Source organism: Ruegeria sp. C10, assembly GCF_056537805.1.
On sequence record NZ_JBQFSC010000004.1, the window covers coordinates 167,425 to 223,803 of the forward strand.

Annotated in this window: 55 protein-coding genes (1 of these 55 only partly in view); 21 read left to right on the plus strand and 34 right to left on the minus strand. The window is 58.7% G+C overall.

Annotated elements, in window-relative coordinates:
- Window positions 1–8 precede the first annotated feature (8 nt).
- The 3 genes from ACR0DE_RS17165 to ACR0DE_RS17175 are packed head-to-tail and all read right to left on the minus strand — an operon-like array spanning window position 9 to window position 2,551.
- Window positions 9–353, minus strand: a complete 345-nt coding sequence (locus ACR0DE_RS17165; RefSeq protein WP_480612811.1) for a 5-carboxymethyl-2-hydroxymuconate Delta-isomerase — start codon at window positions 351–353, stop codon at window positions 9–11.
- A gap of 56 nt (window positions 354–409) precedes the next feature.
- Window positions 410–1,336 (minus strand): ornithine carbamoyltransferase, encoded by a 927-nt coding sequence (gene argF / locus ACR0DE_RS17170; protein ID WP_480612809.1) that lies wholly within the window; start codon window positions 1,334–1,336, stop codon window positions 410–412.
- Window positions 1,337–1,363: 27 nt separating this feature from the next.
- Window positions 1,364–2,551 carry an acetylornithine transaminase gene (locus tag ACR0DE_RS17175; RefSeq protein ID WP_480612807.1) on the minus strand — a complete coding sequence of 396 codons (1,188 nt, stop codon included), beginning with the start codon at window positions 2,549–2,551 and terminating at the stop codon, window positions 1,364–1,366.
- 294 nt (window positions 2,552–2,845) lie between these two features.
- On the opposite strand from ACR0DE_RS17175, the gene ACR0DE_RS17180 reads away from it, so the two are divergent.
- Entirely contained in the window at window positions 2,846–3,736 is an 891-nt protein-coding gene (locus tag ACR0DE_RS17180; RefSeq protein ID WP_480754420.1) for a DMT family transporter, read from the plus strand.
- On the opposite strand, the gene ACR0DE_RS17185 is transcribed toward ACR0DE_RS17180, so the two are convergent.
- A complete protein-coding gene (locus ACR0DE_RS17185) occupies window positions 3,718–4,521 on the minus strand; it encodes an ABC transporter permease (protein WP_170612164.1) in 804 nt (267 codons plus the stop codon). The two genes, ACR0DE_RS17180 and ACR0DE_RS17185, sit on opposite strands and share 19 nt — an antisense overlap.
- 126 nt (window positions 4,522–4,647) lie before the next feature.
- Here ACR0DE_RS17185 and ACR0DE_RS17190 point away from each other — a divergent pair, with 126 nt between their 5' ends.
- Window positions 4,648–5,217, plus strand: a complete 570-nt coding sequence (locus tag ACR0DE_RS17190; protein ID WP_170397240.1) for a GcrA family cell cycle regulator — start codon at window positions 4,648–4,650, stop codon at window positions 5,215–5,217.
- Between the two features lie 53 nt (window positions 5,218–5,270).
- On the opposite strand, the gene ACR0DE_RS17195 is transcribed toward ACR0DE_RS17190, so the two are convergent.
- The 3 genes from ACR0DE_RS17195 to ACR0DE_RS17205 all read right to left on the minus strand — a co-directional run bounded on the left by ACR0DE_RS17195 (window position 5,271) and on the right by ACR0DE_RS17205 (window position 9,818).
- Window positions 5,271–6,362: a Hint domain-containing protein gene (locus tag ACR0DE_RS17195; protein WP_480754422.1), complete on the minus strand. Its 1,092-nt coding sequence runs from the start codon at window positions 6,360–6,362 to the stop codon at window positions 5,271–5,273.
- A 110-nt stretch (window positions 6,363–6,472) separates the two neighbouring features.
- Window positions 6,473–7,549 (minus strand): DUF2235 domain-containing protein, encoded by a 1,077-nt coding sequence (locus ACR0DE_RS17200; RefSeq protein WP_170397244.1) that lies wholly within the window; start codon window positions 7,547–7,549, stop codon window positions 6,473–6,475.
- Window positions 7,527–9,818, minus strand: coding sequence for a xanthine dehydrogenase family protein molybdopterin-binding subunit (locus ACR0DE_RS17205; protein WP_480754424.1), 2,292 nt, complete (start codon window positions 9,816–9,818; stop codon window positions 7,527–7,529). Before ACR0DE_RS17205 ends, ACR0DE_RS17200 begins: the two co-directional genes overlap by 23 nt.
- 177 nt (window positions 9,819–9,995) lie before the next feature.
- Here ACR0DE_RS17205 and ACR0DE_RS17210 point away from each other — a divergent pair, with 177 nt between their 5' ends.
- The 4 genes from ACR0DE_RS17210 to ACR0DE_RS17225 all read left to right on the plus strand — a co-directional run bounded on the left by ACR0DE_RS17210 (window position 9,996) and on the right by ACR0DE_RS17225 (window position 15,829).
- Window positions 9,996–10,895, plus strand: a complete 900-nt coding sequence (locus ACR0DE_RS17210; protein ID WP_170404230.1) for a phytanoyl-CoA dioxygenase family protein — start codon at window positions 9,996–9,998, stop codon at window positions 10,893–10,895.
- Between the two features lie 93 nt (window positions 10,896–10,988).
- Window positions 10,989–14,150, plus strand: coding sequence for a valine--tRNA ligase (locus tag ACR0DE_RS17215; RefSeq protein WP_480754426.1), 3,162 nt, complete (start codon window positions 10,989–10,991; stop codon window positions 14,148–14,150).
- 146 nt (window positions 14,151–14,296) lie between these two features.
- A complete protein-coding gene (locus ACR0DE_RS17220) occupies window positions 14,297–15,457 on the plus strand; it encodes a benzoate/H(+) symporter BenE family transporter (RefSeq protein WP_480754428.1) in 1,161 nt (386 codons plus the stop codon).
- 39 nt (window positions 15,458–15,496) lie between these two features.
- Window positions 15,497–15,829 (plus strand): DnaJ family domain-containing protein, encoded by a 333-nt coding sequence (locus ACR0DE_RS17225; protein ID WP_480561175.1) that lies wholly within the window; start codon window positions 15,497–15,499, stop codon window positions 15,827–15,829.
- Here ACR0DE_RS17225 and ACR0DE_RS17230 read toward each other — a convergent pair whose 3' ends face one another.
- Entirely contained in the window at window positions 15,830–16,612 is a 783-nt protein-coding gene (locus ACR0DE_RS17230) for a crotonase/enoyl-CoA hydratase family protein (RefSeq protein WP_480754431.1), read from the minus strand.
- A 149-nt stretch (window positions 16,613–16,761) separates the two neighbouring features.
- Here ACR0DE_RS17230 and ACR0DE_RS17235 point away from each other — a divergent pair, with 149 nt between their 5' ends.
- Window positions 16,762–17,871: a pyridoxal phosphate-dependent aminotransferase gene (locus ACR0DE_RS17235; RefSeq protein ID WP_170404245.1), complete on the plus strand. Its 1,110-nt coding sequence runs from the start codon at window positions 16,762–16,764 to the stop codon at window positions 17,869–17,871.
- An 80-nt stretch (window positions 17,872–17,951) separates the two neighbouring features.
- Here the strand turns inward: ACR0DE_RS17235 and ACR0DE_RS17240 are convergent, their stop codons facing one another.
- The 6 genes from ACR0DE_RS17240 to ACR0DE_RS17265 form a co-directional block, all read right to left on the minus strand.
- Window positions 17,952–19,142, minus strand: coding sequence for a pyridoxal-phosphate-dependent aminotransferase family protein (locus ACR0DE_RS17240; RefSeq protein ID WP_480754433.1), 1,191 nt, complete (start codon window positions 19,140–19,142; stop codon window positions 17,952–17,954).
- Window positions 19,143–19,193: 51 nt separating this feature from the next.
- Window positions 19,194–19,826 (minus strand): bifunctional 4-hydroxy-2-oxoglutarate aldolase/2-dehydro-3-deoxy-phosphogluconate aldolase, encoded by a 633-nt coding sequence (locus tag ACR0DE_RS17245; RefSeq protein ID WP_480754435.1) that lies wholly within the window; start codon window positions 19,824–19,826, stop codon window positions 19,194–19,196.
- 4 nt (window positions 19,827–19,830) lie between these two features.
- Window positions 19,831–21,636: a phosphogluconate dehydratase gene (gene edd / locus ACR0DE_RS17250; protein WP_480754437.1), complete on the minus strand. Its 1,806-nt coding sequence runs from the start codon at window positions 21,634–21,636 to the stop codon at window positions 19,831–19,833.
- Window positions 21,637–21,638: 2 nt separating this feature from the next.
- The gene (gene zwf / locus ACR0DE_RS17255; RefSeq protein WP_170663861.1) at window positions 21,639–23,084 is read right to left on the minus strand and encodes a glucose-6-phosphate dehydrogenase; all 1,446 of its coding nucleotides are present in this window, start codon (window positions 23,082–23,084) and stop codon (window positions 21,639–21,641) included.
- Between the two features lie 165 nt (window positions 23,085–23,249).
- Window positions 23,250–25,493, minus strand: coding sequence for a phosphoenolpyruvate--protein phosphotransferase (ptsP, locus tag ACR0DE_RS17260; protein ID WP_170511353.1), 2,244 nt, complete (start codon window positions 25,491–25,493; stop codon window positions 23,250–23,252).
- A gap of 45 nt (window positions 25,494–25,538) precedes the next feature.
- Window positions 25,539–26,777, minus strand: a complete 1,239-nt coding sequence (locus tag ACR0DE_RS17265) for an aspartate kinase (protein ID WP_170397275.1) — start codon at window positions 26,775–26,777, stop codon at window positions 25,539–25,541.
- Between the two features lie 155 nt (window positions 26,778–26,932).
- Here ACR0DE_RS17265 and ACR0DE_RS17270 point away from each other — a divergent pair, with 155 nt between their 5' ends.
- Window positions 26,933–27,289: a hypothetical protein gene (locus ACR0DE_RS17270; protein WP_170397277.1), complete on the plus strand. Its 357-nt coding sequence runs from the start codon at window positions 26,933–26,935 to the stop codon at window positions 27,287–27,289.
- Here the strand turns inward: ACR0DE_RS17270 and ACR0DE_RS17275 are convergent.
- The 5 genes from ACR0DE_RS17275 to ACR0DE_RS17295 form a co-directional block, all read right to left on the minus strand.
- Window positions 27,283–27,921, minus strand: coding sequence for an SDR family NAD(P)-dependent oxidoreductase (locus ACR0DE_RS17275; protein WP_480754440.1), 639 nt, complete (start codon window positions 27,919–27,921; stop codon window positions 27,283–27,285). The genes ACR0DE_RS17270 and ACR0DE_RS17275 overlap by 7 nt on opposite strands.
- A 3-nt stretch (window positions 27,922–27,924) precedes the next feature.
- Window positions 27,925–28,380, minus strand: a complete 456-nt coding sequence (locus tag ACR0DE_RS17280; protein ID WP_170397281.1) for a DUF1178 family protein — start codon at window positions 28,378–28,380, stop codon at window positions 27,925–27,927.
- Window positions 28,381–28,451: 71 nt separating this feature from the next.
- Window positions 28,452–28,937 (minus strand): NUDIX hydrolase, encoded by a 486-nt coding sequence (locus ACR0DE_RS17285; RefSeq protein ID WP_480754442.1) that lies wholly within the window; start codon window positions 28,935–28,937, stop codon window positions 28,452–28,454.
- Window positions 28,938–29,017: 80 nt separating this feature from the next.
- Window positions 29,018–29,785 carry an EcsC family protein gene (locus tag ACR0DE_RS17290; protein ID WP_480737293.1) on the minus strand — a complete coding sequence of 256 codons (768 nt, stop codon included), beginning with the start codon at window positions 29,783–29,785 and terminating at the stop codon, window positions 29,018–29,020.
- Between the two features lie 53 nt (window positions 29,786–29,838).
- Window positions 29,839–30,333, minus strand: coding sequence for a GNAT family N-acetyltransferase (locus tag ACR0DE_RS17295; RefSeq protein ID WP_480737445.1), 495 nt, complete (start codon window positions 30,331–30,333; stop codon window positions 29,839–29,841).
- Between the two features lie 72 nt (window positions 30,334–30,405).
- Between ACR0DE_RS17295 and ACR0DE_RS17300 the strand changes: the two genes are divergently transcribed.
- Complete coding sequence (locus ACR0DE_RS17300) at window positions 30,406–31,011, plus strand: flavin reductase family protein (protein ID WP_480754444.1); 606 nt, start codon at window positions 30,406–30,408, stop codon at window positions 31,009–31,011.
- Window positions 31,011–31,655: a CatB-related O-acetyltransferase gene (locus ACR0DE_RS17305; protein ID WP_170397291.1), complete on the plus strand. Its 645-nt coding sequence runs from the start codon at window positions 31,011–31,013 to the stop codon at window positions 31,653–31,655. Before ACR0DE_RS17300 ends, ACR0DE_RS17305 begins: the two co-directional genes overlap by 1 nt.
- A gap of 30 nt (window positions 31,656–31,685) precedes the next feature.
- Here the strand turns inward: ACR0DE_RS17305 and ACR0DE_RS17310 are convergent, their stop codons facing one another.
- Window positions 31,686–33,320 (minus strand): SulP family inorganic anion transporter, encoded by a 1,635-nt coding sequence (locus ACR0DE_RS17310; RefSeq protein WP_170404268.1) that lies wholly within the window; start codon window positions 33,318–33,320, stop codon window positions 31,686–31,688.
- Between the two features lie 205 nt (window positions 33,321–33,525).
- On the opposite strand from ACR0DE_RS17310, the gene ACR0DE_RS17315 reads away from it, so the two are divergent.
- Window positions 33,526–34,398, plus strand: coding sequence for an S-methyl-5'-thioadenosine phosphorylase (locus ACR0DE_RS17315; RefSeq protein ID WP_480754447.1), 873 nt, complete (start codon window positions 33,526–33,528; stop codon window positions 34,396–34,398).
- Window positions 34,399–34,400: 2 nt separating this feature from the next.
- On the opposite strand, the gene ACR0DE_RS17320 is transcribed toward ACR0DE_RS17315, so the two are convergent.
- Complete coding sequence (locus ACR0DE_RS17320) at window positions 34,401–35,258, minus strand: alpha/beta hydrolase (protein ID WP_480754449.1); 858 nt, start codon at window positions 35,256–35,258, stop codon at window positions 34,401–34,403.
- Window positions 35,259–35,542: 284 nt separating this feature from the next.
- Between ACR0DE_RS17320 and ACR0DE_RS17325 the strand changes: the two genes are divergently transcribed.
- Window positions 35,543–36,172 (plus strand): LysE family translocator, encoded by a 630-nt coding sequence (locus tag ACR0DE_RS17325; protein WP_170397298.1) that lies wholly within the window; start codon window positions 35,543–35,545, stop codon window positions 36,170–36,172.
- A 2-nt stretch (window positions 36,173–36,174) separates the two neighbouring features.
- Here ACR0DE_RS17325 and ACR0DE_RS17330 read toward each other — a convergent pair whose 3' ends face one another.
- Window positions 36,175–36,348, minus strand: a complete 174-nt coding sequence (locus ACR0DE_RS17330; RefSeq protein ID WP_170404284.1) for a hypothetical protein — start codon at window positions 36,346–36,348, stop codon at window positions 36,175–36,177.
- Between the two features lie 107 nt (window positions 36,349–36,455).
- Here ACR0DE_RS17330 and ACR0DE_RS17335 point away from each other — a divergent pair, with 107 nt between their 5' ends.
- The 3 genes from ACR0DE_RS17335 to ACR0DE_RS17345 all read left to right on the plus strand — a co-directional run bounded on the left by ACR0DE_RS17335 (window position 36,456) and on the right by ACR0DE_RS17345 (window position 37,866).
- Window positions 36,456–36,590 carry a hypothetical protein gene (locus tag ACR0DE_RS17335; protein WP_255612018.1) on the plus strand — a complete coding sequence of 45 codons (135 nt, stop codon included), beginning with the start codon at window positions 36,456–36,458 and terminating at the stop codon, window positions 36,588–36,590.
- An 82-nt stretch (window positions 36,591–36,672) separates the two neighbouring features.
- Window positions 36,673–37,212, plus strand: a complete 540-nt coding sequence (locus tag ACR0DE_RS17340) for an adenine phosphoribosyltransferase (RefSeq protein WP_010441681.1) — start codon at window positions 36,673–36,675, stop codon at window positions 37,210–37,212.
- Window positions 37,213–37,383: 171 nt separating this feature from the next.
- Complete coding sequence (locus ACR0DE_RS17345) at window positions 37,384–37,866, plus strand: fasciclin domain-containing protein (RefSeq protein ID WP_170424274.1); 483 nt, start codon at window positions 37,384–37,386, stop codon at window positions 37,864–37,866.
- A 39-nt stretch (window positions 37,867–37,905) separates the two neighbouring features.
- Here ACR0DE_RS17345 and ACR0DE_RS17350 read toward each other — a convergent pair whose 3' ends face one another.
- The 11 genes from ACR0DE_RS17350 to coxB form a co-directional block, all read right to left on the minus strand.
- Window positions 37,906–39,318: an FAD-binding oxidoreductase gene (locus tag ACR0DE_RS17350; RefSeq protein ID WP_480754454.1), complete on the minus strand. Its 1,413-nt coding sequence runs from the start codon at window positions 39,316–39,318 to the stop codon at window positions 37,906–37,908.
- 38 nt (window positions 39,319–39,356) lie between these two features.
- A complete protein-coding gene (locus ACR0DE_RS17355) occupies window positions 39,357–40,148 on the minus strand; it encodes an MBL fold metallo-hydrolase (protein WP_480587201.1) in 792 nt (263 codons plus the stop codon).
- Window positions 40,149–40,276: 128 nt separating this feature from the next.
- Window positions 40,277–40,861, minus strand: a complete 585-nt coding sequence (locus tag ACR0DE_RS17360; RefSeq protein ID WP_480561164.1) for a GNAT family N-acetyltransferase — start codon at window positions 40,859–40,861, stop codon at window positions 40,277–40,279.
- Window positions 40,861–42,123: a M16 family metallopeptidase gene (locus ACR0DE_RS17365; protein ID WP_170397310.1), complete on the minus strand. Its 1,263-nt coding sequence runs from the start codon at window positions 42,121–42,123 to the stop codon at window positions 40,861–40,863. Before ACR0DE_RS17365 ends, ACR0DE_RS17360 begins: the two co-directional genes overlap by 1 nt.
- Window positions 42,120–43,508, minus strand: a complete 1,389-nt coding sequence (thrC, locus tag ACR0DE_RS17370; RefSeq protein ID WP_480754455.1) for a threonine synthase — start codon at window positions 43,506–43,508, stop codon at window positions 42,120–42,122. The genes ACR0DE_RS17365 and thrC overlap by 4 nt, the downstream gene beginning before the upstream one ends.
- Window positions 43,505–44,182 (minus strand): SURF1 family protein, encoded by a 678-nt coding sequence (locus tag ACR0DE_RS17375; RefSeq protein WP_480754457.1) that lies wholly within the window; start codon window positions 44,180–44,182, stop codon window positions 43,505–43,507. The genes thrC and ACR0DE_RS17375 overlap by 4 nt, the downstream gene beginning before the upstream one ends.
- Before the next feature lie 156 nt (window positions 44,183–44,338).
- Complete coding sequence (locus ACR0DE_RS17380; RefSeq protein WP_170397316.1) at window positions 44,339–45,154, minus strand: cytochrome c oxidase subunit 3; 816 nt, start codon at window positions 45,152–45,154, stop codon at window positions 44,339–44,341.
- A gap of 22 nt (window positions 45,155–45,176) precedes the next feature.
- The gene (locus ACR0DE_RS17385; protein ID WP_170397318.1) at window positions 45,177–45,752 is read right to left on the minus strand and encodes a cytochrome c oxidase assembly protein; all 576 of its coding nucleotides are present in this window, start codon (window positions 45,750–45,752) and stop codon (window positions 45,177–45,179) included.
- Complete coding sequence (locus ACR0DE_RS17390; RefSeq protein ID WP_170397320.1) at window positions 45,752–45,913, minus strand: hypothetical protein; 162 nt, start codon at window positions 45,911–45,913, stop codon at window positions 45,752–45,754. Before ACR0DE_RS17390 ends, ACR0DE_RS17385 begins: the two co-directional genes overlap by 1 nt.
- The gene (gene cyoE / locus ACR0DE_RS17395) at window positions 45,910–46,866 is read right to left on the minus strand and encodes a heme o synthase (RefSeq protein WP_480754458.1); all 957 of its coding nucleotides are present in this window, start codon (window positions 46,864–46,866) and stop codon (window positions 45,910–45,912) included. Before cyoE ends, ACR0DE_RS17390 begins: the two co-directional genes overlap by 4 nt.
- 74 nt (window positions 46,867–46,940) lie before the next feature.
- Window positions 46,941–47,852, minus strand: coding sequence for a cytochrome c oxidase subunit II (coxB, locus tag ACR0DE_RS17400; RefSeq protein WP_170397324.1), 912 nt, complete (start codon window positions 47,850–47,852; stop codon window positions 46,941–46,943).
- A gap of 176 nt (window positions 47,853–48,028) precedes the next feature.
- On the opposite strand from coxB, the gene tldD reads away from it, so the two are divergent.
- The 5 genes from tldD (at window position 48,029) to ACR0DE_RS17425 (ending at window position 55,044) form a co-directional block, all read left to right on the plus strand.
- Window positions 48,029–49,450, plus strand: a complete 1,422-nt coding sequence (gene tldD, locus ACR0DE_RS17405; protein WP_480754460.1) for a metalloprotease TldD — start codon at window positions 48,029–48,031, stop codon at window positions 49,448–49,450.
- 240 nt (window positions 49,451–49,690) lie between these two features.
- Complete coding sequence (gene dprA, locus ACR0DE_RS17410) at window positions 49,691–50,827, plus strand: DNA-processing protein DprA (protein WP_170564718.1); 1,137 nt, start codon at window positions 49,691–49,693, stop codon at window positions 50,825–50,827.
- A gap of 169 nt (window positions 50,828–50,996) precedes the next feature.
- On the plus strand, window positions 50,997–53,621 hold the full coding sequence (gene topA, locus ACR0DE_RS17415) for a type I DNA topoisomerase (protein WP_480754463.1): 2,625 nt from the start codon (window positions 50,997–50,999) through the stop codon (window positions 53,619–53,621).
- Window positions 53,622–53,713: 92 nt separating this feature from the next.
- A complete protein-coding gene (locus ACR0DE_RS17420; RefSeq protein ID WP_170404323.1) occupies window positions 53,714–54,418 on the plus strand; it encodes a CoA transferase subunit A in 705 nt (234 codons plus the stop codon).
- Window positions 54,418–55,044: a 3-oxoacid CoA-transferase subunit B gene (locus ACR0DE_RS17425; RefSeq protein ID WP_170397333.1), complete on the plus strand. Its 627-nt coding sequence runs from the start codon at window positions 54,418–54,420 to the stop codon at window positions 55,042–55,044. Before ACR0DE_RS17420 ends, ACR0DE_RS17425 begins: the two co-directional genes overlap by 1 nt.
- A 45-nt stretch (window positions 55,045–55,089) precedes the next feature.
- Here the strand turns inward: ACR0DE_RS17425 and ACR0DE_RS17430 are convergent, their stop codons facing one another.
- Entirely contained in the window at window positions 55,090–55,956 is an 867-nt protein-coding gene (locus ACR0DE_RS17430) for a lytic transglycosylase domain-containing protein (protein WP_480754465.1), read from the minus strand.
- Window positions 55,957–56,308: 352 nt separating this feature from the next.
- On the opposite strand from ACR0DE_RS17430, the gene ACR0DE_RS17435 reads away from it, so the two are divergent.
- A protein-coding gene (locus tag ACR0DE_RS17435; protein ID WP_170397337.1) for a hypothetical protein crosses the window boundary here: on the plus strand, window positions 56,309–56,379 show its 5' portion. Its footprint extends 124 nt past the window's final position; only the first 71 of its 195 coding nucleotides appear in the window; the start codon lies at window positions 56,309–56,311; its stop codon lies beyond the right edge, outside the window.

Here is a 56,379-nt window from a genome sequence, read left to right on the forward strand (position 1 = left end):
GGGCCGCGTCAGGCTGACAGGCGTTTGGCATAGGTCGCGCGATCTATTTCAACATCCCGCACGGTGATGCTGCCGACCGTGGGCGCAGACGCAGCCAGAACATTCAGAATGATCGCGTTCAACTCGACGCGCGTTGCCTCATCACGGCCCTGCAGCAACAAGAGCGTGGCATGAATGAAGGTCTGCGGTTCGGTCCCGATGCGGAAATACGGAAACGAGGTGGCGCGGATTTTGAGTGTTGGGGCATCGAATTCTTCATGCGCGGCGAGCACGGAATAGAGCTGCTCACAGATGGCTTGAAAATCATGAGTTTTTTCGAGCCCGGCAGAGAATTCCAGAGTGATGTGTGGCATTGGTTGCTCCGAGATTTAAGAGAGCCATCTATGGCTCTCCCAGATTGCTGTCGGCCTCAGACGCCCAGACACCAGCGCATCACGGCTTTTTGCGCATGCAGGCGGTTTTCGGCCTCGTCAAAGATCACCGAGTTCGGGCCGTCCATGACCTCGGATGTGGCCTCTTCTTCGCGGTGCGCGGGCAGGCAGTGCATGAACAACGCGTCTGGCTTGGCATGCGACATCAGCTCGGCGTTGACCTGATAGGGGCGCAGCATGTTGTGGCGGCGCTCCTTCGCGGATTGGGAATCGTGCATCGAGACCCAGGTGTCGGCGACTACAAGGTCGGCACCCTCAACAGCTTTGTGCGGGTCCCGTTCGATCACGATTTTCGAGCCCTTCTGGCGTGCAAGCCCCATGAATTCTTCTTCCGGGTCCAGCTGCGCCGGGCCGGTGAATGTCAGGTCGAAACCGAATTGACCGGCGGCATGCAGAAATGAAGCGCAGACATTGTTGCCGTCGCCGGTCCAGACGACCTTTTTTCCTGCGATGGGGCCGCGATGCTCTTCATAGGTCAGCACATCGGCCATGATTTGGCAGGGATGTGTACGATCGGTCAGACCATTGATGACGGGAACGTCCGAGTATTCGGACATCTCGGTCAGGATGGTTTCATCAAAGGTCCGGATCATGATCATGTCGACATAGCGCGACAGGACCCGGGCGGTGTCGGCGATGGTCTCGCCATGGCCCAGCTGCATGTCCTTGCCGGACAGCACCATGGTCTGCCCGCCCATTTGGCGCACGCCAACATCGAAGGACACACGGGTCCGCGTTGATGGCTTTTCAAAGATCAGCGCAACCATGCGGCCTGCCAGAGGCTGCTCGTCGTCGGGGGCGGCTTTGGGACGCCCAAGGCGCGCCTGTTTCATCGCTCTGGCCTGATCGATCATGTTCCGCAGATCACCTGCGTCAGTTTTGTGGATATCAAGGAAGTGGTTCATTTTAATTCACTTTTTAATCAGGCGAGTTCAGGCCGAAGCCATTGCGTTTTCGACTTGTGCCGCAGTTTTCTCGAGGCGGATCAGGGCTTGTGCGATGTCATCCTCGGTGAGGGTCAGCGGCGGCAGCAGCCGGATCACGTTATCAGCAGCAGGGACGGTGATGACCTCGTTGTCATAACCTGCATTGACCACGTCGATATTGGCGGGTTTGCATTTCAGGCCTAGCATCAGGCCTGAGCCGCGCACCTCCTCGAATACTTCGGGGTGGTCCGCGATCAGGCCTTCGAGCTTCTGACGCAGCAGGCCCGCCTTGCGATTCACCCCTTCGAGAAAGGCCGGAGTGGCGACCTGATCGATCACCGCGCAGCCTACAGCGCAGCCCAAGGGGTTGCCGCCATAGGTCGAGCCGTGGGTACCTGCCGTCATGCCGCTGGCGGCCTCTTCGGTGGCCAGAACCGCACCCAGAGGAAAACCGCCGCCGATGCCTTTGGCGACCATCATGATATCCGGCGTGATGCCGGCCCATTCATGGGCAAAGAGTTTGCCGGTCCGCCCAACGCCGCATTGGACCTCATCGAGGATCAGCAAAAGGCCGTTATCATCGCAAATCTGGCGCAAGGCTTTCAGCTCTGCATCCGGAATGGGGCGGATGCCGCCTTCGCCCTGAACCGGTTCGATCAGGATGGCTGCCGTGGTGTCGGTGATGGCGTTGGTGACACCGTCGAGGTCTCCGAATGTCAGATGCACAAAGCCGGGAAGCAGCGGTCCAAAGCCTTTGGTCATCTTCTCGGACCCGGCGGCGGCGATACCCGCCGATGACCGGCCATGGAATGAGCCGTCGAAGGTGATGATCTCGACCTTCTCGGGCTGACCTTTGTCATAAAAATACTTGCGGGCCATTTTGACGGCCAATTCGCAGGATTCGGTGCCCGAATTGGTGAAGAACACCGTATCGGCAAAGGTGTGTTCCACCAGCTTGTCCGCCAGTGCCTGCTGTTGCGGGATGTTATAGAGGTTTGAAACATGCCACAGCGCATGCGCCTGTTCCGTCAGGGCCGCCACCAGCGCCGGATGCGCATGACCCAGCGCGTTTACCGCTATGCCCGCGCCCAGATCCAGAAAACGTCGGCCATCCGCCTCGGTCAGCCAGGCGCCTTCGCCCTTCACGAATGTCAGGGGCGCGCGGTTATAGGTCGGCAGAACGGACGGGATCATCGGATCATCCTTTTCGAATAGCTTGAGCCCTGTGAGTGATACACTGGGGCCATGGTCGTCAACTGATTTGGTGGGGTTTGCGCGGATTTGGACAGCGCAAATGGATCAAACGGGCCGATTATGCGGTCAGGCGTCGGCGTCGGAGGCGCAGGGTATGTGCGGTATTGATCATGTGAAGCCATATAGCGGGGCGCACCGGGTCTGAAAACCCCGTTTTTGCGATCGGGGCAAAAATCATTCTGAGACCGGGATTTACCGCTTGTCATTTACCCGACGCTGGCGCACGGCTGAACCATGACACCGATACGTCAGAATCCTGCCCTTGCGGCCCTGCTGATCCTTGCGGCCAGCGCCTTTCTCGCAGGGACCACATTGCTGGCGAAAGCACTGGGGACGGATGTGCTTGGCCCTGCCCTGCATCCTATGCAGATCAGCCATGGGCGGTTTCTATTTGCCTTTCTGGTAATCGTGACAGCCGTCGGCATCATGCGCCCCCGCCTGAGCCGCCCGCATTGGGGTCTGCATATCGGACGGACAAGCTTCGGCTGGCTGGGGATCACGCTGATGTTTGCATCCGTTGCTTTCATACCGATTGGGGATGCGACGGCTATCTCGTTCCTGAACCCGGTCTTTGCCATGATGTTGGCGATCCCGCTGCTGAAAGAAGGTGTCGGCCCGTGGCGCTGGTTGGCCGCCATCGTGGCCTTGATCGGTGCCTTGGTTCTGTTGCGTCCAACGCCCGCTAGCTTTCAACCCGCTGCATTACTGGCCCTGACCGCAGCAGTGATAATTGGGATGGAACTGATCTTTATCAAAAAGCTCTCGGGCCGAGAAATACCGATCCAGATTCTGCTGATCAACAATGCGATGGGTCTGACCATTGCGACAGTCGCGGTAAGTTTCGTTTTCCAGATGCCGACGCCTCAGCAATGGGCGGCGCTGGCCTCGATTGGTGTGCTAATGGCCTGTGCGCAGGCTTGTTTCGTCAACGGAATGGCGCGGGCGGATGCCTCTTTTGTGGCTCCGATCAGCTATGCTACGCTGATCTTCGCTGCCTTCTACGATTTCGCGGTATTCAAGGTGATACCGGATGGGATCAGCCTGATCGGCTCGGCCATCATCCTGACCGGAGGTCTGATTCTGGTCTGGCGCGAGGCGATACACCGTCAGGCCTTGAGCCGGTAGCCGGTGCGCAACATCTGCCAGGTCAATCCTCCAACCAACAACGTCGCGCTGGCGCAGATCGCCATGCCCAACCAAGGAGAGCTGTCGGACACGCCGATCATCCCATAGCGCAACCCGTCAATCAGATAGAAGACCGGGTTCGCATGGCTTAGCCGATTGAGCACTGGCGGTAGCGACTGCACAGAATAGAAAGTGCCGGACAAGAAAGCCAAAGGCGTGACGATGAAATTGGTGATAGCCGCCATCTGGTCGAACTTGTTGGCAAAAATCCCGGCAAAAAGCCCAAGCGCGCCCATGAACGCGCCGCCTAAAACCACGAATATCAGTGCGATCATCGGGTTCTGCGGCACGATGCCCAGAACCAACGCCAGAGCGATTGCGACGACAAGGGCGATCAGGATACCGCGGGCGATGCCTCCGGCCAGATAACCCAACAGGATTTCCAGCGGCGATAGCGGCGGCATCAGCGTATCGACGATATTGCCCTGAACCTTGGCGATCACCATCGATGACGATGTATTGGCAAAGGCGTTCTGAATCACGGTCATCATCATGATGCCCGGTGCCAGAAAGGTCAGAAACGGCACCCCCATCACATCCGGTCGGCTGGGACCAATGGCAATGTTGAAGATCAGCAGGAACAGGCCTGCCGTCACCAGCGGTGCCAGCAGGGTCTGCGTCCACACGGCCAGAAAGCGCAGGGTTTCGCGCTGCGCCAGTGTATAGAGGCCCATCCAATTCACCGCGCCAAAGCGGCGTGCGTCGTGATCCATGAGATTATGCATGCTCTGCCCCATACCTGATTCGAAGACCGCTTGTAACTCGGGCCGCAGTGTTTAGAATAGGGCGCTGAGATGATTTCCCAAGGCGGCCCGAATCCGGGGCCGCTTTCCGCTTTTGAAAGGCAAATGATGTCCTGGACTGACGAGCGTGTAGAGCTGCTGAAAAAGATGTGGGGCGAGGGCCAGTCGGCCAGCCAGATCGCCAAGGAACTGGGCGGCGTGACCCGCAATGCGGTGATCGGCAAGGTGCACCGTCTGGGTCTGTCGAATCGCGCCACCGGTGCAAGCCCGGCAAAGGCCGAGCCTAAGGAAAAACCGGCCCCCGCGCCCAAGGCCGAGGCCAAACCGAAACCGACACCCAAGACTGAACCGGCCCGTCCGGTGCCAGCCCCTGAGGCCAAACCGGTCACCCCGGCCCGTCGCCAGATCATACCCGCCGGCCAGCCGCTGCCTCCGCAACCGTCGGCCAATGAGATCAGCCCCGAGGCTTTGGCCAAGGTCAACGAGATTGAAAAGAAGGCCAAGAAGCTGTCTTTGATGGAGCTGACCGAAAAGACCTGCAAATGGCCCGTCGGCGACCCCGCGACCGAGGATTTCTGGTTCTGCGGCCTGCCGGTCGAGGCAGGCAAACCCTATTGCGAGGCACATGTGGGCGTGGCGTTCCAGCCGATGAGCTCGCGCCGGGATCGTCGGCGGTAATTCTTAGAAATGACAGCGGGGGTTGGCCTTGATTGGCCAGCGCGCGATCGACATTAGTCTTCGGAACGGGTGCTTTCCGTATAGTCGGATAGCAATGATCGGGCGTGTTGAGCGTGGCGCGACACCAGCTGTTTCTGACGCGCGTTGTCCGGCACCAGATAACTGGTATCCGAGAGGCTCCCGGTCGAAATGCCCGAAAACAATACAGTAAGTTCCTCGACCATTGCAGGAGGGAGTGAATTCAACGCTTCCTGTCCTATCAGCAAGCTCTCGGTCGGGGCACCCTCGGCGATAATCACTTCGTGCGTCGCCAGGACCAGATGGAAATACGTGACGCTGTCTACGGTTTCATCGACATAAACCCCCGGCAGATCGGTCAGCCTTATCGCGGCGACCAGAACCTCAGAACGACCGAACATGCGTTTCACAATCGCCGAGGACACCAGCATGCGATGCTGACGCGAGACAAGCAGATCACGTCGGGGCAGGCCTTGTCCAAGTGCGCCCGCGCAAATTCGCACTGGATAGAGTTTCGGATTGCGGCGCAACTCGCGCGCAGTGAGTGAACGGCGCATGATCTGCAGCAAAGGCTGATTGCCACCCCGCGCCAGCAAAAGCAGCTGGCCAGGCTTCAGATCTTCTACCGGCACCGCACCCAAATCAGTGGATACGAGTGTGCCCGCAGTCAGGCAGGGGATGCTGCCCGGGGTGGGATCGGTATTGACTGTATATGTACCGCCATTGTCGGTCGAAATCAGGGAATCGCCAGCGCCGGCCTGCCCGATGACTGTCGATTGCATACCGTTGGCCGGGCCAGTGTTCGCAGTGATCGGGCCGGGACTTGGAGGATCGCTGAAAGAATTAAACTGATAAACCGTTGTACCTTCGGAAAGCGAGATACCATTGGTTTTACCCAATCCGTTAAATGTGCCGGAACTTGTCGTGTCGATGACATAGATATCGCGACCGGCAACCGTTGTCGGCGTGATACCGGCCAGAGTATTGGTGGTTCGGATCGAGCCATTGCTCAAATAGATCGTCACGACCAACCCCGAGACATCCGTACCAGCGTCAACCGCGACCTCGATAAAATCCAGGGTCGGGCCACCTAAGTATTTGAGCTCAGAAAAGTATGGATCCGGCATAAATCACATGTCTTTCGATGATGCTAAGACGTCCACCCGGCACTGACGGGACAGAAATGCTGTGGCTGCTGTTGATACATCTTTCGTAGGAAGGCAAGCTGTTGCTTCTGTCACTGCGCCGGATGCGAAGGCAGATTTGGCATCGGCACCCATCGGGGTAGTTCCTCGGGCGAAACCGAGACATGCAGTTTCTCTGACCGGTCACGCCCTACTTTGCGATGCTTGCGCAGCAGGAAAATCTTACCCCAGCCACGCCAGGTGCCCACGGATTGCGCATGCGGATCGGTAGGGAAACGGTCGCGCCAACCTTCGGGCAGGGGCAGGCCGTGCAGCTCGGCCTTGTCCAGCATCCAGATCAGGGAGATGTTGCTGAGAGGGCGGGCCTCTTCGAACCCGTTCAGCTGGCCGCCAACATCGCCGTGGGTGCCGCGGAACCAAACCTGCTCGATATGGCCTTTGAAGTCAGGCGTGCATTTCCACAGCACCGGCTCGAACACTTCGCGGGTCTCGTCCAGCGCCATGGCGTGATAGCCGTGGCGGGTGGCCGGGCCAAGCTGGTGGTTGTGGAAGGCGTGGCGTTCCTCGGCCCAGCGCCAGAGCAGCGGCAGGCGCAGGCCCAGCGCCTTGACCGTGTCCCAGACGCCGACCATCTCGATGGCGACATCCTCGTGACAGAACTCCCGACGAAAGACCGCCGCCGCTTCGCCATTGGCGTTACATTCATAGTGTCGATAGGCCTGTTTGATATTGCGGACAGTGGCGTGTTCGGCCTTGAGCAACCCGATAGCATCGATCACGCCCGCAAGGCTGCGGACCCCGTATGCGCCGCGTGAATAGCCGATGAAAAAGATCTTATCACCGGGTTTGTAACGCGAAGCCAAATAACCATAGGCCCGACGAATCTGACGGTTGATACCCCGCCCCATCATCACGTCCATAGTCGACTTCCAGCTTTCCCACTGCACGCCGGATTCGTAGAAAACCGAAACCTGGCTGCCCATCTCGCAGCACAGGCGCAGGGTCTGGCCCGCGTGGGTTTCCCGCCCTGCTTCCAGCGTCGACATGGTGCCGTCAAGAATGATGACATGGCTGACAGGTTCGCGGTGGCGCGTTTCGGCCGAGTGCTCGGACCGCAGAGGCCGTCCGAGCCATCCCAGTACCTTTCTACTCAGCCGCGACAGAACCATGCGTCAACAATTCCCAAACTTTGTGAGGTGTGAAAGGCATATCCGCCTGCCGCACCCCGTGATCCCAGAGCGCATCCTGTACCGCGTTCGCCACTGCGGCCAGTGCGCCCACGGTGCCTGCCTCGCCACAGCCTTTCATCCCCATCGGGTTGGCGGTTGACGGAACCGGCGCCGAGGTAAACTCTATCATGGGTATCTCAGCAGCGCGGGGCAAGGCGTAGTCCATGAACGAAGCCGTGAGCAGTTGCCCCGCGGCATCATGAACAACATGCTCGGTCAGTGCTTGGCCGATACCCTGCACTACCCCGCCATGCACCTGCCCCTCGGCCAGCATCGGGTTGATAAGATTGCCGAAATCATCCACCACCGTGTAGCGGTCGACCCATGTTTCACCAGTGAAAGAATCGATAACGACTTCGGCAACATGTGCACCATTGGGATAGCTGCGTGCATCTAGCGTGGCGCGGGCTTCGTGATGCAACAGATCCGTGCGTCCGTCCGCGCGCGCCATCTCGGCCGCCTCGGTCAGCGTGGGGGTCAGGTTGGACCCCGGCGCGCGGAAGGTTTCATGGTCGAAGGTCACATCGATTTCCTCGATACCCATCTTATCCGCAAGATAGGGCGTGAATGCGGCGATCATCGTATCAACTGTGACCAGTGTCGCGTTGCTTTGGGTCGTTACCGAGCGTGATCCGCCGGTTCCGCCGCCCTGCGCCAGCCTGTCCGTGTCGCCTTGCACAACATTGATCAGGTGCGAAGGAATCCCTGTCTGGTCCGAAAGGAACTGGGCATAGACGGTCTCGTGCCCTTGCCCATTGGACTGAGTGCCGACATAGAGGTTCACCGTTCCGTCCTCGCAAAACTCGATCTTCGCGCCTTCGGAAGGGTCTCCTAAAATACTTTCGATATAGTAACAAAGCCCCTGACCCCGGATCAGACCGTTTTCGGCATCCGCCGCCTTGCGGGCCTCAAAGCCCGTAGTCTGTTCGGCGGCGCGGCTGAGGACCATGTCGAACTCACCCACATCATAGGTTTCGCCGGTTGCGGTCTTATAGGGGAAAGCTTCGGGTCGGATGAAATTCTTGCGCCGTAACTCCCACGGATCAAGCCCCAACTCACGCGCAGCACGGTCCATGACGCGTTCCAGCACATAGATCGCCTCGGGTCGCCCGGCACCGCGATAGGCGTCGACCTGCGTGGTGTTGGTGAAGAATCCTTCGACCCGCAAGTAGGTGGTCTGAACATCGTAGACACCCATCAAAACCTTACTGAACAGGCTGGTCTGGATCGCCTGCGCGAAATGGCTGTTATAGGCGCCAAGGTTGATCTTGCTGTGGACCCGGTAAGCAGTGATCTTGTGATCGGCATCAAAGGCGAGCTCCGCCAGTGAGGTCAGGTCGCGGCCGTGGTGATCGGACAACATCGCTTCGGACCGGTCCGACATCCAGTGCACCGGCTGGCCCAGTTTCATGGTAGCAACAGCAACGGTGAAATATTCGGGATAAGGCATCGCCTTCATACCAAATCCGCCGCCGACATCTGGCGTAGTGACGCGGATCGCCTCGGGGTCCAGTTTCAGCTTTTGTGCCAGTTGCGCTTTCATCCCCCAGACACCCTGCCCGCCATATGAGAAATGCATACGGCCATCCGACCAATCGGCCTGACAGCCACGCGGTTCGATCGAGCTCACGATGACCCGGTTGTCATGCACGTTCAGCGCGACGGTGCGCGCCGCTGCCTGAAAGGCGGCATTGGTCGCCTTCTCATCACCCAAGCCCCAGTCAAAGGCGCGGTTGTCGGGGGCTTGTGGATGCAAAGGTTCCCCACCCGCAGCGACATCCATCTTGACCGGCAGGTCCTCGGTTTCCATCCAGATCAATTCGGCTGCATCGCGGGCCTGTAACAACGAGTCGGCAATGACGACCGCAACGGGTTCTCCGACGAAACGCACGCGGTCCTTGGCCAGCATGTTCCGCTCGGACGCAGCGCCTTGACTGCCGTCGCGGTTGGCGACTGTAGTCGCGTTCATCACCGTATCGATCCCGGCAGCAGTCAGATCTTCCAGCGTCATGACCAAGCGCACCCCATCCGCTGTACGTGCATCTTCAAGGTCCAGCGACGTGATCGTGGCATGCGCCACCGGGCTGCGAAAGAATGCTGCGAACAGCGCATTCTCGGGCACAGAATCGTCCATGTATTGTCCCTGCCCGGTCAGAAACCGCTGGTCCTCGGTCCGTTTGATGGGCTGGCTTTTGCCGAATTTTTCCATGAGATGATCCTCTGGCTGCCTGAATGCGCGACCCTAGCGTGAAGCAGGACCTTGTCCAGTGGCTGAGAAAATTAACCCCGCACGGTCTGAAAGCGACATTCATGTCTGGAAACAGCGTTGCGCGCCGATCTGGGCCGCGCCTAGGCTGAACCTAAATTCAGTCGAGTGGAGGTTTCCATGCCCAAAGAAATCAAGCTGACGAATGGCCGATTGGACAGCCAAAGTGCCGAGGCCTATTGGGATGATGGGTTTATATTTCCGATCCCCGTGTTCTCTGCCGCAGAAGCCGCCGGGTACCGTGCCGAGTTGGAAGATGTCGAGGCCAGCTGGCGCGAGGCTGACCTGCCGCTACCCCTGAACATGTACAAACGCATCAACGCGCATGTGGTGATGCCATTTGCCACTCGCATCGCGTTGGACCCGCGCGTTTTGGACGTTGTCGAAGGTGTTTTGGGCCCAGACCTGCTGTTGTGGTCGGCTGAGCTGTTCATCAAGGAACCGCGCACGACGCAAGTGGTGGGCATGCATCAGGACCTGACATATTGGGGCATGGGTGAAACCTCGGACCAGTTGACCGCCTGGATCGCGCTATCCCCTGCGACGGTTGAAAGTGGTTGCATGGATTTCGTGAAGGCCAGCCACAAGAACCCGATCCTGCCGCATAATGATACGTTTTCCGACAACAACTTGCTGTCGCGTGGGCAAGAGGTGGCGGTCGATGTCGCAGAGGAAGACAAAACCCATATCGAGCTGCAGCCCGGCCAGATGTCGCTGCACCATGGGCTGACCATTCACGGGTCAGGGCCGAACGTATCTGATGATCGTCGAATTGGCCTGGCTATCCGTTATCTCAACCCCAATGCGCAGCAAAAAGTGGCGGATCGCGACTATGCCATTCTGGCGCGGGGCGAGGACCGGGTGGGGAATTTCATCCATATCCCTGAGCCGACCGAGCTGTTTGCTCCTGAGGCGCTGGACCTGCACGCGCGCATCCGCAGCGATCAGGCCAAGGCGATGGGGCAAGGGGCCAGCGAAAAGCTGGATCTTTATGCGCCCGCCCCATCAAATCCCGGCTGATCATTGCAGGACCGCCGCGCAGGGCCTTCCCCTTCCTGCGTCCATTCGCTATTGCAGGCGCTGACCCGATATTGTTGACGCAGGACGCATCCCATGGCGATGGAAAAGACATTCAACGCGGCCGAGGCCGAGGCCCGCATCTATCAGGCCTGGGAAGCGGCCGGAGCCTTCAAGGCAGGCGCGAACAAATCGCGCGACGAGAGTTTTACCATCATGATCCCGCCACCGAACGTGACGGGTGCGCTGCATGTGGGCCACGCGTTCAACAACACGCTGCAGGATGTTCTGACCCGCTGGCACCGGATGCGCGGGTTCGACACGCTATGGCAGCCTGGTCAGGACCACGCTGGTATCGCCACGCAGATGCAGGTGGAAAAGATGTTGGCCAACACCCAGCAGCCGGGACGTCGTGAGCTGGGACGTGAGGCGTTTCTGGACAAGGTCTGGGAATGGAAGGGAGAATACGGCGGCACGATCATCGAGCAGCTCAAGCGCCTGGGCTCGTCCTGTGATTGGTCGCGCAACGCCTTCACTATGGCGGGTGCGCCGCGTGACCCGCGCACGGGCCACGAAAATTCTGCGAATTTTCACGACGCGGTGATCAAGGTCTTTGTCGACATGTACGAAAAGGGCCTGATCTATCGCGGCAAGCGGCTGGTCAATTGGGACCCGCATTTCGAGACCGCAATTTCGGACCTTGAGGTCGAGAATATCGAAGTTGCAGGCCACATGTGGCACTTCAAATACCCGCTGGCGGGCGGCGAGACCTATACCTACGTCGAGAAAGATGAGGACGGGAATATCGTGCTGGAGGAAGAGCGCGACTATATCTCGATCGCCACGACTCGCCCCGAAACCATGCTCGGCGACGGCGCAGTTGCGGTTCACCCATCGGATGAGCGCTATGCGCCCATCGTCGGAAAACTTTGCGAAATCCCGGTTGGCCCGAAAGAGCATCGCCGTCAGATCCCGATCATCACCGATGATTACCCTGATCCAGATTTCGGCTCGGGCGCGGTGAAAATCACCGGTGCACATGACTTCAACGACAATATGGTCGCCAAGCGCGGCGGCATTCCAATGTATCGCCTGATGGACACCAAAGGCGCAATGCGCGCCGATGGTGCGCCTTATGCCGAAGAGGCGGACAAGGCGCAGGAATACGCGCGCGGGCGTGAGTTCACCGAGAACGAGATCGACGCGATCAACCTGATACCTGATCATCTGCGTGGCCTCGACCGGTTCGAGGCACGTGCGAAGGTGGTTGAGGAGATCACTGCAGACGGTCTGGCTGTCATGACTCGCGCGGATGATCAACGTCTGGGTTCGACCGCTTTAAAGCCGGAACACGAAGGCGCGGACAGGCTGGTGCCGCTGGTCGAAAGCAAACCGATCATGCAGCCCTTCGGCGACCGCTCGAAAGTCGTCATCGAGCCGATGTTCACCGACCAATGGTTCGTCGACGCCGCCAAGGTCGTCGGCCCTGCGCTGGACGCGGTCAAGGACGGCACGGTCAAGATCATCCCTGAATCGGGCGAGAAGACCTATTACCACTGGCTGGAAAACATCGAGCCCTGGTGCATCTCGCGCCAGCTGTGGTGGGGGCATCAGATACCGGTTTGGTATGGCCTCGATCTCTCGGCTGAGAATTTCAAGGACGACGAAAACGACGGCGACCTTGATTTGGTCGAATTGGGTCGTTTGCTGAACGAAGGCGGCATGCTGCATCGTGGCAATGTCATGGAATGCGCGGCAAGCCTTGAGGCAGTTACAGAGAAATTCCTCGACGACAATGCCAACATACCCAGCCCGCTGAGCCACGCGACGGTCATCGAAGTTGCCGATAAGCAGGAAGCGATCCATCAATTCGCCGAAAGCCTTGCCCTATACGCAGTCGAACAAGACCCGACCAAGCTGGTCTACCCGGTCTGGCGCGACCCCGACGTGCTCGACACATGGTTCTCTTCCGGCCTCTGGCCTATCGGCACGCTGGGCTGGCCCGAAAAGACCGAAGAGTTAGAGCGCTATTTCCCAACCGATGTGTTGATCACCGGCTTTGACATCCTGTTCTTCTGGGTCGCGCGGATGATGATGATGCAACTGGCCGTAGTGAACGAGATCCCGTTCCACACCGTGTATCTGCACCAGCTCGTCCGCGACGAGAAGGGCAAGAAGATGTCCAAAACCACCGGCAACGTGATCGACCCGTTGGAGATCGTGGACGAATTCGGTGCTGACGCGCTGCGCTTTACCAATGCCTCGATGGCGGCTATTGGCGGGGTACTGAAACTGTCGCGCGAGCGCATCACAGGTTACCGTAACTTCGGCACCAAACTGTGGAACGCCGTCCGCTTTGCCGAGATGAATGAGGTCTTCACCGACGCTGTCCCGCAACTGGACGTGGCTGACCTGAAACCCAAAGCCGCCGTGAACCGCTGGATCATCGGTGAAACCGCCCGTGTGCGGGAAGAGGTCGACGCGGCGCTGGAAAGCTATCGTTTCAACGACGCGGCCAACGGGCTTTATGCCTTTGTCTGGGGCAAGGTCTGCGACTGGTATGTAGAACTGTCGAAACCCCTGCTGCAAGGCGATGACGCCGAGGCACAGGCCGAAACCCGCGCCACCATGCGCTGGGTTCTGGATCAGTGCATGGTCCTGCTGCACCCGATCATGCCTTTCATCACCGAAGAACTCTGGGGCCTGACCGGCACGCGGCCCAAAATGGTTGTACACGCAGATTGGCCGACCTATGCGGCTGCCGACCTGATCGACGCGGATGCGGATCGAGAAATGAACTGGGTGATCTCGGTGATCGAAAACACCCGCTCGGCCCGCGCACAGATGCGGGTTCCTGCTGGCCTCTACGTGCCGATGCTGGTGACGGAGATTGACGCGCACGGCCAAGCGGCATGGGACCGCAACGAAGCGCTGATCAAACGTCTGGCGCGGATCGACAGCCTGACCAAGGCGGATGAACTGCCCAAGGGCACGATCTCGATTGCCGCCCCCGGTGCCTCCTTTGGCCTGCCACTGGCGGACATCATCGACATTGGTGCGGAAAAGGAACGGCTGGAAAAAGCCAAAGGCAAGTTGGCCAAGGAACTCGGCGGTCTGCGCGGACGCCTGAACAACCCGAAATTCGTGGCATCGGCCCCGGAAGAGGTTGTTGCGGAAGCCAAAGCTAACCTTGCCGCCCGCGAAGAAGAAGAAGCCAAGCTAAACGAAGCTCTCGCCCGTTTGGCTGAAATCGCCTGATCTTTTTCCTGCTGCTGATATATTGAAATCGAACCTCACCACCCAACCGGCGGTGAGGTTTTTCTTTACCCTCAGAGCTTTCCCCTTGTTCACGCCACGCCCCGCTTGTTAGCACTTCGGCGAAACAACCTGGCGAGGCACTGACGATGCGATCTTTCCCTCCGATGCAGACCGTCTCAACCGGGTTGGTTGTGGCCATTGTCGGGTTCTTCAGCTCGTTTCCCATCGTACTGCAGGGGTTGGGCGCGATGGGAGCTTCATCGCAGGAAGCCGCCTCGGGTCTGATGAGTGCGGCGATTGCCATGGGGCTTGCAGCCATCGTCCTCAGCCTGCGGTACAAAATGCCGATCAGCGTTGCGTGGTCGACTCCGGGGGCCGCTCTGTTAGCCGTCTCGGCCACCCCGGTCGAGGGATTTTCAGGCGCGATTGGTGCGTTCCTGTGCGCCGGAGCATTAACGGTTCTGGCAGGGCTGTGGAAGCCGCTGGGACGATTGGCAGCAGCAATTCCCACAACACTGGCGCAAGCAATGCTGGCAGGTGTGCTCTTGTCACTATGCCTTGTGCCCTTCAAGGCGGCGATCGAGATTCCATGGCAGGCGTTGCCGGTGATCCTGACGTGGTTTGTCGCGGGCCGTTTCAATCGGTTGATCGCAGTTCCGGCAGCTGTGGTCACGGCGGCTATCATTGTGTCGCTGAACGCAGGAGATGCCCAATTGATGCCGGATCGTTTGATCGCGGCTCCGATCTGGACCATGCCATCATTCTCGGTCGCGTCGGCCATCGGGATCGGCGTACCGCTGTTTATCGTCACGATGGCGACACAGAATATCCCCGGCGTCGCGGTGATGCGCAGCTTTGGCTTTGATCCTGTTCCCGGCCGGTTGTTTTCATCCGTCGGTGGCGCAAGCATGCTTTCGGCCCCTTTCGGGGCGCCCGCAACCTGCCTGGCCGCAATCACCGCAGCGATGTGTTCCAACGAGGAAAGCCACCCCGAACCGGCGCAGCGTTATTGGTCGGCAATCATGGGTGGCGTGTTCTACTGCCTCTTCGGTATCTTTGCCGTGGCGATCACCAGTTTTGCCGCCCATGCCGACCCGCTGCTTATGGGCACTCTGGCAGGTGTGGCCCTGATCGGGGTCCTGGCCAATGCCATGCATGCCGCACTGGACGTCCCTGTCGAGCGCGAAGCGGCTATTTTGACACTGGCCATCACAGCCTCTGGAATAACGGTTTTTGGGTTGGGCGCGGCAGTCTGGGGGCTGTTGGCTGGGGGTATCGCATATCTGGCAACAAACCGAGTGCGCTGAGCCCTTTCATCAGAACCCCTCAGGCGGTAAAATGAGCGCATGTTCGGATCGCTTGGAAAACTGATTGAACGCCAGATCATAAAGGCGCAGGCCGAAGGCCAACTGCAGGGTCTTGAAGGCGAAGGTGCCCCGTTACCCGACCGCTCGGGCGAGGCACAAGGCGATCCCGCCATTGCTGCGGGTCATCGGATCATGGCGCAGGCCGGAGTGCTACCCGAGGAGTTCGACATCAAGAAACAGCTCGACGCCGCCCGCAAGGAGTTTGCAGCGCTGCCTGACAATCAGGACCGCAGGGCCGCAATGAAAAAGATTGCTGATCTTGAGATGCGATACAACATGGCCCGCGATGCACGGCGCGCATTCATGCGGTGATCATTTGAACTCGGGCTTTCGGCCCTGCATCTGTGCCATGACAACTTCCATTTGATCCGACTTACCGATCAGGTCGACCTGTTCGGTAGACTCGGCCAACAGCACATCAGCACGGTCACGGGTTTCGGCCACATCAATCAACCGTTTGGCGGCGCGGATGGCGGACGGGCTTTTACCCGCGATGTCCTCGGCCAGCGCCAGCGCTTCGGTCAGGGGATCATCCGACAGTTTGGTAACAAGCCCCCAATCTGCCGCCTGTGGCGCTGCGATAGGGCGGGCGGTATAGGTCAGCAGGCGCAGCACGTCCGAGCGCACGAGCTCTGGCAGCAGAACCATGCCGCCCATGTCGGGGATAATGCCCCATTTCATCTCCATCACTGCCAGCTTGGCTTCGGGATGCGCGATGCGGATGTCAGCACCCAGCGCAATCTGTAGCCCACCGCCATAGGCGACGCCTTGAATAGCGCAGATCACCGGCACCGGGACGCGCCGCCAGATCAAGGCAAGTTCCTGCATTTCGTTGGCATCTTCGTGGCTGCGGGTCATCAGCCATTCGCTTGGGTCTGTGTGCGCCATGCTGGCAAAGCTGGCCATATCGAGCCCAGCGCAAAAGCTTTTGCCTTCCCCCGATAGCACCACGGCGCGAATGTCGGCTGCGGCGACCTCTTGACCGGCCGAAAGGATCGCCTTGATCATCGCATCGTCCAGCGCGTTCATCTTGTCGCCACGGGTCAGCGTGACACGTGCGATGTGGTCTTTGTATTCGATGGAAACGCGGGACATGGGACCTCCGGGGCGTGTTTTGTTGTGTAAACATGCCAGCAAGACGCCAGCAGCGCCACAGCGACGTCAGGGCAAACCGCACATCCGAAGCCTCCTTTGAACTTCTGTCAAGGCTTGCCCCACCTGATCGGTTGCGCTTATCTGCGGCCATGACTGGTCCTCGTTATACCCCGCTTGCCCTCACGCTGCCCGCGACCGTGCCTTTTGTCGGCCCCGAAACGCAGGAGCGCCAACGTGGCGCGCCCTTCGTGGCCCGGATCGGTGCGAATGAAAGCGTGTTTGGCCCGTCCCCGCGCGCCATCGATGCAATGCAACGGGCCGCAGGCGAGATATGGATGTATGGCGATCCCGAGAATTACGAACTACGCCATGCGCTGGCGGTACATCATGGGGTTGCGCCTGAAAATATCGTGGTTGGCGAAGGCATTGACGGGTTGCTGGGCTATCTGGTGCGCCTGTTGGTTGGTCACGGCGATGCAGTTGTGACTTCGGATGGAGCTTATCCGACTTTCAATTACCACGTGGCCGGGTTTGGTGGGGTATTGCACAAGGTCCCCTACCGCGACGATCACGAGGACCCGACGGCACTGTTCGCCAAAGCGGCGGAGGTAGACGCCAAGTTGGTCTATCTGGCCAACCCGGACAACCCGATGGGAACATGGCATTCAGGTGAGGATATCGTGTCCGCTCTGGAGGCTTTGCCAGAGGGCTGTTTGGTGGTTCTTGACGAGGCATATGTCGAATGCGCGCCCGAAGGGACCGCTGCACCTGTCGCTGCTGATGATTCACGTGTGATCCGGATGCGAACGTTTTCCAAGGTTTATGGCATGGCCGGGGCGCGGGTAGGCTATGCTATCGGCTCATCCGAGTTGATTGCGAGCTTCAACAAAGTGCGCAACCATTTCGGCATGAACCGAGCCGCGCAGGCAGGGGCATTGGCCGCGCTAAAAGATGAAGATTGGCTGACGCATGTGCAGCAAAGGATTGCCGGGTCCCGGAACCGCATCGAAGAGATTTCACGGTCGAATGGTCTGCTGCCTTTGCCGTCTGCGACAAACTTTGTGGCGATTGATTGTGGGCGCGATGGGGTGTTTGCCAAGGCCGTGTTGGACGCGCACGTTGAACAAGGCGTGTTCGTGCGGATGCCATTTGCCGCGCCCCAGAACCGGTGCATTCGGGTCAGCTGCGGAGGTGAGGCGGAAATGGCGGCGTTTGAAGCTGCTCTGCCCACGGCCTTAGCAAAAGCCCGAGCCTCGTAAAGGGGGCTGTCTGCCCCCTATCGCGCCCAAGTGCGATTTCCCCGAAGGTATTTTAGGCCAGATGAAGAGGCGGATCGGGCTTATCCGGCCAGCGTCGCGGCGGCGGCTTCGAGCGCACCCTGACCACGGGGGATATCGAGCGCAGCCATAGCGGTTTCGACGCCACCCAGCATGGCCATGACCATTTGAGCGTTTATGTGCCCCATGTGGCCAAGGCGGAAGCAGCCATCCCAATCCTCCATTCCCAGACCGATGCCCAGCGTCAGACCCAGTTGGGTTTCGGTATAGCTGCGCAGCGGCGTGCCGCGCCCCTCGGTCAGGCGGAGGGCAGTGACCGCGTGGCTGCGATGGGCCGGGTCGGCGACGTTGAAATGCAGCGCGCCACCTTGCGCCCAGATTTCACAGGCGGCCCAGATGGCCGTTGCCAGGTGTTCGTGGCGGGCCCAGACCTGTTCGATCCCTTCGCCATGGATCAGGTCGAGCGCGGCGCGCAGGCCATACAGGTGGTGGGTTGGCGCGGTGCCGTTAAAATACTGATAGAACAGATCTGGATTGGCGCGTGGTTGCCAGTCCCAATAATGCGAGACGCGGGGCATTGTGGCGCGCTTGGCTTGCGCCTTGTCGTTGAAGAAGACAAAGCTGGTGCCCGCCGGGGTCATAAGCCCCTTTTGGCAAGCCGTGACAGTGACGTCGACACCCCAGGCATCCATCTCGAACCGGTCGCAGCCCATCGACGCGATGCAGTCAGCCATCAGCAAGGCTGGGTGGTCAAGGTCGTCGAGCAACGCTCGCAGGGCCGGGATATCGTTGCGGATCGATGTGGACGTATCGACGTGGACTGCAAGGACCGCTTTGATCTTGAGGCTGGTATCGTTACGCAGGGCCTCGGCGATGCGGTCAAGATCCCAGGGCGAGGACATGCCGAAATCGATCAGGTCAACCTTGGCGCCGATTCCTTCGGCCATCTCGGCCCAACCGTGGGTGAAGCGGCCAGAGGCCGGGGCAAGCACGGTTTCACCGGGTGCGATGACGTTGGAAAGCGCAGCCTCCCATGTACCGTGGCCGTTGGCGATATAGATGGCGACGTTGTGCTGGGTTCCGGCAACGCGTTTCAAGTCTCGGGTGAGCGCGGGCATCATCTCGATCAATTCGCCGTCATAGATATTGGGCGACGGACGGTGCATCGCCTGCAGCACCGTATCGGGCATGACCGAAGGGCCGGGGATGGCCAGATACTCGCGCCCATGCGCGAGGGAGGTTTGGTTTGTCATGAGGGCAACCTGTTTGAATTGAGGCCTACCCTAGCGTCTTGCCCTGCGGCGTCAATCCAGCAGACTGGCGGCCTCGCGGGCAAGTGTTTCGATCCCGGACCAATCACCGTTTTGAACCATCTGCTTGGGCGCGACCCAGCTGCCGCCGGCGCAGACAACATTCGTCAGTGACAGGTAATCGAGGGCATTTGACGGCGATACGCCACCAGTTGGGCAGAAGGTGATCTGCGGTAGCGGTGCGCCGATGGCTTTTAGGGCGGGAGCCCCTCCTGAGGCCTCGGCGGGGAAGAATTTCAGCATGTCATAGCCCTTTTCCAGCAGAGCCATGGCTTCGCTTGCAGTAGCCGCACCGGGGAGAAGGGGCAGACCTTCGGCTTCGCAGGCGGCGATCAGGGCATCGGTCGCACCGGGCGAGACGCCGAACTGAGCGCCAGCCTCTTTGGCAGCGCGGACATCTTCGGGCGTGACCAGTGTACCCGCCCCGACAACACCGCCGGGGACGTTGGCCATGGCGCGGATCGCGTCGAGCGCGGCGGGAGTGCGCAAGGTGACTTCAAGCGCCGGGAGGCCACCGGCGACCAAAGCTTCGGCCAACGGGCGCGCATGGGCCGCGTCGTCGACGACCAGGACTGGAACAATCGGGGCCAGCGCGCAGATCTCGCGGGTGCGTTGGGTTTTGGACATTGGGTTACACTCCGAAAATGCTGGCGCCGGTGTCGGCTGAGCCGACATTCTGACGGAAGGCGCCGAAGAGGTCACGGCCAACGCCGTGTTGGTTTGCCGTAAGGTCGGCGGTGGCCGGATTGCGGTCGAGAACACCGGGGGTCAGGATTTCCAACTCGCCCTTGACCGCATCAACGCGCAACAGGTCACCGTCTTGCAGATAGGCGATCGGTCCACCATCCAGCGCCTCGGGGCAGACATGGATGGCGGCGGGCACTTTGCCGGATGCGCCCGACATACGGCCATCGGTGACCAGAGCCACCTTCTGCCCCCTGCCCTGCAGGATCGACAGGATCGGCGTCAGCGAGTGAAGTTCGGGCATTCCATTGGCTTTTGGCCCTTGGAAGCGAACAACAACGATGACGTCATCGGTGAATTCTCCGGCTTTGAAAGCGGCTTTAACGGCGTTCTGGTCGTGGAATACACGCACGGGCGCTTCGACCACTTGGTGTTCAGGTGCTACAGCCGACACCTTCATGACCCCTGTGCCCAGATTGCCCGTCAAGCGAGAAAGCCCGCCCGTGGGTTGGAACGGGTCTTTGGCCGGGCGAACGATCTTTTCGTTCAGACTGTGGCCCGCGCCCTCTTCCCAGACCAACTCGCCGTCTTTCAGCTTGGGTTCTTTGGTGTAGTTGTGCAGGCCCTGCCCCGCGACAGTCAGCGTATCGGGGTGCAGCAAGCCATCTTCCAGCAGCGTGCCGATGGCAAAGCCCAGGCCACCCGCAGCGTGGAAGTGGTTCACGTCTGCCAGACCGTTGGGATAGACGCGCGCGACCAAAGGCACGACAGCGGAGATGTCGGAAAAATCCTCCCAGTCCAGCACGATACCACCGGCACGCGCCATGGCGATCAGGTGGATCAGTAGGTTAGTGGAACCGCCGGTGGCCATCAGGCCGACGATGCCATTGACGAAAGCGCGCTCATCAAGGATCTGGCAGACCGGTGTGTAGTGATTGCCTAGTGCACTAAGGGAAAGGGCGCGGCGCGCACCTTCTTCGGTCAGCGCATCGCGCAGGGGCGTGTTGGGATTGACGAAGCTGGAGCCCGGCAGGTGCAAGCCCATGAACTCCATCAGCATCTGGTTGGTGTTGGCAGTTCCGTAGAAGGTGCAGGTGCCGGGGCCGTGATATGCGGCCATTTCGGCCTTCATCAGCTCTTCGCGGCCCACCTCTCCGGCGGCGAATTTCTGGCGGACCTTGGCCTTTTCGTCATTCGGCAGGCCACTGGTCATCGGACCTGCAGGCAGGAAGACGGCAGGAAGATGCCCAAAGGCTTGCGCGCCGATGATTAGGCCGGGCACGATCTTGTCACAGACGCCCAGGAAAACGGCGGCGTCATAAGTGTTGTGGCTTAGCGCCACTCCGGTCGCCAACGCGATCACATCGCGCGAGAACAGCGAGAGTTCCATCCCCGCCTCGCCTTGGGTGACGCCGTCGCACATGGCTGGCACGCCGCCTGCAACCTGCGCTGTGCCGCCTGCTGCGCGGATCGCATCGCGGATCAGGGCCGGGTAGCGTTCGAAAGGCTGATGGGCCGAGAGCATATCGTTATAGGCGGTGACGATCCCCAGATTGCCAGCCGTGCCGGTGGCCATGGAGTCCTGATCTTCGCCCGCCCCGGCATAGGCGTGGGCCTGCCCGCTGCAGGACAGGTGCGCACGCGCAGGGCCCTTGGATTTGGCCTGCTCCATTCGTTCAAGATGCGGACCACGCAGATCGGCGCTGCGGTCGATGATGCGTTTGGTGACGTCGGATATAACTGTGTTGACCATGATTACCCTCCGATCTGACGCCAGCGGCGCCCATCGCGATGCATCAGCATCAATGCTTCTTCGGGCCCCGAACTGCCCTGATCGTATTTCGCGGGCTTATCGCCACGCTCTTCCCAGCCGTGAATGATGGGATCGACCCAGGCCCATGCGGCCTCGGCCTCATCGCCACGCATGAACAAAGTCTGGTCGCCGCGGATGACATCCATGATCAGGCGTTCATAGGCATCCGGGGATTGGCCGTCGTCGCCCAGCGCATCAGCGAAACTCATATCGAGTGCAACGTCGGACAGGCGGAACCCGCCCTGCCCCGGTTCCTTGATGGTGGTGCGGAGCGTGATCCCTTCGTCCGGTTGCAGGCGGATCACCAGCACGTTGCCATGCAATGGGCCGACATTCGGAAAAATCGTATGCGGCGGGTCGCGGAAGAACACTGCAATCTCGGATTCACGTGCGCGCAGGCGCTTGCCGGTCCGCAGATAAAACGGGACACCGGCCCAGCGCCAGTTGCCGATATGCGCCTTCAGCGCAATGAAGCTTTCGGTACGGCTGGCGGGGTTGCCGACGTGATCCAGATAGCCATCGCCCCCTTTTTCGGTGCGGTACTGACCACGAGCGATATCCTTGGGTTCCACCGGCTCCAGCGCTTCGATCACTTTGACCTTCTCATCGCGCACCGCGTTGGGTGAGAATTTCGAAGGCGGTTCCATCGCCGTCAGGCACAGCAATTGAACCAGATGGTTCTGGATCATGTCGCGCATCGCGCCGGACTGATCATAATAAGCACCGCGCCCTTCGACGCCCACGGTTTCGGCCACGGTGATCTGGACGTTATCAACATGAGTGGCGTTCCAGAGCGGTTCGAAAAGCGAATTGGCAAAGCGCAGCGCCATCAGGTTCTGCACGGTTTCCTTGCCCAGATAATGATCGATCCGGTAAATCTGATGTTCTTCAAAACAGGCCCGCAGCCCTTCGTTCAACGCTTTGGCTGATGCCAGATCGTGACCAAAGGGTTTCTCGACCACGATACGACTGTCAGGTGTGGACAGGCCGTGCTCGTTCAGACGTTGGGCGATGCCCGAGAAAAGGCTTGGGCCTACTGACAGATAGAAGGCGCGTACCACATCCGGTCGCAGCGTTCCCGCAAGGTCAGACCAACCCGCATCGCCAAGCGCATCTACCGGAACATACTCGACGCGGGACAGAAAGCGATCAAGCGTATCCTTTTTAAAACCCGGCGCAAACTCTTGCATCGACGCACGCAACTGTTCACGGAACCCGTCGCTGTCCATGTCGGATCGGGCGGTTCCAATGATGCGCGCATTCTCAGGCATCTGGCCGACTTCGAAGCGATGATAGAGGCCCGGCAGGATTTTACGCTGCGCCAAATCGCCCGTCGCGCCGAACAACACAAGGTCGAACGGATCTACCGGAATTACGCGTGAGACCATTGCAAGGCTCCTTTCGAATTCCCCGCCAGCATAAGCGAGGTTTCAGCCCGGGATTAAAACGCATGTGCGTCATTAGCTATGTTATCGCTAACATTCACCGGCTGAATAGAAAACCTGAGCGCAAAAATCAAGCGCGGATTTGCAGCTGGCATCGCGGAAGATCAGTCAGGACTGCGTCCGCAGCCAGTCCATCACCGCCGGACGCACGGATTGTTCCCCACGATGGCGGGCATCGGCGATAATTTTACGCACATCCTGAAGGTTCGACCGCAACAACAGGCTTTTGACCGGCCCGATTGAGGCCGGGCGCATCGAAAGGGTACGGATGCCCATGGCCGCGAGACACAGCGCCTCGACCGGGCGACCGGCATCTTCGCCACAGAAGCTGAGCGGTGTGTCCGAGATCGAGCATCTCTCAACGATACGTTCAATGAAACTCAGAAAGCTGACATTCAGCGTATCGTAGCGACGGCGAACCAGTTCATTTTCGCGGTCGGCGGCGAAGAAAAACTGTTTCAGGTCGTTCCCACCGATCGAGATAAAGCCGACTTCGTCAAAGAACTTCTGCGGCGCAAAGGCAAGTGAAGGCGTTTCCAGCATCGCCCCCACTTCGAGCGATTCAGGCAGAACATGGCCCAGACGCCGTTCACGCTCGATCGTTTTCTTGACCTCCCAGCGCGCCTCACGGAATTCGTCAGCCTGCGCGACAAACGGGAACATGATCGTCAGGGGGCGGCCATCGGCGGCCCGGATCAGCGCCTGCAACTGCATCCGCATCACGCCGCGCTTGTCCAGACCCACTCGGATCGCCCGCCAGCCCAGCGCCGGGTTCGGCTCTTCCACATGTTTCATATAAGGCAGAACCTTATCTGACCCGATATCGAGCGTGCGGAACACCACGCGCTTTTCTCCCGCAGCATCCAGGACACGTTTGTATTGCGTCACCAGCTCGGATCGCTTGGGCATCTGATTGCGGATCAGAAACTGCAGTTCGGTGCGGAACAGGCCCACTCCTTCGGCGCCAGAGGTACTAAGCGAGGGCAAATCGGCCATCAGGCCCGCGTTCATCACCATGTTGATTCGCGCACCATCCTGCGTGACGGTGGGCGTTTCACGGATCGAGGCGTAGCGTTCCTGCGCCTTGGCTTCCATCGCGATTTTATCACGGAAAGCACTAACGACGGTGTCCTCGGGGCGCAGATGTACGACACCGCTATCCCCATCCACCAATATGTGATCGCCATTCAGCGCTTCGGTGGTGATGCGGCCTACATGCACCACCAGTGGGATCGCCAACGCGCGCGCCACGATAGTGGCATGGCTTCCGACCGAGCCTTCTTCCAATACGATCCCTTTGAGAGAACGGCCATATTCCAGCAGATCACCGGGGCCGATATTTCGCGCAATTAGGATCGGATCGGGCGGCAGGTCAGCCCCGTTGCCGTTGCCCTGTCCAGTCAAAATTCGCAGCAACCGATTGCTGAGGTCGTCCAGATCGGCCAACCGTTCACGTAAATACGGATCGGTGACCTGCCCCATGCGGGCCCGCGCCTGAGATTGTTCTTTCTCGACCGCCGCCTCTGCGCTGAGACCAAGAGCGATGTCCTCCTCCATCCGGCGCATCCAACCCTTGGAGTTGGCGAACATCCGGTAGGCTTCCAGAACCTGCAACTGCTCCTTGTCGCCGCCCTGAGAAATCTCAAGCATCTTGTCGACGCCGACGCGTAGCTCTTCAACGGCCTCGGTCAGCCGCTCACGCTCACGATGCGGGTCTTCGGCAATGGGATTGGTGACAACAACACGAGGTTCATGCAGCCAGACATGGCCTTCAGCAGATCCCTCCTGCGCCGGGCCACCGGTAAGTTGCACCGATTGCTGGTGCAGCGGTGACAAGGCCGCGCCTTCTCCGACGAACGCGCCCAGTTCGGCCATTTCGGCCAGAACCATCGCGACAACTTCCAGCGCATAAACCTCGTCCGCTGAAAACTCGCGCGCGTCCCGGGACTGAACCACCAGCACGCCCAGTTTCTGACCCAGACGCTGTACCGGCACACCAAGAAAGGACGAATACCGTTCCTCGCCAGTTTCCGGCATGTACCGAAAGCCCTTGGCCGAGGGCGCGTCCGCCGTATTCACCACCTTGCCAGATTTGGCGACGCGACCGACCAGCCCTTCGCCCATACGCATCCGCGTCTTGTGCACCGCTTCTGGGGACAGACCTTCGGTGGCGCACAGTTCAAGCGTATCCTCATCCCGAAACAGGTAGATCGAGCAAACTTCGCGACCGGTACTGTCGGCGATCAGGTGCGTGATCCGGTCAAGACGTTCCTGACCGGCGGCTTCGCTCGCCATTTCTTCGCGCAGCCGTCCCAGCAACTTGCGAGATTCTGTTTCCGTGCCTTCCGCCATGGCCCACCCACGTTACGGTTTCAGACAGGACACTTGGCTGAAAGCTCAGGCCGCCTTGTCCAGTTCAAAGGCATCATGCAGTGCCTGAACCGCAAGTTCCATGTATTTCCTGTCGATCAGGACGGAAATTTTGATCTCGGAGGTTGTAATGACCTTGATGTTAATCCCCTCATCCGAGAGAATCTTGAACATCTTGGCCGCAACACCGGATTGCGAACGCATGCCGATCCCGACAACTGAGACCTTGCAAACGTCCTCATCCGCAACCAGTTCGGCGTAGTTCAGCTCACCCTGATCCTTGATCGCCAACAATGCCTTTTCGGCGCGGGAGACCTGATTGGTCGGACAGGAGAAGGTCATGTCGGTGCGCCCTTCGTCCGAGATATTCTGGACGATCATGTCCACGTTCACGCCCTCGTCGCTGAGCGCGGTAAAGATGATCGAGGCGATGCCGGGGCGGTCCGCCACGGAAACGACGGTCATCTTGGCTTCGTCGCGGGAATAGGCCACACCGGCCACAACATTGGATTCCATGATATCCTCCTCGTCGCAGACCAGTGTACCGGCCTCGTCGGATTGTTCCTCAAAGCTTGAAAGAACGCGCAGTTTCACCTTGTAGCGCATCGCCAGCTCGACCGAGCGGGTTTGAAGCACTTTGGCCCCCAGCGAGGCCAGTTCGAGCATTTCCTCGAACGAGATTTTGTCCAGCTTGCGCGCCTTTTCACAGATGCGCGGGTCGGTCGTATAGACACCGTCCACATCCGTATAGATGTCGCAGCGCTCGGCTTCGAAAGCGGCAGCAAAAGCCACGGCGGTGGTGTCCGAACCGCCCCGACCCAGCGTGGTGATGCGACCTTCGGGGCTGATGCCCTGGAAGCCCGCGACCACCGCAACGCGCATCCCTTCGCCGAATTTCTGGTTGATATTCTCGGGCGGGATTTCTTCGATCCGGGCCGCTGAATGGGCACCGTTGGTGATCAGCGGCACCTGCCAACCCTGCCAGCTGCGCGCCGGGATGTCCATTTCCTGCAGGGTCAGCGCCATCAGGCCAGCTGTAACGTTTTCACCAGAGGAGACAACGGCATCATATTCGCGCGCGTCATAGAGCGGAGAGATTTCATCGACCCAGCCCACCAGCTCGTTGGTCTTGCCGGACATCGCCGAAACGATGACGATGACGTCATAGCCTTTAGCTACCTCGACACCAACCCGTTTGGCAGCACGGCGGATCCGGTCCAGATTGGCGACCGATGTGCCGCCGAATTTCATCACGAGTACGGGCATGGGGGCTAGTGTCTCCGCGCCTTGAATTTCTGATCCCGTGCCTCTTATGCGAGGGGGGGCGCAAGGGCAAGTGGGCAAAGTCTGCACCGCAGTGCTTTACTTTGGTCGTGCGTGGTGTAAGCGTTCGATCAAAGTCTTATTCCACGAGGATTTCAATGTTCCGCTTTGCCCTTGCCCTAAGCTTGGTTTCGACTGCCGCAAATGCCCAAGTGGCCACCCTATCGGGAACGGATGGCGAGAACTCATTAGGCACCGTTCCATGCGCTGCATTGGCAGGTGATACACTGGCCAGTTGTCCGGCCGAATTGCGGAAGCGCGAAGATGGAACGGCGACGTTGGCGGTTCAGTTGAACACTGGCGAGGTCCGGCGGATTTACTTCACCAAAGGCGTGCCGGATTCCAGCAGTTCGACATCGAAACTGACCTATGAGACACGCGGTGATATCATGGTGATCTTCATTGATCCCGGTGAAGTCTACGAAATCCCCAAGGCGGCCCTGAACTCTCAGTAAGGGTGCGCCCGACCATCCCAGGTTTCAAAACAACCGGTAGTATCGAGCGAGAGAGCCGCAAATCGCTCGATCAAGCCGTTTGCCGCCTGATCGACCGTGATCTCTGCCGCAGCTCCGCCCATGTCCGTCTGCACCCAGCCCGGATGGTAGATTCCCACCGCAATGCCATCCGCCTGTAGGTCAGTCGCTAGGTTGCGGCCCAAATTCAGCGCCGCCGCCTTTGACGCACGGTAGATATAGCTGCCACCCGGCGCGCGCGTATGTGACGCCATCTGAGACGAAACGATGGCGATCCGGCCCCGCGCGGTTCGCAGGTTCGGCAACAAGGACTGTATGGTAAGAAACACGCCTGTCACGTTGGCGGCGAAGCTTTGCGCCCACATCTCGGCGGGATAGCCACTAATGTCGTGTCCTTTGTCCAGATAAACGCCCGCATTGCAGATCAGCAGGTCAATCTGGCGGCCTCGCAGTTGCTCGGCCATCGCAGCGTGCTGTTCTGGGTCCGTGACATCCAGCACGATATCTGCGCTACCGTCCCGGGCAGTTCCGGTCACTTCATGACCTTCTGCACGATACTGATCCGCAATGGATTTCCCGATCCCTCGGTTCGCGCCCGTAACTACGATGTGCATGGGTCAGTTGGTTTTGCGGCTAGGAACAAACGGCAGCGGTGCGACCGGCACGCCGTCTTCAATCAGCGATTGCGCCTCTTCGGGCTTGGCCTCACCATAGATTGCGCGCTCGGGCGCATCCCCCAGATGGATTTTGCGGGCTTCTTTGGCGAAATCCTTGCCCACATAGTCCGAGTTTTCCTCGACCTTTCGACGCAGTTCGCTGAGGACCTCAGCGATCTCGGGCGAAGGTGTTGCCATGCTGATCTCATCCGCAGAAGGCTGCGCTGGTGCAACCTCGGTCACCGCCTTGCGCGCAGGCCGGACACGCGGTGTCATCACCGCCTTTTCCACCTTGTCGCAGCCGCATACCGCGCAGGTTACCAACCCGGCCGCTGACAGTTTGTCAAAGGCGGCTGCGGATTGAAACCAACTGTCAAAGCTGTGGTCATTGCTGCATTTCAATGCGTATTGAATCATATCACATCCAAAATCCGGTTGGCGAATAGATACCGACCAACATGGCAATATCAAGTCTTGATCTTGGCCCGCTATTGCCGATGCAACCCGAATCCACCCAAAAGCGCAGCAAGATCGGGCGACGACACCTTCAACGATGCCTTTTTGGGCGAAACCCATTTGCGCCTGCGCTCACCCGCTTCGGGAAAATGCGCCTCGGATCGCTGCACATGCAGCGGAAACACATCAACTAGACACAGCGCCGATGGCTTGCCAGGCCGGTTCTTGATATAGGCAAACCGACCAAGGCTTTCGCTTCCGCACTGCCCCAAAACACCAGCCTCTTCCCAGGCCTCGCGGGCGGCTGTTTCAGACGGGGTCAGCCCGTTGATCAACCACCCCTTCGGGATGATCCAGCGCCGCGCCCTGCGCGTTGTGATCAACAAAATCTCTGGCAGGTCATCATTGGTTCGATAGCAAAGCGCAGCGGATTGAGCATAAACAGGCAGCGCCCCGGAAAGGGAGAGGTTTTCTGCCGAAAGCCCGGCAATCGCACCACTACTGCGCCCGTCAAACACGGTTCATATCCACTGCTCGCTCCGCTTATGTTGCGGTTTATAAAGTGATATTTATCATATCCGGCAAAGTCTGCCAAGCTTTACGGGAAAGCGCCCTTATTAAGAGCCATCCGCCCCGACAAGCGCCGCACCAGCTCGTCATGAGGGATGTCGGCATCAATCGCCAATCGACGCAGCCCAAAATGCACATGCGCGATCTGCTGGTAGTAGCGAGTATAGACAAAATTTGTACCGCCCCCGGCAAGCGCCCCAAGCAACGGTACAGACTGCGCCGCCAGCTTCTGGCCCAGCACTACGGACAGGCGCGGCGCCACCATCGCAATGAGGCGTTGCATGGTCGGTCCGGTCAGGGTCATGCGCATTGAGAAAAAGCCCAGATCAGCCCCGTCATCCTCGGCCAAAGGACCTGCGGCTGACAACACTCGGATCGAGTCGAATTTCACGTTCTCGGCGGTCGGATCAAACCCTTCCCGCATCGCTGCGCCTTGGATCGCGCGCAGCATCATGGCGGTTGTCGCGGGCAGCTCGACAAGTGCTGTGGACACTCCACCCAGACCTCCGGCTGCGCCCATGGCAGTAGTCAAGACTGTGTTGACCCATGGTTTCTGGTCCGGCACGGCACGCCGAGAGCCTTCGGCCGCATGCATGGCAAGCCAAAGCGCCTGTTCGGTTGCTTCGGTCAGACCTTCTCGCACCGGTTTAGGCAACTGATCCAATAAGGATTCCGCCGAACCACCAAGCTTGTTCAGCAGATTCACTCCTACGCCACCTGCCGCACCATACAGCTGCGCAAGCCGATCAAGCTCGGCCTCGGGATCGAGTTTTTCGACAAGAACCACGTCCTGCATCTGTGCCCTCCTGTCCTGAAAACATCGGGACTTTGCAGCGGGTTTTCAATGGGTCAACGGGTCCAGCGACTAACAAGTCCCTGAATTCCGGACCAAACTCCGGGGGTCAGTTCCAAACCCAGTATGCGATCAGGGTTGGTGGGCGGGGGCATTTCGACACCCGTCAGCGGGGTGAACCCGAACCGGGCATAATAGGGCGCATCGCCCACAAGCATGACGCGATCCCACCCTTTGGCGCGCCCGGCCTCTACCCCCTGATGGATCAGATATCCGCCCAACCCTTCGCCTTGATGGGTCGGGTGGACCGCCACTGGACCTAGCAGCAGCGCGTCATGTTCACCCACATGCACGGGCCAGAACCGGATTGCACCAGCCAGAATGCCCTGCCCATCGCGCGCGACCTGCGACAGGCCAGCGACAGGCGGCACGTCATCACGCAGACGATAAGACGACAACGCCTCGCGCCCCGGAGCAAAGCACAGGTCATAGAGCGCTTCGACCTCCCACCAGTCTTCCGGCTCTTCCGGCCTGATCTTGAATTGCTGCACGCGCGCCCTCTTATCCTTGCTGGAAATCGCCCTAGCACTTCGATAGGCCTTGGGCAAACGCTTGGAGTCCATATGTTCTATCGCCCCGAAGACGGCCACGGCCTGCCACACAACCCCTTCAACGCCATCATAACCCCACGCCCGATCGGCTGGATTTCGACGCGCGATGCTGACGGGATCAACAACCTGGCCCCGTATTCCTTCTTCAATGGTGTCGCTTATACACCGCCTCAGGTGATGTTCGCCTCAACCGGCTCCAAACACGATCAGGATGGCGGCAAGGACAGCATCGCCAACATCGAGGCCACGAAGGTATTCTGCGTCAACGTGGTGGCCCATGCGCATCGCGACGCAATGAATGCCAGCTCAGAGGGTTTGGAAAAGCACGTCGACGAGTTCGCTCATGCTGGGCTGACACCAGTTGAATGCGAAACCATAAATTGCTCTCGGGTCGAGGGAGCGCCCGCAGCGCTGGAATGCAAACTTACTCAGATCGTAACTCTGCCGGGTGAGTCCAATCGGGTGGTGTTCGGAGAGGTCACTGGTGTGCACCTGCACGATGACCACATCCGTGACGGCAAACTTGACGTGACCTCATTCAACCCGCTCGCGCGGTTGGGTTATCGGGACTATTCTGTGGTGACAGAATTGTTCAGCCTTTCACGCCCGGATGACTAATGCCACTGCCTGATCCTACACGCAGATATCCGATTGTTCTGCCCGACGGCTCTAGCCACAACGGAACAGTGTTTCTGTCTCAGGCCATCGATCATCCCCGCTTTGAGGCAGGAGCTTACACTTATGCGTCGGATTTCGATGCACCGAAGGACTGGGCGCAGCGGCTTGCACCGTATCTGTTTCCCTTTTCAGAAGAAAAGCTGATGCTGGGCAAGTTCTGCCAAATCGCTCATGGAGTAAGGTTTATCACTGCCTCCGCAAATCACGCGACCGATGGCTTGACCTGCTTTCCATTTCCAATCTTCGATCCGGATCGCATGTCAGGCTACCAGCCTGATACACGTGATACCGTTATCGGGCACGATGTCTGGATCGGTTACGGAGCTTTGATTTTACCCGGAGCGCAGATCGGAAATGGCGCGATTGTTGGCGCAGGCTCGGTCGTGCGGGGTCAGGTTCCACCCTATGCAGTCGTTACCGGCAATCCGGCAAAAGTCCGGCGCTATCGTTTTGATCGCGATGTGATTGAAAGGCTGCAAGACTTGCGATGGTGGGATTGGCCCGCAGAAACCATCACTCGGGCCGAAGATGCCTTGCTTTCAGGCAATATCGATGCGTTGGAGCGCATTGCTTCTGAGATATAAGGCGGCCAATCCGGCCGCCCTTTCGCGTATTCAGTGCCCGCCCAGAATACCGGTGCGGACCGAATAATCCACGGCCAGTTCGTAATCCGGGTCATCATCGCTGTCGACCATCAGATGGCCGGCCTTGTTCAGCAGCGTATGACAGTCACGGCTCAGGTGCCGCAGCATGACGCGTTTGCCAGCAGCTTCGTATTTGGCGGCGATGTTTTCGATAGCCTGCAGCGCGGATTGGTCCACCACACGGCTGGCTGCAAAGTCGATGATGACGGTTTCGGGGTCGTTTCTTACGTCGAACAGCTCCACGAAGCCCTCGGACGAGCCAAAGAACAGCGGGCCCTGAATTTCATAGACCTTCGCCCCTTCTTCCGTTTCCGAGTCGCGCGTAACCGCGTGGATGCGTTTGGCGTTATTCCATGCATAAGCCAGGGCAGAGACAATAACACCGACCACAACAGCCACCGCAAGGTCTTCCATCACGGTGACGACTGTCACCAGTACGATCACGAACGCATCCATCAAAGGCACCTTGCGCATGATCTTCAGCGAATTCCAGGCGAAGGTTCCGATCACCACCATGAACATCACACCGACAAGTGCGGCCAGTGGAATCTGCTCGATCAGAGGCGAACCCACGAGGATGAAGAGCAACAGAAATAGCGCTGCAGCGATACCTGCGATACGCGTGCGCCCGCCTGACTTCACGTTGATCATCGACTGACCGATCATCGCACAACCGCCCATACCGCCGAAGAAGCCAGTGACCACGTTCGCTGTGCCTTGCGCGATACATTCCTGCGAGGCACCACCGCGCTTGCCGGTAATCTCACCCACAAGGTTCAGCGTCAGCAGGGATTCTATCAGACCGATTGCGGCAAGGATCAGGGCATAGGGCAGGATGATTTCAAAGGTCTCCCAGTTCAGCGGCACCATAGGTATATGGAAGCTGGGCAGGCCGCCTTCGATCGAAGCCAGATCACCGACACGCGGGACGTCCAGCCCAATGCCAATGACCAAAGCAGCGACAACAAAAATCCCGGCCAGAGGCGCTGGGATGACGCGGGTGATGCGGGGCATGATCCAGATCACAGCCATGGTCAGAGCAACCAGACCCAGCATTGTGTAGAGCTGTAGGCCTGAAAGCCACTCGCCACCGCCCATGCCGTGGCCGGTATTTTCCATGGTTCCGGGCACTTTGAATTGCCCCAGCTGCGCCAGAAAGATCACAATCGCCAGGCCGTTCACAAAGCCCAGCATCACCGGGTGCGGCACAAGACGGATGAACCGGCCCCAATGCATCGCTCCTGCGATAATCTGCATAATCCCCATCAGCACCACTGTAGCGAACAGGTATTCGACCCCGTGCTGCGCAACCAATGCGACCATGACAACCGCAAGCGCCCCGGTTGCGCCCGAGATCATGCCGGGGCGACCACCGATCAACGCAGTGATCAGACCAACCAGGAATGCGGCATAAAGCCCGACCAGAGGGTGCACCCCGGCGACAAAGGCAAAGGCCACGGCTTCGGGGACCAGCGCCAAGGCGACGGTGAGACCGGACAGCAACTCGATCCGCAGGCGGGAAAAGGTCAATCCCTCATCCGGGACCCAGCGCAAATCGGGTTTGGCTATACGATTGGCAAAGCTTGCCAGCATGGCTCGGGGCATGGATCGGTCCTGTTGGTCGGTTTTGTTCGCGCGAAAGGGGCCTTCTAGCGGTCAAACCGGTCTTGAGATACCGCGCCAGGCGGGACCCTGATATGCGCCGTGCGCATAGCTTGACCCAAGCGCACACAAACCGTTGAACCCACTTGTCAAATGAAGCTGTGGCCCGCAGAACTCACACAGCAGGAATTTTCAACGGAGAGCACTCGTGACCCAAACAAAAATCGCCGTCATTGGAGGATCGGGCATTTATGACATCGATGGTCTGGAGAATGCCGAGTGGGTCACAGTAGAAACGCCATGGGGCGATCCGTCGGATCAGATCCTGACCGGGTCGCTGGATGGGGTCGAAATGGCCTTCTTGCCACGTCACGGTCGCGGACATGCGCACTCGCCGACCGAGGTGCCCTATCGCGCCAATATCGACGCGTTGAAACGGCTTGGCGTTACGGATGTGATCTCGGTCTCGGCCTGCGGGTCGTTCCGCGAACATATGGCGCCGGGTGATTTCGTGATCGTGGATCAGTTCATCGATCGAACATTTGCCCGTGAAAAGAGCTTTTTCGGGACTGGCTGCGTCGCCCATGTCAGTGTTGCGCATCCGACCTGCCCGCGCCTGTCGGACGCTTGCGAGACTGCTGGCAAGACGGCTGGCATCACCATCCACCGAGGTGGAACCTATCTGGCGATGGAAGGACCGCAATTCTCGTCATTGGCGGAATCCAAATTATATCGCGAACAATGGGGGTGCGACGTGATCGGCATGACCAACATGCCCGAAGCGAAACTCGCCCGCGAGGCCGAGCTTTGTTATGCCTCAATCGCCATGGTCACCGACTATGACAGCTGGCACCCTGATCACGGTGAAGTCGACGTGGCCGCGATCATCGCCACGCTGACCGGTAATGCGGAAAAAGGCCGGGCATTGGTCAAAGGTCTGCCCACTCTGCTGGGGACCGACCGTGCGCCCTGCCCGCATGGCTGCGACCAGGCGCTGGAGTATGCCATCCTGACCGCGCCTGAAAAGCGCGATCCGGAATTGTTGGCCAAGCTGGATGCTGTGGCTGGGCGGGTGTTATAAACTCAGTACTGCGACAGTTTCTTTTGCACCTCGTCCCATAGGCCATGCGACCACAAATCGTTGTGGGTACCGTCGGGGATCACGTAAATCTGCGCGGTATCGGACATCTCGGCCAGAGCTTTTCCGTGATGCAGTGGAATAGTTTCATCCTCGGTGCCGTGAAAAATCAACGTCGGCACCGAGATCTGTTCGATAAGATCACGTGTGGCGAACTGATCCCTCATCAAGGCTGAGACCGGCAGGAAAGGATAGCGTTCCGCCGCGACATCAACGGTTGCAGTGAACGGGGCCTCAAGCACCAGAAGTTCTGCATCGGGACGCTCGGCTGCCACAGCGGCAGCAATGCCGGTGCCGAGGCTCTGACCGTGCAGCACCACAGCTTTGCCCTGACCCGCCAGCCTGTCATAGAGCTGAACTCCATCAGAGATCAGCGCCAGTTCCGAGGGCTCGCCTTCGCTGCCCGGAAAGCCGCGATAGCTGGGGGCAAGCAGCCCGTAGCCCGAGTTGAGGATTTCGCGCAGCCGTTCAGCACGGTCCCCCAGATTGCCGCTTTGGCCGTGGAAGAATAGGACGGTCGGTGCATCCGGGATTGCAGCGGGTGCAGCCCAGACCGTCAGGGCAGTACCATCAGCCATTGTCAGCGACAGCGCATCAACATCCGCCAACCCCACCGAAGCCGGATCCGGTAACGTACCTTCGGGTTTGTACAGCAGAGATTGCTGGTTGAAAAACATGTATCCGAGGACGCCCGCATACAAGATCGCCCCGGCCAAAAGCAGTCCTACCAAGATGCTTTTGAGGCGCTCGACACCGGATCTGGCGCGGCCGGTATCGGCCTCAGCGTGTTGGGTTTGAACCATGGCTCCCTCCTTTGGGTCGCATTGCGAGAGTGGTGTACATTGGAGGCGTTTCAAGATGCATAAGCCAAGCTTCATCCAATCTTAAACCTGTTGCGGCAATCCCAGATCGCATTGCACGCCTGAATTCCCTGCCCCATGTCCTCGGTATTTAGGCGCCCCCGGCTTCGCAAATCCGAACGCCAACCCGTTGGAGTCGGTGTTTCACCACGAGAATGTGCCCGCAAAGGCTTGACCAATACGTCGTGCCAAGGCTTGCTGTGGGAAACACTTTAATAGGATACTCCATGTCCATTGAAATCTGGCTGGCCTTTGTGGCCGCTTCGACCGCGCTGCTGCTGATCCCAGGCCCGACCGTGTTGCTGGTGCTTAGCTATGCGCTGTCGAAAGGACGCAGTGTGGCGGTTGCCTCGGCCACTGGGGTCGCATTGGGGGATTTGGTGGCGATGACCGCGTCGCTGCTGGGGCTGGGGGCGCTGGTGCTGGCCTCTGCCACACTGTTTACCGTGCTGAAATGGGTTGGGGCAGCCTATCTTGTCTGGCTTGGTGTCAAACTCCTGCGCAGCGCGCCGTCGGGCGGGCTGCAAGCAATTGAAACCGAACGTGACGTGACCGCCCGCAGTGTTTTTGGCCATGCCGCTGCAGTCACCGCGCTGAACCCGAAGTCCATTGCCTTCTTCATCGCTTTCGTACCGCAATTCTTGCGTCCAGCCGAGCCTTTGGGTCCGCAATTCGCGATCCTGATCGCAACATTTGTGGGTCTCGCGGGGTTGAACGCGCTGGCCTACGCGCTGCTGGCGGACAAGCTGCGCCGGATGATCGGACGCGCGAATGTCATCACGACCATGACCCGGTTCGGAGGGTTGACCCTGATCGGAATGGGCATCGCCACAGCGGTTCTGCGCCGCCCGGCGTGATTTCAGTTTTCAGCGTTTTCCTTCATGAACCCCCGGATAAACCGGCGAATTTCGCGGGCGGCGGAGGTGTCCAGATCCCTGCACAACTCGACGAATGCATCGCGCTCATCCTTGTCGAGGCGCAAAATCAACTGACTGTTTTTCTTGGTAGATTTCTTTCCATCTTTCTTGGTCACACGTCCAGTCCCCGTCCTGCCCTTGATTCTAAGCGCGATGCATTGTATATACATAGAATATAAAATGTAGATATCGCGCACATAACAGCAAAAGTGAGATTAAAGCAATGAACCTTCATGTCGCGCAAGCCATTCTTCTTCGGGATCAACGCAACTGGCGCAAGCCGCACCTGTCCTGGCTTCCGAACGCGCTGTATCGCTACTACGGCCTGCCTAACGCCATGCGCGGCCGCAGCAAGTAGCCGCAGGGGCCAGAGTTCTCTTGCATGACCGCACCTTATGGGCGAAATACCCCGCGCGTGTTTGATGCCAAAGGGGTGGCCCATGTCCAGAAACAAAACGGTCAAGGATTACATTCGGACCATCGTCGATTTCCCGCATGAAGGGATCATGTTCCGCGATGTCACCACCCTGTTTGCCGACCCGCGCGGGTTCCGCATGGCAATCGACCAGATGTTGCACCCTTACGCCGGTGAGCGAATCGACAAGGTTGTGGGCCTTGAGGCGCGCGGCTTTATTCTGGGCGGTGCGATTGCCCACCAGCTGAGCGTTGGATTCGTGCCGATCCGCAAAAAGGGCAAACTGCCCGGCACCACGATCAGCCAGGACTACAAGCTGGAATATGGCGAGGCGATCGTCGAAATTCACGATGACGCCATCCAGCCGGGTGAGAAGATCCTGGTCGTTGATGATCTTCTGGCTACCGGAGGCACCGCCGCCGCGGGGATCAAGCTGATCGAACGGCTGGGCGGCGAGATCATCTCATGCGCGTTCATCATCGATCTGCCCGAATTGGGTGGTCGCAAGGCGCTGGAAGATTTGGGCATGGACGTGCACGTTCTGTGCGAGTTCGAAGGGCTCTGATCTCCACAAAATTCACAAACTCGTGACTGGAAATCGCGTGCGCCGCAGGCTTAGCGCGATTGGGGTCACATTCAAGAAACAGTTGCCTCTGGATTCTGTGATCTTGTCGCGACCTGACTGCGTACCCCGAATGATGCCACCTAAGGCATTCTCAACAAGGGAAATCATGTCATGTTGCGCAAATTCGCTGTTGCTGGAGTTGCCAGTCTTCTGTTGACCACCTCTGCTTTGGCAGATGGGCACGCCAAGGATATCGTCGATACTGCGGTGGGCGCGGGCAGTTTTGAAACGCTCGTCGCTGCCGTTCAGGCCGCCGAACTGGTTGAAACGCTGAAAGGCGAAGGGCCGTTCACCGTTTTCGCCCCAACGGATGAGGCTTTTGCAGCGCTGCCCGAGGGCACGGTCGAAAATCTGCTGAAGCCCGAAAACAAGGACCAGTTGGTCGCAGTGCTGACCTATCACGTTGTCCCGGGCAAAGTGATGTCGGGTGATCTGTCCGATGACATGACCGCCGCCACCGTGCAGGGCGGAGATATCACCATCGATCTCGACAATGGCGTCATGGTGAATGATGCCAACGTTGTGCAAGCCGATATCGAAGCCGAGAACGGCGTGATCCATGTGATCGACAAGGTCATTCTGCCCGCTTCGTAAAGAACCGCAGCGCCCCGGTATACGTCCGGGGCGCGTCTATTAGGCCAGAACCGCCCCGGGGTTCATAATCCCTTGAGGATCAAGCGCTGCTTTGATCGCCCTCATGGCCTGCATCTTGACCGGATCGCCATAGCGTTCCAGATCATCTGTTTTGAGCCGACCGACACCGTGTTCGGCACTGACCGATCCACCAAATTCATGAACCAGATCATGTACCGCGCGTTTGACCGCGCCCCGCTGCGCAACAAACTCTGACTTGTCCTGCCCGGCGGGTGGAAACACGTTATAATGCAGATTACCGTCGCCCAGATGTCCAAAGCAGTTCACGCGAAACGGCCCCTGCCCGGCCACCACATCCGCGCCGCGCCGAATGAACTCTGGAATGCGGGAAATCGGGACCGAGATATCATGGCTGGAAACTGATCCGATCAGCCGGTTGGCCTCGGGGATGCGCTCGCGCACGGCCCAGAGTTCGGACCGCTGTGCTTCGCTCTGCGCGATAACCGCATCGCGGACCAGATCGCGCTCATCAGCGGCGACATAAATCGCCTCAAGCATGTCCGAAGGGTCTTGGCCGACAGACAGGCCCAGCTCGATCAACACACTCCATTCTGGTGTTGCCGCAAAGGGTTGCCGCACGTCGGGCAGAACCTCGGTCAGGAATTCGAGGCCCTGCCCATGGATCAACTCAAACGTACTGACCGCTTCCCCCACTTGATCCCGCGCCACTGACAACAGATCAATGGCAGCCTCGGGTGAGGAGACCTGAAACATTGCGGTTCCAACGCCCCTGGGTCGCGGGAACAGCTTCAACGCCGCCGCCGTAATTATGCCAAGTGTCCCTTCGGACCCGATCATCAGGTTACGCAGGTCATAACCGGTGTTGTCCTTACGCAACCGGCTAAGCCCGTGCCATATCTCACCACTGGGCAATACCACTTCAAGCCCCAGGCACAGATCGCGTGCATTGCCATAGCGCAGCACATTCACGCCACCCGCATTGGTGGCCAGATTGCCACCAATCCGGCAAGAACCCTGCGCAGCCAGCGACAGGGGAAATAGACGGTCCGCATCTTCAGCGGCGGTCTGGACGTCGGCCAGAATGGCACCGGCCTCGGCCACAAGTATGTTCTCGGTGGGGTAAGTCGCGCGTATCGCCGTCATCCGTTCCAGGGAAACGATCAAAGGGACAGGACCATCCGGAACAACCTGCCCTCCTACCAGACCGGTGCCGCCGCCATAAGGGACAACAGGCACCCGAGCGTCTGCGGCCAATTGCACCAGAGCCGACACATCTTCCACGGTGCGCGGCAAGGCAAGCAAACCGGGCTGCCCGACAAACCGCTGACGCGGCTCTTCAAGGTAACGATCTGCAATCGGGCGCAAAACGTCAGCACCCAATCGGGCTCTGATTGCTTCGGCAAGGCGGCTGTCTGCAGAGTTCAGTTTCATGGCTCTTCCCTGCCAAAGGCCACGGGCCGCGACAAGCCCTATTCCAGCTCTATCAGGTACTGAGGCTCCAGCACCACAACCGTCGGCCTGTCGGGCAGCGTGCGCAACGAGACGACAATCTCGGACACCCCATCCCGTTCAACTGGGAATTCATCCCGAATATCCACCAGAAACCGCTCAAGCGAAAAGTCCGAGAACCAATGCATCGGAATAATGACCGAGCTTTTGAGGCGTTTCAGAACCTGAACCATCTCGGGCAAGGGCATCGTGGTGCCTCCGTCCACCGCCGCCATGACCACATCCAGCCGACCCAGTGCAGCGAATTGTTCATCCGACGGAATGTGATGCAGATGCCCCAGATGGCCGATGCACAACCCTTCGACCTCGAACACAAAGATCGAGTTTCCGCGATCTTCAATACCGCCATAGGCCGAACGAATATCGGTCGACACATTGCGAATCAGCATCTCACCCAGATCAAGATGGTGCTCGATGCCTTCGCCGAACTCGCCCCAGCCCGGCAAGACATACGGGATGGCCGGATCGGGATGGGCAGTCCAGTGGGTGCTGTGCGCATGGTTCATTGTGACCACGTCAGGAATTAGCGCAGCGCCGCCGATAAAACCGGTGAAATCGGTCACCGCGTTCAGCCCGCCCTGTGTCTGGATCAGAAACGATGCATGCGCGACATAGCTGATACGAACCGAAAACTCGGGCACGGGATCCTGCCACGCCGCTTTGTGAAGATATTCAATCCCCGGTGCCGCATCTGCGATGGCGATGCAGTGACTAGGCCGCCGCTCCTGCGCCACAGCCCCGCCTGCAATCATCATCAGTCCCGCAACAAACCGCCACATAGGGCAAGTGTAGCGCAATGGGCCAACAAGTCATGCCCTTGTTGATCTGGCCACGGACATCTCCATGACAGGAGGCTTGCCATGCCTGGCGGCAGAGCCCTCTAGCCTGCCTCAGTCTTGCCCCGACGATCGGACCTTAGGCTGGCATACAGAACATGTGTTCGCCAGCGCCCATTGATCTGCAGATAAGACTGCGCCACGCCTTCGTATTTGAAGCCTGAGCTTTCCAGCAGACCGCGAGAGGCCTTGTTCTCAGGCAAACACGCGGCCTCGATCCGGCTTAAATCCAGACGGGTGAAGGCGTGATGAACAACGGCGCCAATTGCTTCGCGCATGAACCCCTGACGCGCAAAGGCCTGCCCGGTCCAATAGCCTAAGGTGCCAGCCTGCGCCGGACCACGGCGAACATTGTCCAACGTGATCGCCCCCAGCAGAATATTGTCTGTGCGACGAAACAGGAACAGAGGTATCGCCGTACCACCCGCGACTGAGCGCTGGGCCCAATAGACCCGGTTGGTAAACGACTTTCGGCTCAGATGGTCCTTGGCCCAAACCGGCTCCCACGGCACCAGATAGTCCTTTGAAGCACGCCGCAAGGCGGTCCAGTCGTTGAAGTCGGAATGCATGGGCGGGCGCAGCGTCAAGCGCTCGGTTTCGAGTTTCAGCTTGCGTCTGCCTAACAGCATCACGCCGCACGCCTCTCCTGCAGATCCACCAGCGTCGGTGCGCCCGAGACCGGCCCATACAGCGCCAGCGCTGCAGGGGCTTTGACTGCCATGTCTTCGGCAAAGGCACGCACGTCCTCAGTGCTGACCGCATCGATCTTGGCCACGGTGTCCTCAAGCGAGGGCACACGTCCCCAGATCTGCACCAGCCGCGCCAGACGTTCGGCCCGGTTCGACGGGCTTTCCAGCCCCATCAGCATCCCGGCCTTCATCTGGGCCCGCGCGCGGGCAACCTCTTCTGCGCTCATGTCTTCGGCAGCGCGCTTCATCTCGTCGATGGTAATCGTCGCCAATTCGCCCACCTGATCGGCCGAGGTGCCTGCGTAAATCGTTGTCGTACCGGTATCCGCATAAGCACCGGTCTGAGCAAAGATCGTATAACAAAGCCCGCGAGTTTCGCGCACTTCCTGAAACAGGCGCGAGGACATGCCTCCACCCAGAGCGGTCGAGTAAATCTGGGCCGTATAGATCGCATCATCGCGATAGCCCGGACTTTCCAGCGCCAGCGCGAAATGCGCCTGCTCCAGTTCTTTCTCCTGCCGCGCCTCACCACCAGTGAACCGCGCAGCGTCGGGGATCAGACCCTTGCGCGGCTGCAGGTGGCCGAACATCTCTTCGGCCAGTTTCATCAGCGCATCGTGGTCCACAGCTCCAGCTGCAGACAGGATCATCTGTTCCGGCCCGTAGTGTTCGGCCACGAAACCAGACAAGTCCTCGCGGGAAAACGCACTGACGCGCTCGGTCGGGCCCAGAATGGTGCGGCCAAGGGGCTGGTCGTGATAGCTCTGCTCTTGCAGCCAGTCAAAGATCACATCGTCAGGTGTGTCATAGGCCTGACCGATTTCCTGCAGGATCACGCCGCGCTCGACCTCGATCTCGCGCGGGTCGAACACCGGGTTCAGGACGATGTCGCCGATGACATCCATGGCCAGCGCCACATCGTCCTTCAATACGCGTGCATAATAGGCCGTAACTTCGCGCGAGGTATAGGCGTTGATGTACCCGCCCACATCCTCGATCGCTTCGGCAATTTGCAGCGCAGAACGCCGCTGGGTTCCCTTGAACGCCATATGCTCAAGGAAATGCGCGATACCGTTCTGCTCGATCCGCTCGTGCCGCCCACCGGCGGTTACCCAGATGCCGATGGCCGCAGATTGCAGCCCCGGCATATGTTCACTGACGACACGAAATCCGTTCTTCAGTTGGTCCTGTCTGACTGTCACTCAGCAATATGCCTTCTGATATGATCCTCAAGGGCACCCAGATCGTTCGCAACGCGGGTCACCCGTTCCGGACGTTCATACAGATCAGACATGCGGGATGGAAGAGGCGGATGTTCGCCGCTTGCCTTCTCGACCGCCGCCGGGAACTTCGCGGGATGCGCGGTTGCGAGCGTGATCATGGGCACATCGGCAGCGCGGTGGTCTTCAGCCACTTTGATCCCAACGGCGGTGTGCGGACAAACCAACTCGGCGCTGTGGACCATCGTGCGCCTGATCGTCTCAAGCGTCTCGTCCTCAGAAACGCGGCCCGAGTCAAAGCTTTCTCGCAGAGCCTCCATCGCGCCTTGGCTGACATTGAAGCCTCCGCTCTTGAGTTCATCCATCAACTGAGCGACTGCGCCGCCATCTTCGCCATAGGCGTAGTACAGTGCACGTTCAAAGTTCGAGCTGACCTGAATATCCATCGACGGGCTGATCGAAGGGATCGTGTCACCCTTGAAATACCCCTCGCCTGAGAGGCAACGGTGCAGGATGTCGTTCTGGTTGGTCGCCACCACCAGACGATCGATGGGCAGCCCCATGCGTTTGGCCAGATAGCCTGCGAAGATATCACCGAAATTCCCTGTCGGCACGGTAAAGCTGACCTTGCGATGTGGCGCGCCGAGGCTGACGGCGGCGGAGAAATAGTAAACGATCTGTGCCAGCACACGGGCGAAGTTGATCGAGTTCACCCCGGCCAGCTTCACCCCATCACGGAAGTCGAAATTGTTGAACATGTCTTTCAGCGCGGCCTGACAGTCATCGAAATCGCCATCCACGGCCAAAGCGTGCACATTGCTGTCGGCAGGAGTCGTCATCTGACGGCGTTGCACTTCCGAAACACGGCCATGCGGGAACAGGATGAACACATCCACCGCATCCAGGCCACGGAACGCTTCGATTGCGGCAGAACCGGTGTCACCGCTCGTCGCGCCGACAATGGTAACGCGATCTTCGCGCCGTTTGAGCGCGACCTGGAACAGCTGGCCGATTAGCTGCATGGCGAAGTCTTTGAAAGCCAGCGTGGGTCCGTGAAACAGCTCCAGTAGAAAATGGTTCTCGTTCAGCTGCTTCAACGGCGCGCGGGCGTCATGGCCGAAGCCCTCATAAGCGCGCGCTATGATCTTTTTGAACTCATCATCGGAGAACGAGCCGCTCACATAAGGCCACATCACGCGGAATGCGATTTCTTCATAGGACAGGCCAGCCAACGCAGCAATTTCGTCCTGCGACATCACCGGAATTTCAGCGGGCAAGTACAGACCACCATCACGGGCCAGTCCGGTCAGCATCGCCTCTTCAAAGGTCAGTTCGGGCGCTTGCCCGCGGGTCGAGATGTATTTCATGTCGCGTCACTTTCGGAATTGGCGCGGCTGCGCCACAGGAAGTATCCGGTCATTGCGGCCCAGACCAGAGCAAGACCAAACCAGATGATTGCATATTGCAAATGATCGTTGGGGATGCCCGCCGTATCCACCGGCATTGGCGTTACATTCGGATCGGTTTCCGAGCGGGCAATCAGCAACACCGGCTCAGCCCCCAGCGCGGCGGCCAGATTGGGCACATCGCGGGCGAACCAGATGTTGCCGTCAATATCTGCGTCAGGCGTGTAGCCATCGACTTCATCGGGCCAGTGCAGGTTGCCGGTGATTTCCATCGGGCCAGTCAGGCGAACAGCCTGCTTGGCTGTGGTCGGCACAAAACCGCGATCCACCAGAATAGTCCGGTCGTCGGTGGTAAAGGACTGGATGATCCGATACCCCGGCCCCACCTGCTTGACCGAAACCAAAACGTGGATCTCGCCCGGTTCGATCTCGCCTGTCACCGTCACCGGCAGGTATTTGTCCGCATCTTCGGACACCTGCAATGGCATGTCGACAGGATCGGCAGCGATGCGGCTTTCGATCTCGGCCAGCACCTCCTGTTTCCAGGTCAGCCGCTGCAGTTGCCAAATGCCCAGCGACAGCAGCAGGCCCAGACCGGCAAGGCCGAAGATCAGCAGAAACAGAATGCGACGCATATTGGGATCAGACCTTGTTGCGGGAACCGGCGCCTTGTTAAGGGGCACGCGAACCGAAGTGCAACCATGTAATTGTATGGGGCGCAATCTTGCGCCCCTGATTGAGAAAAAGCCGCCCCGTAGGGCGGCTTTTGCAATTGGATCACCTGCGTGGCGTTACATCAGCGGGGCCTGACCCCAGATGTAGACGGCGAAAAACAGGAACAGCCAGACGACGTCAACGAAGTGCCAATACCATGCGGCAGCCTCGAAACCGACGTGTTTCTCGGGCGTAAAGTCCCCCTTCAGGGCGCGGATCAGACAGACCGACAGGAAGATGGTGCCGATAATCACATGCGCGCCGTGGAAACCGGTTGCCATGAAGAAGTTCGAATAGAACTGATCGCCACCGAACTCCCAACCCTCATGGGCCAGTAACTCATAGTATTCAAACGCCTGAAGCGCAGTAAAGGCGATGCCCAGAACGATACCAATGGCCAGACCATTGATCAGCGCCTTGCGGTCATTGTCATGAACAAGCGCGTGGTGGGCCCAAGTAATCGCACAACCCGACAGCAACAGGACCAAAGTGTTGATCAGCGGCAGGTGGAACGGATCAACTGCGTGGATATCCGGCTGGATGTATTCAGTACCGGCATAGTCGTACATCGGATACATGCGATGTTTGAAGAACGACCAGAACCAGGCGAAGAAGAACATCACCTCGGACATCACGAACAGGATAAAGCCATAGCGCAGGCCGATACGCACGACCGGCGTATGATCGCCCTGACGGCTTTCAACCACGACTTCGGACCACCATGCAAACATGGTATAAAGAACCCCGACCAGCCCCATCCAGAAGATCCACGGGGTGATCCCGTGCATCCAAAGAACGGCCCCGAACAGCATCACAAATCCGCTTACCGCGCCGATCAGTGGCCAGATTGACGGGTTCAGAATGTGGTAATCATGGTCTTTTGCGTGTGCCATCAGCGTCCCTCACCTACAGGCGTTAGTTCTTGTTTGTCTCAGCCTGCACGTCAAGGGCGGCATAGCCCTCGGGCAGATCAATCTCATAGAATGTATACGACAGCGTGATCGTATGCACATATTTTGCTTCGGGATCTTCGATCAGTTCGGGATCGACGAAGAACGTAACGGGCATCTCGACTCGCTCACCCGGCTCCAAAACCTGTTCATCGAAGCAGAAACAGGCGATTTTCTGAAAATACCCCCCGGCGGAATAGGGCGCCACGTTGTAGGACGCCTGCCCTGCGACGGGCTTGTCGGTTGGGTTGTACGCTTCGTAGAACGCCAGACCTGTCTCACCGATACGTATTTTCATCTCGCGTTCGACCGGCTTGAATTCCCACGGCATACCCTTGGCCTTGGAGGCATCAAATCGGACCGTCACCACTTGGTCGAGAATGTCATCAGGGGCTTTCTCGGCAACCCCCGTGGTCCCTCCATACCCCGTGACCCGGCAGAACCAATTATAAAACGGCACCGCTGCCCATGCCAAACCGCCCATAAGGACGACGACGCCGACCAGTTGCGCGACCGTTTTCTGTGGCCCCGTCAACTTCATCAGTTCTGCACCTGCTGCGTCGCCAGACTAAAATCTGTGTTCGAGACCTTGACGACTGTCAGGCCGAAGATGATCACGATGAACGCGGCCAGTGTCAGGCCGACGCCCAGATTGCGGCTGAACCGTCTTTGGTGAAGTTCGTGAGTTTTGCGCAGGCTCATGACCAGCCTCCTAATCCGTAAGGTTTCAACAGGGCCTCGACGAGAATCGCGCCGAAATGCAGAAACAGGTACAGCAGCGACAGTTTGAAGAAACTGCGTTCGACCTTGAAGTTGTCGGCCTCCGAATCGTCTTCGTTTCGACGAGAAATCTGCCAGCCCCCCCGCAGAAACAAGCCATTCAGAACCAGCGCAACGACCAGATAAATCGGGCCTCCGATATCCGAGAACGCAGTCCCCACCGCCAGCAACGCCAGCAACGCGGTATAGACCAGAATGTGCCAGCGCGTTGCACGGCGGCCGTGCGTGACGGTCAACATCGGCACCCCGGCATCGTCATAGTCCGAGCGCATGAACAAGGCCAACGCCCAGAAATGCGGAGGTGTCCACATGAATGTCAGGGCGAACATTAACCACGGTTCGAGAGTCATCGAGCCAGTGGCCGCGACCCATCCGATGACCGGCGGGAACGCCCCCGCGGCACCACCAATGACGATGTTCTGCGGAGTCGAGCGTTTCAGCCACATCGTGTAGACGACGACATAGAAGAAAATTGTGAAGGCCAGAAACGCCCCTGCAAACCAGTTGGTTGCCAAACCCAGCATAATCACGGACAGGCCAGACAGAGCCAGACCCAGCGCCAATGCCTCGCCTTCTTCGACTTTGCCAGAGGGGATTGGACGGCCTTTGGTGCGCTTCATCACGCGGTCGATATCCGCGTCCCACCACATGTTCAGCGCGCCGGATGCACCACCACCAATAGCAATGAACAGGATGGCGCAGAAGCCAACAAACGGATGTATCGGAACCGGAGCCGCAAGCAGTCCGACCAAAGCCGTGAATACGACCAGCGACATCACGCGCGGCTTCAGCAGGGCGAAATAATCGCCAAAGCTGGCCTCGTCCGCGCGGGTCTGCGCAGAGACGGTGCTGGCATTGAAGCTTGCGTCGCTCATATCCGGTCCTTTTCGGGGCAAAAGCTGCGCGATTTCCGCGCAGCCCGCATGTGTTTACCTAGGCCGCAAAGGGCTTAGTTCGAGGCCACTTGGTAGGAAGCAGGCTGACCTGCATATTCTTCAAGCGCACCTTGCAGCCACTGTTCATATGCCTCTTCGCTGACCACTTTGACAGTGATTGGCATATAGGCATGGTCTTTACCGCACAGCTCAGAACACTGTCCGAAATAGACGCCTTCCTTGTCTGCTTCGAACCACAGTTCGGCCAGACGACCAGGAACGCCGTCCTGCTTCACGCCGAACGAAGGAATGGTCCAGGAATGGATCACGTCCGATGCAGTAACCTGCATCACGACAATCTTGCCGACCGGAACAACGACCGCGGTGTCGGTGGCGAGCAGCCATTCGTCTTCGCCATAGCCTGCATCGGCCAGCTTCGCCCGCATCGCATCGTCCAGAACAAACGGTGTTACGTCGGCATCCGCCGGGCGCGCGCCCTCGTCGAGGGTGGCCGGGTGGCCCAGGAGATAGCTATCGAAGGCAAAGTCATGATCGACATATTCGTAGGTCCAGTACCACTGGTTCCCCACGACTTTGATGGTGATGTCGCCTTCGGGAATCTCTTGTTGCTTGAAAAGAACCGGCAGCGAGAAAGCCCCGATGAAGACCAGAATCAGGATCGGGCCCAAAGTCCAGGCAATCTCAACCGGAGTGTAATGCGAGAACCGAGCCGGGTTCGGGTTTACGCGCTGGTTGTAGCGTACGATGCAGTAAACCAGCAGACCCGCAACAAACACACAGATCGCGGTGATGATCACCAGAATCATGTTGTCCAGCGACTGAATCCCTTCGGCAAGGCTGGTGGCAGCAGGCTGGAACCCCATGCCGCCGTCAACCGGCTTGCCAATAATCTCAAGCTCCTGAGCCATGGCGGGAAGGCTGGAGAGGGCCGTAGCAAGCCCGGAAAGCATCAAAGCATTCTTCATTTTCTGTCCTGATCGTTTGATCTTTGCGTCTCTCGCGAAAAGGTGTGAATCGGTCGCACCTCTCCCGTTGTCTTTGGCCGCGTTAAAAACCATATTCCGTCGGGTAGATAAAGCAAAATGCTTGCGTCAAACAGACGCTATTTTTGATCTGGATCAAACCCGAAAGGTCACAACTGATGACTCAGGCCCCGTTTCGCCCGTTTGAAAGCGTTCTTCCGAAGGATGAAGCGCTTGCTGTACTGAAGGCTGCAACTGATGGCGCCGAGGATGGGGAACTGTTCGTAGAACGGCGCAAATCCGAATCTTTGGTGTTTGATGACGGTCGATTACGCACGGCCTCTTACGACGCTTCCGAGGGATTCGGTCTTCGCGCGGTGCAGGGTGAAGTGGCTGGATACGCGCATTCAACGGATGTTTCGATTCCCTCTCTGAAGCGTGCAGCCGAAACCGCGCGGTTGGCGGTCGGCGATGGTGGTGGGACGCTGGCCGGGCCACCACGTGCCACCAATACCAGGTTATATACCGATGAAGACCCGATCGAATCCGCCGCCTTCCCGGTCAAAATCGAGACACTGCGCGAGATAGACGCTTTTACCCGTGATCTGGATTCCCGGGTTATGCAAGTCAGCGCCACGATTGCCGCTGCAGTGCAGGAGGTCGAGATTCTTCGCCCCGATGGTGTGCAGGTGCGCGATATACGCCCGATGACCCGCCTGAACATCTCGGTTATCGTAGAACAGAACGGCAGGCGCGAAAGCGGCTCTGCCGGAGGTGGCGGACGTGTTGGGCTGGATGGCTTGATCGATCCCTCAGACTGGCAAGATAAGGCGCGTGAGGCTCTGCGGATCGCGATGGTCAATCTGGATGCCGTCCCTGCACCTGCCGGCGTGATGGAAGTCGCGTTGGGCCCCGGATGGCCCGGTATTCTGTTGCACGAGGCCATCGGCCACGGGCTTGAAGGTGATTTCAACCGCAAGGGCAGTTCCGCTTTTGCCGGGCTGATGGGGCAGCAGATCGCTTCGAAAGGTGTAACAGTCGTGGATGATGGGACGATTGCAGACCGACGCGGTTCGATATCAGTGGATGACGAGGGTACACCCAGTTCGCGTACAGTTCTGATCGAGGATGGAATCCTCACCGGATATATGCAGGACCGCCAGAACGCACGCCTGATGGGCGTTGCTCCAACCGGGAACGGCCGGCGTCAAAGCTATGCCCATAAACCGATGCCGCGCATGACCAACACGATCATGTTGGGTGGCGATGCCGATCCGGCCTCGTTGGTGGCAGATATCAAAAACGGCATCTGGGCTGTGGGCTTCGGCGGAGGCCAGGTCGACATCACCAACGGCAAGTTCGTGTTCTCCTGCACCGAGGCATATCGTGTCGAGAACGGGAAGATCGGCGCTCCGGTCAAAGGCGCGACGCTGATTGGCGACGGCCCCTCGGCGCTAAAACGCATTCGGGGACTGGGCAATGACATGGCGCTGGATCCCGGCATGGGCACATGTGGCAAGGATGGGCAATGGGTGCCGGTCGGTGTCGGCCAACCTACCGTTTTGATGGATGGGCTGACTGTGGGCGGCTCTGCCACCTGAGTCGGCCCAAAATGAGAATCGAGGCGCGAAGGGTTAACACACTACCCTTCGCGTCAAATCAAAAACTCATCCATGGATATGTGAGCCAAGATAATTCGCACGAATTTTCTTTCTTTCTTTCAATGACATAATCATCTCTCCGAGGGATGGGTTCGAAAAATACTGATCTAATTTTCTAAGATTCACAGGCTGTTAACCCGCTGCACCGTAAACCAGTTTTGCAATCAGGCGGAGCATCGGATGACCGAAGAGCAGCTTTCTTCCAATCACCCCCCACTCCCACCCACCACGGAAGAGGACCGGTTTTCCTGGCTCCGTCTGTTGCGCTCACGCAAAGTAGGGCCGGCAACATTCCGGCGCTTATTGCGCGAACATGGCTCGGCGCAGAACGCGCTGGCCGCGTTGCCGGAAATGGCGCGCGCTGCCGGGATCGAGGATTATGAAATCTGCCCGCCCGGCGTAATTGAGGCGGAGCTCAAGGCCGCAAAGGTCGCCAAAGCGCGGCTTTTGTGCCTTGGGGCCGCCGATTACCCTTACGCGTTATGTGACCTTTCGGATGCGCCCCCGATGCTTTGGGCAATCGGCGATCCGTCGATCTTGAAACGCCGGGCAATTGCCATGGTCGGGGCACGGAACTGTTCTTCGCTGGGCGCGCGCATGGCGCGGGCGTTGGCGACGGATCTGGGTAAGCAAGACTATGTCGTGGTCTCGGGGCTTGCCCGCGGCATTGACACCTCGGCGCACTTCGCCGCATTGGCGACCGGTACTGTGGCAGTGTTGGCAGGTGGGGTTGATGTGATCTATCCGGCCGAAAATGCCGATCTGGCGCGAGATATCGCAGACACTGGACTTCGCCTGTCTGAACAACCGATGGGCACAACGCCTCAGGCACGACATTTTCCACGCCGCAATCGCATTATCTCGGGTCTGGCGCAGGCAGTGGTCGTTGTCGAGGCCGCGGCGAAATCCGGCAGCTTGATCACCGCGCGGGACGCCCTGGACCAAGGGCGCGAGGTTCTGGCCGTGCCCGGCCATCCCTTTGACGCCCGCGCGGCAGGATGCAATCTGCTGATCCGAGACGGGGCGACACTCGTCCGCAATGCAGAAGACGTGATTGATGCTTTGCCCAAGCAACAGCTACAATCTTCTGCCCAACAAATCCTACCCCTTGGACCCGAGGCAGACTCAGCCGAAATCACGCCCCAAGCCTTGCACGAGGCGATTCTGACTCGACTTGGCCCATCTCCGATCGCGGAAGACCAGTTGATCCGGGACATCGCTGCATCTGCGGGCGAAGTCGGCCCTGTGTTGGTCGATCTGGAGCTTGAGGGCAAGATTCAGCGGCAACCAGGCGGCCTGCTATCACTTTGCGCCTAAGCTATCGAACGGATTCGACACCGGATTCCGCGAGCGGTGCGGCCAGAACCGGCTTGAATTCAGAGTATTTTTAGTAGTGAAAACGAACGCATTGACAATTCGATCTTGCCCCACACATTTTGCACGGTCATACAAAGCGCAAAATCCGTCGAGCGAGGATTCCTCTTAAATGCCCGTAGTTGTTGTAGAATCTCCGGCCAAAGCAAAAACGATCAATAAATATCTTGGCCCCGACTACACCGTTTTGGCCTCATATGGCCATGTGCGGGACCTGCCGCCGAAGGATGGGTCGGTCGATCCCGAGCATGAATTTTCAATGAAATGGGAGGTCGGCAATGACAGCCGTAAGCATGTCAAGGCGATCGCCGACGCTCTGAAAGAAGACAACGCACTGATCCTCGCGACTGACCCTGATCGCGAAGGCGAGGCAATCAGCTGGCACCTGCAAGAAGCGCTGACCAAGCGGCGTTCGATCAAGAAGGACACGCCAGTCAGCCGCGTGACGTTCAACGCGATCACCAAGGACGCCGTGACCGAGGCGATGCAGAACCCGCGTGAGGTCGATATGCCGCTGGTCGAGGCCTATCTGGCCCGCCGCGCGCTGGACTATCTGGTAGGGTTCAACCTGTCGCCCGTTCTGTGGCGCAAGTTGCCAGGTGCCCGTTCAGCGGGGCGCGTGCAATCGGTCTGCCTGCGCCTCATCGTCGAACGCGAGATGGAGATCGAAGCCTTCAAGCCGGTCGAATACTGGTCGGTCAAGGCTGTGTTCGAGACGCCTAGGGGACAAACCTACGAGGCGCGTCTAGTCACGCTGGCAGGCAAGAAACTGGACAAGCACGATCTGGCCAACGCAACGCAGGCTGAGCTGGCGGTTCAGGCGATCACCAGCCGTGATCTGAGCGTGACATCGGTCGAGGCCAAGCCTGCCGCGCGCAACCCCTCTGCCCCGTTCATGACGTCGACCTTGCAGCAAGAAGCCAGCCGCAAGTTCGGCATGGGTGCACGCCATGCGATGCAGGTGGCCCAGCGGCTGTATGAGGCCGGATACATTACCTACATGCGAACCGACGGTATCGACATGGCCCCCGAGGCCGTGGCGGCAGCGCGCGATGCAATCGCCGACCGTTATGGTGCGGAATACGTGCCAGACAGCCCGCGCATGTACAAAAACAAGGCCAAGAACGCTCAGGAAGCACACGAGTGTATTCGCCCGACAGATATGTCGCGCGATGCCAAGGCGCTGAAGGTGACCGATGAGGATCAGCGCAAGCTTTATGATCTGATCTGGAAACGCACCATTGCCTGTCAGATGGCTGCCGCACGGCTTGAACGCACGACTGTCGAGATTACCAGCACGGACGGTCAGGTTGGCCTGCGCGCCACCGGTCAGGTGGTGCTGTTCGATGGCTTCATGCGCGTTTACGAAGAAGGCCGCGATGACGTGGTCGACGATGACGACAAGCGTTTGCCACAGATCATGCAGGGCGATCCCGCACGTTTTGCCAAGACCTCGCTGCGTGATCAGTTTGCCAAGGCCACCGCCGACTCGGAAAAGGCCGCCATTCTGGCCGAGAACGAATCCGTTCTGGCGCTGCAGCATCACACCCAACCGCCCCCGCGCTATACAGAGGCGACGCTGGTCAAACGGATGGAAGAGCTGGGGATCGGGCGTCCGTCGACCTATGCCTCGATTGTCACCACGATTCAGGATCGTGAATATGTACGTAAAGACAAGAATCGGCTGATCCCCGAAGAAAAGGGCCGGATCGTCACCATCTTCCTGCTGAATTTCTTTCGCCAGTATGTGGGCTACGAGTTCACCGCCAATCTGGAAGAAGAGCTTGACGACGTCAGCGCAGGTGAACGCGACTACAAGGATCTGCTGGGCAAGTTCTGGCGCGATTTCTCTGCCGCGATTGGTGAGACATCGGAGCTGCGTATCTCGGAAGTGCTGGACAAGCTGGACGAAGCGCTGGCACCGCAGCTGTATCCGCCGCGTGAAGATGGCTCGGACCCGCGCATTTGCCCGAAATGCGGTGTTGGCCAGTTACATCTGAAAACTTCGCGCACCGGCGGGTTTGTCGGTTGTGGCAACTATCCTGAGTGCACTTATACCCGTCCGATCGCTGGTGAGGGCGCGGAAGGTGACGAGCGTTTGCTGGGCGAAGATGGGGGCGATGAGATCTGGCTGAAATCCGGTCGATTTGGGCCATATGTCCAGCGTGGAGAGCCCACGCCTGAGAACAAGAAGCCTCCTCGTGCGTCCCTGCCCCGTGGCTGGAGCAAAGACGACATGGATCTGGAGAAAGCGCTGACTCTTCTGTCCTTGCCCCGTCAGATCGGCGAGCACCCCGAAGGTGGCATGATCAGTTCGAACTTTGGTCGCTTTGGACCTTATCTAATGCATCAGTTGGCCGACGAGGCAAAGCCTGTCTACGCCAACCTCAAAGACCCGAACGATGTGTTTGAGATCGGCATGAACCGCGCCGTCGAACTGTTGGCCGAAAAACGCGCCAATCCAGGTCGCGGACGTCGGGCGGCCGCGAAGCCGCTGAAAGAGCTGGGCGACCATCCCGATGGCGGCGCGATGCAGGTACTGGACGGGCGCTATGGACCGTATGTGAAATGGGAAAAGGTCAACGCGACGATCCCCAAAGACATCAAACCCGAGGATGTGACCCAGGAAATGGCCATCGAACTGGTCAATGAACGCGCGGCCAAGAAAGGCACAAAGAAAAAGGCAGCCCCCAAGAAGAAAGCTGCTGCCAAGAAGACCACCAAGAAAGCAAGTTAGGTAGAAATACCACCTGACCCTTGGATTCGTTGACTTCCCCGTGACGTGGCGGCACAAATCGGCCCAACACCATGTCATTGGGGGAGTTTTCCATGAAGAAAATCTATGACAATGCCGATGAGGCGCTCGATGGGGTGATATCGGACGGCATGCTGATCGCCGCGGGCGGCTTTGGGCTGTGCGGTATCCCGGAAATGCTGCTTGAAGCGATCAAGGCCTCAGGCGCGAAGGACCTGACGTTTGCCTCAAACAACGCAGGTGTGGATGATTTTGGCATCGGCATCCTGCTGCAAACCAAGCAGGTCAAAAAGATGATCAGCTCTTACGTTGGGGAAAACGCCGAATTCATGCGCCAGTATCTCAGTGGAGAACTGGAGCTGGAATTCAATCCACAAGGCACACTAGCCGAGCGGATGCGGGCCGGTGGCGCTGGCATCCCCGGGTTTTATACCAAGACGGGCGTAGGAACGGTGATCGCGGAAGGCAAAGAGCACAAGGACTTCAACGGCGAGACCTATATCATGGAGGAAGGCATCTTCGCCGACCTCGCGATCGTAAAGGCGTGGAAAGCCGATGACACCGGGAACCTCGTGTTCCGCAAGACCGCCCGCAACTTTAACGTGCCCGCAGCGACTTGCGGCAAGATTTGTGTGGCTGAGGTTGAAGAAATCGTCCCGCGCGGCTCGCTGGACCCGGATGGCATCCACCTGCCCGGCATCTATGTGCATCGCATTATCCAAGGCAGCCACGAAAAGCGCATCGAACAGCGCACCACCCGCAAGAAGGAGGACGCATAATGCCCTGGGATCGCAATCAGATGGCCGCACGTGCGGCAGAAGAGCTGGAAGACGGCATGTATGTGAACCTCGGCATCGGTATTCCGACGCTGGTGGCGAACTATGTAGGGGACAAGGACATCACCCTACAGTCCGAAAACGGTATGTTGGGCATGGGGCCTTTCCCGTTTGAGGGCGAGGAAGACGCTGACCTGATCAACGCGGGCAAGCAAACGATTACCGAACTGTCCCGCACCTCTTACTTCGATAGCGCGACCTCGTTCGCCATGATCCGAGGAGGTAAGATCGCTGCTGCGATTTTGGGTGCGATGGAAGTGGACGAGAAAGGAGACTTGGCCAACTGGATGATCCCCGGCAAGCTGGTCAAAGGTATGGGCGGTGCGATGGATCTGGTCGCTGGCGTTGGTCGCGTGATTGTAGTGATGGATCACACCAACAAGCATGGTGATTCAAAAGTGCTGAAGGAATGCACGCTGCCTCTGACTGGCCAGGGCGTTGTGGATCGCATCATCACCAATCTGGGTGTTCTGGATGTCGTCGAAGGCGGCCTGAAGATCGTCGAACTGGCCGATGGCGTCAGCGAGGACGAGATGCGAGGAGCGACTCAGGCAACAATCGTAGATTGACCTCAGGCCAATGAAACATAAGGCCCGCTGCGACGCGGGCCTTTTTTAGTTCGAAGTCTGAAAAATGCAGGGGTCCGAAACGAACTGCGGTGTTGTTGTACAAAGAGCACTCGCGACCTGAAACGCGGCCAGAACCTTGGGCACGTAGTCTCTGGTCTCGGCATAAGGTGGCACACCACTATGCTTGCGCACGGCCCCTTCGCCGGCATTGTAACCTGCCAATACGAGAATCGGGTCATTGTCGAACTCGTTCATAAGCCAATGCAGGTATTTCACCCCACCTTCGATATTCTGTTCAGGTTTCAGGCTGTCCTCTACCCCAAAACGTTCGGCGGTAGCTGGCATCAATTGCATCAAGCCCTGCGCCCCGGCAGAACTGACAGCCTGTGTGCGGCCCGCAGATTCTACCGAGATAACGGCCAGGACAAGTGCGGGTGAGACATTGGTCCCTACGGTCGAACGTAGAATATCCACCCCTCGCTTTTCTGCGATGTCTTGCAAGGTCTGCAGACGCGGCGCCGCGACACCCGTGGCAGTAAGCGCTTGAACGGCCTCACTCAGCCTACCTGCGCTGGCCTGCGCTAGATCGGGGGATACCCGGCTCCAGAATGCTCTATAAGAGCCAACTGGCTTGGTCGCCCCCGCGATCTTCTGAGGAACCGATGGGGGCGGCTTTGCGATAGCGGCAATCTCAGGCACTTCCAGCTTGGCGCCAGTGCTGGGGGCTGATGGTGATGCTGCATGTTGTTCTGGCGTGATCTGAATCGTCACGCGCGGACGTGTCCCCGGCTTTGGGGCCTTTATGCGCTTATAGACGCCGCGCGGCTCGGTTTCGGTTGCAGTGACAGGAATTGCACCCGCCATCAGAAACACCGCTGCACCGGCGCATATTACTGCGTCCCGGAAATACATTTGCCTGCCTCGATTTCTTATCTTTTGAAGCATTTTGAACATCATAACGGCCCGCAACACCAGAAAAACCAAGCGAATTGGGGCAATTTCGCCTCAATTGCCGCCATTTTGCATCGCCCACACAACGGAAGTACAAAAAAGGTGTAATTTTTTCTATTTATTTTCAATTAGTTACTAAATTCACCAACAAAAAATTAAGCTTTGAGCAAAAAAATATTGGTTTGGCCCAATTCCTGCCACGCACAGGGGTCAAACATATATCCATACCGAGACGATCGGGAGCGGACTGAGAGAGAAAGCTCTGAAAGACGCCGAGGTTAATTAATTTTTGATCCTTTAGGAGGGACATAACATGATCAAGTTCATCAAGAACTTCCGCAAAGACGAAGACGGCGCCGTAACTGTAGACTGGGTCGTTCTGAC

Bases quoted from the DNA above. Each gene is read 5' to 3' on its own strand.
- tldD (WP_480754460.1), top strand. From the start codon at position 48,029: ATGACTCAGGCCCCGTTTCGCCCGTTTGAAAGCGTTCTTCCGAAGGAT.
- coxB (WP_170397324.1), bottom strand. From the start codon at position 47,852: ATGAAGAATGCTTTGATGCTTTCCGGGCTTGCTACGGCCCTCTCCAGC.
- ACR0DE_RS17355 (WP_480587201.1), bottom strand. From the start codon at position 40,148: ATGATTGCAGGCGGGGCTGTGGCGCAGGAGCGGCGGCCTAGTCACTGC.
- ACR0DE_RS17325 (WP_170397298.1), top strand. From the start codon at position 35,543: ATGTCCATTGAAATCTGGCTGGCCTTTGTGGCCGCTTCGACCGCGCTG.
- ACR0DE_RS17360 (WP_480561164.1), bottom strand. From the start codon at position 40,861: ATGCTGTTAGGCAGACGCAAGCTGAAACTCGAAACCGAGCGCTTGACG.
- ACR0DE_RS17220 (WP_480754428.1), top strand. From the start codon at position 14,297: ATGCGATCTTTCCCTCCGATGCAGACCGTCTCAACCGGGTTGGTTGTG.
- ACR0DE_RS17430 (WP_480754465.1), bottom strand. From the start codon at position 55,956: ATGTATTTCCGGGACGCAGTAATATGCGCCGGTGCAGCGGTGTTTCTG.
- ACR0DE_RS17215 (WP_480754426.1), top strand. From the start codon at position 10,989: ATGGCGATGGAAAAGACATTCAACGCGGCCGAGGCCGAGGCCCGCATC.
- thrC (WP_480754455.1), bottom strand. From the start codon at position 43,508: ATGAAATACATCTCGACCCGCGGGCAAGCGCCCGAACTGACCTTTGAA.
- ACR0DE_RS17175 (WP_480612807.1), bottom strand. From the start codon at position 2,551: ATGATCCCGTCCGTTCTGCCGACCTATAACCGCGCGCCCCTGACATTC.
- ACR0DE_RS17300 (WP_480754444.1), top strand. From the start codon at position 30,406: ATGTTCTATCGCCCCGAAGACGGCCACGGCCTGCCACACAACCCCTTC.
- ACR0DE_RS17375 (WP_480754457.1), bottom strand. From the start codon at position 44,182: ATGCGTCGCATTCTGTTTCTGCTGATCTTCGGCCTTGCCGGTCTGGGC.
- dprA (WP_170564718.1), top strand. From the start codon at position 49,691: ATGACCGAAGAGCAGCTTTCTTCCAATCACCCCCCACTCCCACCCACC.
- ACR0DE_RS17340 (WP_010441681.1), top strand. From the start codon at position 36,673: ATGTCCAGAAACAAAACGGTCAAGGATTACATTCGGACCATCGTCGAT.
- ACR0DE_RS17165 (WP_480612811.1), bottom strand. From the start codon at position 353: ATGCCACACATCACTCTGGAATTCTCTGCCGGGCTCGAAAAAACTCAT.
- ACR0DE_RS17335 (WP_255612018.1), top strand. From the start codon at position 36,456: ATGAACCTTCATGTCGCGCAAGCCATTCTTCTTCGGGATCAACGCAAC.
- ACR0DE_RS17380 (WP_170397316.1), bottom strand. From the start codon at position 45,154: ATGGCACACGCAAAAGACCATGATTACCACATTCTGAACCCGTCAATC.
- ACR0DE_RS17205 (WP_480754424.1), bottom strand. From the start codon at position 9,818: ATGGAAAAATTCGGCAAAAGCCAGCCCATCAAACGGACCGAGGACCAG.
- ACR0DE_RS17210 (WP_170404230.1), top strand. From the start codon at position 9,996: ATGCCCAAAGAAATCAAGCTGACGAATGGCCGATTGGACAGCCAAAGT.
- ACR0DE_RS17240 (WP_480754433.1), bottom strand. From the start codon at position 19,142: ATGACAAACCAAACCTCCCTCGCGCATGGGCGCGAGTATCTGGCCATC.
- ACR0DE_RS17190 (WP_170397240.1), top strand. From the start codon at position 4,648: ATGTCCTGGACTGACGAGCGTGTAGAGCTGCTGAAAAAGATGTGGGGC.
- ACR0DE_RS17245 (WP_480754435.1), bottom strand. From the start codon at position 19,826: ATGTCCAAAACCCAACGCACCCGCGAGATCTGCGCGCTGGCCCCGATT.
- ACR0DE_RS17310 (WP_170404268.1), bottom strand. From the start codon at position 33,320: ATGCCCCGAGCCATGCTGGCAAGCTTTGCCAATCGTATAGCCAAACCC.
- ACR0DE_RS17420 (WP_170404323.1), top strand. From the start codon at position 53,714: ATGAAGAAAATCTATGACAATGCCGATGAGGCGCTCGATGGGGTGATA.
- ACR0DE_RS17265 (WP_170397275.1), bottom strand. From the start codon at position 26,777: ATGCCCGTACTCGTGATGAAATTCGGCGGCACATCGGTCGCCAATCTG.
- ACR0DE_RS17225 (WP_480561175.1), top strand. From the start codon at position 15,497: ATGTTCGGATCGCTTGGAAAACTGATTGAACGCCAGATCATAAAGGCG.
- cyoE (WP_480754458.1), bottom strand. From the start codon at position 46,866: ATGAGCGACGCAAGCTTCAATGCCAGCACCGTCTCTGCGCAGACCCGC.
- ACR0DE_RS17320 (WP_480754449.1), bottom strand. From the start codon at position 35,258: ATGGTTCAAACCCAACACGCTGAGGCCGATACCGGCCGCGCCAGATCC.
- topA (WP_480754463.1), top strand. From the start codon at position 50,997: ATGCCCGTAGTTGTTGTAGAATCTCCGGCCAAAGCAAAAACGATCAAT.
- ACR0DE_RS17350 (WP_480754454.1), bottom strand. From the start codon at position 39,318: ATGAAACTGAACTCTGCAGACAGCCGCCTTGCCGAAGCAATCAGAGCC.
- ACR0DE_RS17195 (WP_480754422.1), bottom strand. From the start codon at position 6,362: ATGCCGGATCCATACTTTTCTGAGCTCAAATACTTAGGTGGCCCGACC.
- ptsP (WP_170511353.1), bottom strand. From the start codon at position 25,493: ATGGCGGAAGGCACGGAAACAGAATCTCGCAAGTTGCTGGGACGGCTG.
- ACR0DE_RS17280 (WP_170397281.1), bottom strand. From the start codon at position 28,380: ATGATTCAATACGCATTGAAATGCAGCAATGACCACAGCTTTGACAGT.
- zwf (WP_170663861.1), bottom strand. From the start codon at position 23,084: ATGGTCTCACGCGTAATTCCGGTAGATCCGTTCGACCTTGTGTTGTTC.
- ACR0DE_RS17270 (WP_170397277.1), top strand. From the start codon at position 26,933: ATGTTCCGCTTTGCCCTTGCCCTAAGCTTGGTTTCGACTGCCGCAAAT.
- ACR0DE_RS17305 (WP_170397291.1), top strand. From the start codon at position 31,011: ATGCCACTGCCTGATCCTACACGCAGATATCCGATTGTTCTGCCCGAC.
- ACR0DE_RS17290 (WP_480737293.1), bottom strand. From the start codon at position 29,785: ATGCAGGACGTGGTTCTTGTCGAAAAACTCGATCCCGAGGCCGAGCTT.
- argF (WP_480612809.1), bottom strand. From the start codon at position 1,336: ATGAACCACTTCCTTGATATCCACAAAACTGACGCAGGTGATCTGCGG.
- ACR0DE_RS17275 (WP_480754440.1), bottom strand. From the start codon at position 27,921: ATGCACATCGTAGTTACGGGCGCGAACCGAGGGATCGGGAAATCCATT.
- ACR0DE_RS17230 (WP_480754431.1), bottom strand. From the start codon at position 16,612: ATGTCCCGCGTTTCCATCGAATACAAAGACCACATCGCACGTGTCACG.
- ACR0DE_RS17185 (WP_170612164.1), bottom strand. From the start codon at position 4,521: ATGCATAATCTCATGGATCACGACGCACGCCGCTTTGGCGCGGTGAAT.
- ACR0DE_RS17385 (WP_170397318.1), bottom strand. From the start codon at position 45,752: ATGAAGTTGACGGGGCCACAGAAAACGGTCGCGCAACTGGTCGGCGTC.
- ACR0DE_RS17425 (WP_170397333.1), top strand. From the start codon at position 54,418: ATGCCCTGGGATCGCAATCAGATGGCCGCACGTGCGGCAGAAGAGCTG.
- edd (WP_480754437.1), bottom strand. From the start codon at position 21,636: ATGGTCAACACAGTTATATCCGACGTCACCAAACGCATCATCGACCGC.
- ACR0DE_RS17200 (WP_170397244.1), bottom strand. From the start codon at position 7,549: ATGGTTCTGTCGCGGCTGAGTAGAAAGGTACTGGGATGGCTCGGACGG.
- ACR0DE_RS17345 (WP_170424274.1), top strand. From the start codon at position 37,384: ATGTTGCGCAAATTCGCTGTTGCTGGAGTTGCCAGTCTTCTGTTGACC.
- ACR0DE_RS17390 (WP_170397320.1), bottom strand. From the start codon at position 45,913: ATGAGCCTGCGCAAAACTCACGAACTTCACCAAAGACGGTTCAGCCGC.
- ACR0DE_RS17235 (WP_170404245.1), top strand. From the start codon at position 16,762: ATGACTGGTCCTCGTTATACCCCGCTTGCCCTCACGCTGCCCGCGACC.
- ACR0DE_RS17180 (WP_480754420.1), top strand. From the start codon at position 2,846: ATGACACCGATACGTCAGAATCCTGCCCTTGCGGCCCTGCTGATCCTT.